Raw genomic sequence first — 55,728 nt, 5'->3', positions numbered from 1 at the left:
CGCCGCCGAGCTGGTTGTCGCCGCTGGTCGACTTGACCTCGACGACGCCCTCGGCCAGCTCCAGCAGCGACACGTCGAAGGTGCCGCCGCCGAGGTCGAAGACCAGGACGGTCTGCTCCTTGGAGCCCTTGTCCAGCCCGTACGCCAGGGCCGCCGCGGTCGGCTCGTTGACGATCCGCAGCACGTTGAAGCCGGCGATCTCGCCGGCCTCCTTGGTGGCCTGCCGCTGGCCGTCGTTGAAGTAGGCCGGGACGGTGATCACCGCGTCGGTGATCTGCTCGCCCAGGTACGCCTCGGCGTCCCGCTTGAGCTTCATCAGCGTCCGGGCCGAGATCTCCTGCGGGGTGTACTTCTTGCCGTCGATGTCGACGGTCCAGTTGGTGCCGATCTCCCGCTTGACCGACCGGATGGTCCGGTCCGGGTTCGTCACCGCCTGGCGCTTGGCGACCTCGCCGACGAGGACCTCCCCGTTGCGGGCGAACGCGACGATCGACGGGGTCGTCCGCGAGCCCTCAGCGTTCGCGATGACGGTGGGCTCACCGCCCTCGAGAACGCTGACGCAGGAGTTCGTCGTGCCGAGGTCGATACCGACCGCACGTGCCATCTTCGCTTCCTCGCTTCTTACGTTGGAGGCTTCTCGCGTCGGAGCAGGTGACGGGGGCTGTCCCGCCGCTCGCTCGCCACAAGTTGAGTGAACTTGACTCAATAGTGCCACGCGTACGGCGATCGTCAAGTCGAGTTGAGCCGACCCGACGCAACCTCGCGTTCGGGGGAGCCCGGTTGTCTTACCTTGCGTTGGTCGGGCACGCTTTAGCGGTGACGACGCACGGCGATCCCGCCATCGGAACCGGTTCGCCCGCCGTCGCCGCCCGTACCGGCACGGGGGATGCCGGGGAGGACCCGCCCGGCCCTCCCGGGGACGGCCTGCCCGCCGCGCTCACCGCCCTGCGGGCCGCGATCGGCGCGGCCCGCTTCCCGCTCGCCCTGCCCTCGGCCGAGGCCGCCCGACAGGTCGGCGCGAGCCTCACCGCGCAGCTCGACGACTATCTCCTGCCCCGGCTCGCCCGGCTCGACGCGCCGCTGCTCGTGGTCGTCGGCGGCTCCACCGGCGCCGGCAAGTCGACGCTGGTCAACAGCCTCGTCCAGGCCCGGGTCAGCGCCGCCGGGGTGCTCCGGCCGACCACCCGCTCGCCGGTGCTCGTCTGCAACCCCGCCGACTCCGGCTGGTTCCGCCAGGGCGAGCTGCTGCCCGGCCTCACCCGCACCAACGAGCCGAGCGAGGACCCGGGCACCCTCCAGCTCGTCACCGCCCCGGCGCTCCCCGCCGGGCTGGCGTTCCTCGACGCCCCCGACATCGACTCCGTGGTCGACGCCAACCGCGCGCTCGCCGGCCAGCTCCTCGCCGCCGCCGACCTCTGGCTCTTCGTCACCACCGCCGCCCGGTACGCCGACGCGGTCCCCTGGGAGCTGCTGCACACCGCCCGCGCCCGGGGGGTGGTGATCGCCATGGTGCTCGACCGGGTGCCCGTGGAGGCCACCGACGAGGTCGCCGCCCACCTGGCCGAGATGCTCGCCGAACAGGGCCTCGGCGCGGCGCCCCTGTTCGTCCTCCCCGAGACCTGGGTCGACGGCCAGGGCCTGCTGCCCGACAAGGTCACCGAACCGCTGAACGGCTGGTTCTCCCGGCTCGCCGCCGACGCCGGGGCGCGCGCCGCCGTCGTCCGGCAGACCCTCGACGGCGCGCTGGGCGCGCTCGTCCCGGCGGTCGCGGGCCTGGCCGACGCCGCCGACGAGCAGGGGGATGCCGCCGACGCCCTCGACGAGCGGGTCGTGGCCGCCTACCAGGGGGCCGAGCGCGCCGTGGAGCAGGGGCTGCGCGACGGCCGGCTGCTGCGCGGCGAGGTGCTCGCCCGCTGGCAGGAGTTCGTCGGCACCGGCGAGTTCTTCCGCACCCTGGAGGCGCGCATCGGCCGGCTGCGGGACCGGCTGCTGGCGGCGGTGACCGGCCGGCCCGCGCCCGCCGCCGAGCTACGCGACGCCATCGAGTCGCAGCTCGTCACGCTGCTGCGCGGGGTCGCCGCCGAGGCGGCCGAGAACGCGTACACGGGGTGGCGGGCGCACCCCGCCGGGGCGGCCCTGCTCGAACCGCCGCTGGCCCACCCCGGCGCCGACTTCCCCGAGCGCGCCGAACGGCTGGTCCGCGACTGGCAACGCGGGGTGCTGGAGCTGGTCCGGTCCGAGGGGGCCGACCGGCGGTTCGTCGCCCGCACCGCCGCATACGCGGTCAACGCCACCGGGCTCGCCGTGATGATCGCCGTGTTCGCCTCGACCGCGTTCATCCCGACCGGGCTGGAGGTCGCCACGGGGGCCGGCACGACGGTCGCCGGGCAGGCCGTGCTCCAGGCGATCTTCGGCGACCAGGCCGTGCGTACGCTGGCCGCGAAGGCCCGGGGCGACCTGCTGGCGCGGGTCCGCGAGCTGCTCGACGCCGAGGCCACCCGGTTCCTGTCCCGCACCGCGACGGCCCGGCCGGCGGCCGACGCCGGAGACGCCCTGCGGGCGGCGGCCGAGCGGGTCGAGCAGGCCCGGCGCCGCAGCGGCCTCGCGGCGGCCGGCGCGGCGGCCCTGCCCTCGGCCCTGGCCCCGGAGGGTGGGGCGCGGTGAGCCCGAACATCGTCGGCCGGGTGCGCGAGGCGCTGCGCGGCGACCAGCGGGTCGACCCGGACGCGCTGATCGCCCGCCTCGCGGCCGTCCGGCGGTTCCTCGAAGCGGCCGACGGCCAGCTCCCGGACACCCAGCTCGTGCCCGCGCACACCCTCGTCGAACGGGCCGGCACCCGGCTCGCGCTCTCCCGCGACCACACCGTCGTCGCCCTCGCCGGCGCCACCGGCAGCGGCAAGTCGAGCCTGTTTAACGCGCTCGCCCGGTTCGAGTTGTCCCCGGTCGGGGTGCGCCGCCCCACCACCGGCGTGGCGCACGCCTGCGTCTGGGGTCCGCTTGACGGCGCGACCCGGCTGCTCGACTGGACCGGCGTGCTGCCCCGGCACCGGTTCGTCCGGGAGAGCGCGCTCGACGGCGACGACGAGTCGGCCCTGCACGGGCTGGTCCTGCTCGACCTGCCCGACTTCGACTCGGTGCAGCGGTCGCACCGGCTGGAGGTCGACCGGCTGCTCGGCCTGGTCGACCTGGTGATCTGGGTCGTCGACCCGCAGAAGTACGCCGACCGGGTCGTCCACACCAGCTACCTGCGCGAGTTCCACCGGCACCGGGACGTGACGCTGGTCGTGCTCAACCAGGCCGACCGGCTGCCCCCGGCCGAGCTGCCCCGCGTCCTGGCCGACCTGCGCCGGCTGCTCGACGCCGACGGGCTGGGCGGGGTGCCGCTGCTGGCCACCGCCGCCGTCGACCCGGGCGGGATCGCCGAGCTGCGGGCCACTCTTGAGCGCACGGTCGCCGAGCGGGAGGCCGCCCTGCGCCGCCTCGCCGGCGACGTCGACACGGTCGTCGCCGGGCTGGCGGAGCTGGTCGCCGCCGAGCCCCCGACCGACGTGCCGGACGCCGGGCCCGCCTCGGGGCTGACCCGGGCGCTGGCCGGCACGGCCGGGGTGCCGGCGGTGGCGGAGGCGGTCGAGGGGGCATACCGGCACCGGGCCGCCGCGAGCACCGGCTGGCCGCTGGTGCGGGGTTGGCGGCGGCTGCGCCCCGACCCGCTGCGCCGGCTGCACCTGCCCGGCCCACCCACCGGCGGCGACGCCGGGGACCCGGCGGAGAGCCTGGTCGCCGCGACCTCCGTACCCGATCCGACCGCCGCGCAGCGCTCGGCGCTGGGGCTGGCCGTGCGGGCGGTGGCCGACCGCGCCGGCGCCGAACTGCCCGACCCGTGGGCGACCGCCGTGACCACCGCCGCCCGCTCCCGGCTCGGCGACCTGCCGGACGCCCTGGACCGCGCGGTGGCGCAGACCGACCTCGGGCTGGACCGCCGGCCCACCTGGTGGCGGCTCGTCGGCGGGGTGCAGTGGCTGGTCACCCTCGCGGCTGCGGCCGGCCTCGGCTGGCTCGCGCTCGGCTACGCGCTACGCGCGCTCGGCCTGCCCGCCCTGGACTATCCCCGGGTCGGCGAGGCGCCGCTGCCCACCGTGCTGCTGCTCGGCGGCCTGCTCGCCGGGCTGCTGGTGGCGGCGTCCACCAGGCCCGTGGTGCGGTGGGCGGCCCGCCGGGCACGCGGCCGGGCCGAGAAGCGGCTGACCCTCGCCGTCGGCGCGGTCGGGCAGGAGCACGTGGTGGAGCCGGTGCGGGCGGTGCTGGCCCGCCACGGGCAGGCGTGGCAGGCGCTGCACGAGGCCGCCCGCCGCTGACGACCGCGGTCTTTCTTCGCTGTTCGGGGACCGCCGGCGGGCGTAGGGTCGACGCATGGCCACGCCTCAAACCCCCTACGACGCGGTGCTGCACGCCGCACGCGACGTGACCAGGCTCGACACCGCCCTCGATGCCGAGATGCTCGGCGCGGCGCTGCTCGGCAGCGTCTACTCGGTCGCGGAGACCGACCGGGAGGCGGCCGTCCGGGAGTTCGTCACGGGCTTCCTCGCCGCCACCTCCCGCCGCCGCACGGCCGCGGCGAGGACCATCCGCTCCGTCTTCGCCGCCCTGGTGCCCGACGCCGAGGGCGCGGCGAAGGTCAACCCCGGCACCCAGGCCCCCGCCTGGGCCGCGCACCTCGGGCGGGTGCGCCTCACCGGCACCTGGAGCTACGGCGACGTGTACGGCGACCAGACCTCCTACCTCGCCACGTTCGCCTACGACGACGCGGCCGGCGGGCCCGAGCACGCGCTGGTGGCCCTGGTCGACCACAACATCGGCATCACGAAGGACGTCTTCGTGGGCGGCCCTGCGGGACGCATCGTCGAGCAGGTCCGGGAGATGGTCGACGGCGACGAGCTGACGTGGTTCCGGGAGGAGGACCCGGCCCGAATGCACGGTGAGGTCGGCCGGCACCTGGCCATCACCGACGACCTGGGCGAGCTGCCCGCCGAGGGGTCTCTCGCCACGGACCGGGCGCTGGCCGGTGCCCGGCTGGCGCTGCTGCCTCCGCCGACCGCCGGATCCACCCGGGACGCCGAGCCCCTCTCGGGCGACCAGCGCACGGAGCTGGTCCGGGCGTTCCTCGCCTCGCCCGAGGCAGCCCGCTACGACCTCGACCCGTCCGACGACGCGGGGCTGGCCTCGCTGCACTTCTGCCTCAGCCTGCTGCTCGACCACGCGGCGAGCTTCTCCGACGCCGACGCGCTGCGCTGGAGCCCCACGGTCGCCGAGCTGTTCCTGCTGGACTGGGTGCACCGGCGGGCCGTGCTCGACATGGACGACGCCGCCATGCTGCCCCGGGTGCTGCGCGGCTGGGCGGCGTACGCGGCCCGGCGCAAGGGGCTGCCGCAGGCGGCGGCGGAGCGCACCGACACGGCCATCGAGGAGATGATTCCCGAGTTCGCCCGGCTCTACTCCACCGGTGAGCGCCGCAGCCCCGCCACGGCGGCGGTGGCCCAGCTGATGGCCGACGGGGTGGACCCGGACGACCCGGCCGCGCTCGATGCCTGGATCGAGGCGAACCGGCACCGCCTCGCCGACGACGGGGCCTGACCCGACGCGACGCGGCCCCGGCCAAAGCGCCTGACGGGGCCTGACCCGACGCGGCCCGGCCGCAGCGCCTGACCGGGCCCGGCCGCAGCCTGACGCGGCCCGGCCCTGCCGCACCGCCCGCCCCCGGCCCGGCCCTGGTCGTAGGACTCGGCCGGGCCGGGGGCGGGCGCTCGGGTCAGCGCGCCCCGGGCCGGGGGGCGGGCGCTCAGGTCAACGCGCCGTAGACGGCTCCCGCCACCAGCCCGCCGACCGCCCCACCGACCAGCACCTGGGGCAGGGTGTGGGCCCGCAGCCGCACCCGGGACCAGCCGGCCAGCGCCGGCACCGGCGCGGCGGCCAGCAGCAGCGGGCCGAAGGTGAGCACCAGCACCACCACCGCGCCGGTGGCCACGGCCGTGTGGATCGACATCTTCCACCAGTGGCTCACGGTCACCGCCACCACCAGCCCCACCACGCCGGCCGCCACCAGAGCCAGCAACGGGCGGGGGGCACCGAACGCGGCGAGCAGGGCCCAGCCGACCGCCGCCGAGGCGAGCCCGAACAGCAGCGGCGTCCGGCGCTGTTCGCGTACGCCGACGTGGTGGTCGGTGAGACGCCCACGGCGCACCCCGCCGACGATGTACGCGAACGGGATCCCGCTGGCGAAGACGGTGGCGAGCACCCCCCAGGCCAGCCCGTGCGCGCCGCCGTTCCCGCCGAACCAGCCGACCAGCATGGTCAGCAGGGTCACCAGGACGGCGGGCGCGGTCAGCTCGGTGGCCAGGCGGGCGGCGCGCAGGCCCGGGCCCGGCGGGACGGCCGTGGCGTGGAAGGGCTCCCCTCCCGCTGGGGGGCGATGCGGTCCGCTCAGCCCCGTCGCTCCCTGCCGTGCGGTCGCTTCCCACCGTGCGGTTTCGACCGGAGCTTCCCGCGGTGCGGTCCCGACCGGAGCTTCCCGCCGTGCTGTCCCCGCCGAGGGCCCTGGCCATGATCACGCTCGATCCGGGAAGCAGTGGCATCCGTCCCGCCGCGAGGCCACTCCTTCCCCGATCGAGCGTGATCCTGATGAGGGCCGGGACGGCCGGCGGTGACGGGCCTCACCGGGTGACGGGCGGGCGGTCGTCACCCGCGGCGGGCTCGACGGGAAAGGCGGTGGTGGCAGGCCGGGGCGGGACGGCCGGAGCCTGCGGTGCCGGGCTGGGGTGACCGGTCGGGGCGGCCACCCGAAGGCGGTGCGCGGGCGGGCTGGGCACCACCTCGGGCACGGCCGGGGACACCCGGGGAGCCGCCGGGGGCGCCGAAGGAGCTGCCCGACGCACGGTGGGAGCCGCCGATGGCGCCGTGGGCACGGCGGACGGGGGCGTGCGTGACGCCGGCGGCCCGGGGAACGCGGACGACCCGGCAGCGGGTGTCGCGCGGGCGACCGGCCCGTCGGAAGGCGGGGCGGGTTCGGCGCTCACCGTTGGCCCGGGACCCGGGGCGGGTTCCCCGGTCGCCGTCGGGCCGGGGCCGCCGGTCGGCTCCGCGCTCGCGGTCGGCTCGGCACCCGACGACGGGGTCGGCACCTGGGCCGAGGCGGAGAGGGTCGCCGTCGGCTCGGTCGGAGGCGTCGGCTCGGTCGGAGGCACCGGTTCCCCGGTCGGCGCCGGGGCCGGGGAGGGGTGCGGCGTCGGGGTGGGGGCCGGGGTCACGGTGGGCGGCGGGGGCAGCGTCGGCACCCGGGGCGGCGGGCGGTGCACCGCCTCGGGGTCCGACCGGTCGGAGGCGGCCGGCACGATCGGCGCGGGCGCGGGCGGCGGGAGCCCCGGACCGGGCAGCCCGGTCTGCGGGACCGCGGTCGTGCCCGCCGGGGTGGAGGGGCCGACCGCCGGTTGGCCGGTCGCCGGCACGATCACCGGCCCGACGGAGCGCGTGGGGATGAACGGGGTGCTGCTGTCGGGGAGCGCGGTGCTGCCCACCGTGGCCGACCCGGTGCTGATGGCGGCGAGGATCGGCATCGAGGCGGTGCCGGCGAGCAGGGCGACCGTGAAGAGGTATCCCCGCCCGGGTCCACCGGAGCCGGGGGCACGGTGCGCCCCGACGACCCGGCGGTAGCTGCCCCCGGCCGCATGGTGCCGGCCGAGCAGCGGCACGGTGGGACCCTCGCCTGGCTGGGACACGCGCACTCCTCGTCCGTCGTCGACCATCGATGCGGGCCGGGCGACCCACAAGGGCAAAAACGGGCATAAGCCCATGAAACGACCGCCCGGTTCCATCAGCTTGACTCAGTGACGGCCAGTTCACCAGGAGCCACCGCGTGTCGACACACAAATTGTCCGGCCCGCCCCGGCGACTCACGATCCTCCCAGGGCAGCCGCCCCCACCAGCCACAAACCCGACAGCCCCCGGAATCCGGGGCGGGCGTACTGTGGGCGCGCTCACCTCCTCTGCCATCATTTGTGGCACGACGGCAACGCAGCCACGACCTCCGCGCACCCTGCGGCAGGCGCGGTACGACGCCGGCGCTCCCGAACCGGGTTCGCACGGAATCCGGCTCACGCCGCGCGGCAACCCTCACCGGGGCTAGGCGCGGCCGCCAGGAACCAGTCCGGCACCAGCCGGGCGGGTGCACGCACTGCGCGGAGCGGGTCACCCCCGGTGCCGGCGCAGACCACGACAGGGAGAGACGGATGGCAAAGGGCGACCCCGGGGTCACCACCACCCGCGGCCGGCGAGCCGCACCCCGTGCCAAGCGAACGGCCGCGACGGCTGGCGGCGACCCGGAACTCGTGCAGCTGCTCACGCCCGCCGGAGAGCGCGTCGAGAGCGCGTTCGGGCCGGACGGCACGGAGTACCGCGTCGACTTCACCGACGAGGAGTACCGCGGGCTCTACCGCGACCTCGTGCTGGTCCGCAAGCTCGACGCCGAGGCCACCGCGTTGCAGCGGCAGGGCGAGCTGGGGCTGTGGGCCAGCCTGCTCGGCCAGGAGGCGGCGCAGGTCGGCTCCGGGCGGGCGCTGCGCAGCCAGGACATGGCCTTCCCGACCTACCGCGAGCACGGCGTGCTCTATTGCCGGGGCATCGACCCGATCATGCCGCTCGGCCTGTTCCGGGGCGTCGACCAGGGCGGCTGGGACCCGAACGAGTTCAAGTTCAACATGTACACGATCGTGATCGGGGCACAGACCCTGCACGCGACCGGGTACGCGATGGGCGTCCACATGGACGGCAAGACCGGCGGCGACGACGGCGAGGCGGTGATCGCCTACTTCGGCGACGGCGCGACCAGCCAGGGCGACGTGAACGAGGCGTTCGTCTGGGCCAGCGTCTTCAACGCCCCGCTGGTGTTCTTCTGCCAGAACAACCAGTACGCCATCTCCGAGCCCCTGGAGCGGCAGACCCGCGTCCCGCTCTACCAGCGGGCGCGCGGCTTCGGCTTCCCCGGCGTACGGGTGGACGGAAACGACGTGCTCGCCTCGTACGCGGTGACCCGGCACGCGCTGGACAACGCGCGGCACGGCCAGGGCCCGAGCCTGATCGAGGCGTACACCTACCGGATGGGGGCGCACACCACCTCCGACGACCCGACCCGCTACCGGATCGCCAGCGAGGTCGAGGCCTGGCAGGCCAAGGACCCGATCGCCCGGATGAAGGCGTTCCTGGAGAAGCAGAAGATCGCCGACGAGTCGTTCTTCGCCGAGGTCGACGAGCAGGCCCGCGCCGAGTCGGTGCACCTGCGCGAGCGGGTGCTCGCCATGCCCAACCCCGAGCCGGTGACGATGTTCGACCACGTCTATCCCCACGGCTCACCGGAGCTCGACGAGCAGCGGGCGCAGTTCAGCCGCTACCTGGAGTCGTTCGAAGGGAGCGCCCACTGATGGCCACGGAGACGCTCACCCTCGGCAAGGCCCTCAACACCGGCCTGCGCCGGGCCCTGGAGCACGACCAGAAGGTCGTCATCATGGGCGAGGACGTCGGCAAGCTCGGCGGCGTGTTCCGGATCACCGACGGCCTCCAGAAGGACTTCGGCGACCAGCGGGTGATCGACACCCCGCTGGCCGAGTCTGGCATCATCGGCACTGCGGTCGGCCTGGCCATCCGCGGCTTCCGCCCGGTCTGCGAGATCCAGTTCGACGGCTTCGTCTACCCCGCGTACGACCAGATCGTGTCGCAGGTGGCGAAGATGCACTACCGCTCGCAGGGCAAGGTGCGCATCCCGATGGTCATCCGCATCCCGTACGGGGGCGGCATCGGCGCGGTCGAGCACCACTCGGAGTCGCCGGAGGCGTACTTCGCGCACACCGCCGGCCTGAAGGTCGTGACCTGCGCCAACCCGCAGGACGCATACTGGATGATCCAGCAGGCGGTCGCCTCGGACGACCCAATCGTCTTCCTGGAGCCGAAGCGGCGCTACTGGGAGAAGGGCCCGGTCGACCTCGACGCCCCGCTGTCGGCGGCGTACCCGCTGCACTCGGCCCGGGTGGTGCGGGCCGGGACGGACGCCACCGTCCTGGCGTACGGGCCGATGGTGCGGACCTGCCTGGACGCGGCAGCCGCCGCGGCCGAGGACGGCCGGGAGTTGGAGGTCGTCGACCTGCGCACGCTCTCCCCGCTGGACCTGACCGCCGTGTACGAGTCGGTGCGGCGCACCGGCCGGTGCGTGGTGGTGCACGAGGCCCCGGGCAACCTGGGTCTGGGCGCGGAGATCGCCGCCCGGGTCACCGAGGAGTGCTTCTACTCCCTGGAGGCCCCGGTACTGCGGGTGACCGGCTTCGACACCCCCTACCCGGCGTCCCGGGTGGAGGAGGAATACCTGCCCGACCTGGACCGGGTGCTCGACGCCGTCGACCGCGCCTTCGGGTGGTGAGCGGGGTGTCGCGGATCAAGGAGTTCAACCTGCCCGACCTGGGCGAGGGGCTGACCGAGGGCGAGATCCTCGCCTGGCTGGTCAAAGAGGGCGACACGATCGAGCTGAACCAGCCGATCGTGGAGGTGGAGACGGCGAAGGCGGCCGTCGAGATCCCCGCCAAGTGGGCCGGCCAGGTGCGGTCGATCTTCCACCCGGAGGGGAGCACGGTCGAGGTCGGCACGCCGATCATCGCGATCGACACCGACCCGGGCGCGGGCCCGGTCGAGGCGTCGACGACGGGCGCGCCGTCCGCCGACCTGCCGACCCCGTCGGCGGCCTCCCTGGCCGCCGTCGAGATCGCGCCCGAGGAGGGCATGGTCGAGCCGGGGCTGATCGGCGGCGTGGCGCCGGGCGGGCGCACCGCCGTGCTGGTCGGCTACGGCCCGCGCAACGCGCCGGCCAAGCGCCGCCCGCGCAAGGGCGCGTCCCCGGGCCGGGCCGCCACCGCCCCGGCCGCGCCCGTTCCGCCCGCGCCCGTCGCGGCGGCGCCGCCCACCCCGGCGGCACCTGTCGCGACGTCGACACCTGCCGCCTCGGCGGCGGCGACCGCGAACGGCCACGGGCGGCCCGGCGGGCTGGTGCTGGCCAAGCCGCCGGTGCGCAAGCTCGCCAAGGACCTCGGCGTCGACCTCGGCTCGCTGACCGGGTCGGGGCCGCTGGGCTCGATCACCCGGGAGGACGTACAGCGGGCGGCGAGCGGCACCGCGACGGCGGCCGAGCCGTCGACGGTCGCGGCGCCGGCCACGTCGGCCGCGGCGTTCGGCGCGGACCGCGAGCGGCGCATCCCCGTCAAGGGGGTACGCCGGCTCACCGCCGAGAACATGTCCCGCTCGGCCTTCACCGCGCCGCACGTGACGGAGTTCCTGACCGTCGACGTGACCCGGGCGATGAAGGCCCTGGACCGGCTGCGGGGCCGGCGGGAGTGGCGCGACGTCCGGGTCTCGCCGCTGCTGCTGGTCGCCAAGGCGGTGCTGCTGGCGGTGCGGCGGCACCCGATGGTCAACTCGACGTGGGCCGGCGACGAGATCGTCGTCAAGGAGTACGTCAACCTGGGCATCGCGGCGGCCACGGAGCGCGGCCTGATCGTGCCGAACATCAAGGACGCCGGCCGGCTCACGCTGCGTGAGCTGGCGGACGCGCTGACCGACCTGGTGCAGACGGCGAAGGCCGGCCGGACCTCGCCGGCCGACATGTCCGGCGGCACGCTGACGATCACCAACGTCGGGGTATTCGGGGTGGACACCGGCACGCCGATCCTGCCCCCCGGTGAGTCGGCGATCCTGGCCTTCGGCGCGGTCCGCGAGCTGCCCTGGGTGCACAAGGGCAAGGTCCGCCCACGCCAGGTGACCACGCTGGGGCTCTCCTTCGATCACCGGATCATCGACGGCGAGCTCGGCTCGAAGTTCCTCCGCGACATCGGGGACTTCCTGGCCGACCCGGAGGCGGCGCTGCTCGCCTGGACCTGACGGGCACACGACACCAGCCACGGCCGGTGTGCCAAGGGTGAACACCCGGCACACCGGCCGTGGCCGTTGGAAGAAGAAAGCGCCGCCAGCTCGCCCCGTTGACCTACGATCCTTAGGCAGGTGTCTCAGCTCACCTAATAATCGTTGGAAGTTCCGACCCGGATGCGGTTCAATTGAGTCATCAAGGGGTCGACAACCGAATAGCCAGGAGGAGAACCCAGATGAGCATGATCGAGCGAATCCGCAACCGCCGCGACGCCAACCGCCGGGCCCGTGCCATCGAGCACGCCCTGCGGTCCGCCAACTCGCCCGCGGTCCGCGAGGAGCTCCTCGCCATCGCCCAGCGTCACATGAGCTGACGCCCCACACTTCTTCCACCCTCCTCCAGTTCGACGACCCGCCCGGTTCGCCCGGGCGGGTCGTCGGCGTTTCGGGCCTATTGACACCGGGATTCCGCCTCGCCGCACCGCCCGGTACGGTGGGGCTCGGTCGTCAACCGCCCGCCCGGACCCCGTCGCGCCGATAGAAGCTGCTCGACACCGTCCGGCGACGCGGAGTGACGGCCGGTGCTCCCCGGATGCCGCGGGCGGCCACCGGATACGGTGCGGGGAGTCCCCACGGCCGGCACCGCCGGCCACACCGGCACCCACGCCGACGCGCCGTCGGCATCGGCGGCCGACATGTGATGGAGGAGGCGCACCGATGACGTCCGAGGGCCCGCACCACCCCGGCCAGGAGCCGGACGAGGTGTCGCCGGGCGCCGGCGCACCGGCGCCGTACGGCGTCGCCAACCCTGACCTGGGCTGGGCGCCCCCGCCCCCCGCGGCCCGGCCGCACCCGCCCGCTCCCGCCTGGGCGACCCAGAACGACCAGCAGCCGGCCCCCGCCTGGGGCCAGCCCCCGCAGAGCGACCAGCAGCCGACCGCCCCCTGGGGCCAGCCCCCGCAGAGCGACCAGCCACCGACCGCCGCCTGGGGCGTCGGGCCGCAAGGCGACCAGCCACCGACCCCCAACTGGGGCGCGGCACCGGGTGACCAGCCACCGACCGCCCCCTGGGGCCAGGCTCCGCAGGGTGACCAGCCGCCGACCGCCGCCTGGGGTGCCGCCCAGGTGCCAGCACCGCAGCCGGAGCCGAACCGCCCGGCTGCCTGGGACCCGCCGCCCGCCGCAGCGCAGCCCGCCTGGGAGCAGAACGAGCAGGCCGGGCCGGGCTGGCAGCAGAACGAGCAGGCCGGCCCCGACTGGGCCGCCGCCCCGGCCGCGAGCGCGCTGAACGGAGAGCCGGCCCCGCCTGCCTGGGCGACGCAGCCCGAGCAGCCGGCCCCGACCTGGGGGGCCGGCCCGGGCGAGCAGCAGCCGCCGGCGTCGTGGGGCCAGGCCGAGCCCGGTGCCCGGGGTGCCGCCCGCGTTCCCGGCCAGGCGACGCCGCCCCCCGACTGGACGACCGCACCGGACGACGCCTCCCGCTCCGGCGGCTGGAACGCCGGCCAACAGGCCGACGGCCCCGCGGGTTCCGAGGGCTGGAACGCCTCGCCGCAGCAGCCCGACGCCGCCGCCGGTTCCCCTGGCTGGCCCCGGAGCGAGCAGTCCGAGACGCCCGGCCAGGCAGGTCAGGCCGCCCGGGGTGCCGCCCGCGTTCCCGGCCAGGCGACGCCGCCCCCCGACTGGACGACCGCACCGGACGACGCCTCCCGCTCCGGCGGCTGGACGGCCGGCTCCCCGGTCTCCGCCCAGGAGGATCCCGCCCGTTCCGGCGGATGGGCCCCCACGGCGGTCCGCGCCGACGAGCAGCCGAAGCCGAACGCCTGGCCCGCCCCCGACGAGTCGGGGCAGCCCGGCGCGTGGGGCGCGGCAGCGGTGCCGCAGCGGCAGGACGACCGGCCGGAGGTTCCCGACTGGGCTGCGGCCGAGCCGACCTCCGTACCACCGGCGCGGGCCGCCGCCTCCGTCGGCACGGACGGGCCGCCCGCCTGGGGTGCGCCCGGCGAGAGCCCGCAGCAGCGGCCCGGCGCCGACCGGTCCGAGCGACCCGCAATGCCGGACGTCGAGCCGTGGGCACCCGGCGAGGCGTGGGGGCGCACCGAGGCCGAGACCGCCGCGCCGCAGCAGGCCGGCAACGGCTGGGAGCCCGAGCGGTCCGAGGACCGTCCGCTGTACCAGCCGGCCCCCGGGCCGGGGATCTCGCCGGCCAACGCCGTGCCGCTGCCGCCGCAGGAGCAGCGCGTGCCCGGTGCCAGCCTGGCCGCCCTCCCGCCCGCCGACTACGCACCACCGGCCGATTACGCACCGCCTCCCCAGTTCGCCCCGGCGACCGAGGCCCCGTCGGCCGGCGAGCCGTCCGGCCGCGAGGGCGCCCCGCCGCCGTACGGGCCCGAGGCGGGCGCCGGCTGGGGCCGTGCCGAGGAGCCACACCCGCAGGGCAGCCCGTTCGTGCCCGCGCCCCGGGTCTCGCCCGAGTCCGGGGTGGCCGCCCGGGCCGCCGTACCCTCGGCGGAGGCCGGGGAGGCCGCAGCCGGCGCGGTGGGCAGCGTCTCGGCGAGCGCGTCCGTGCCGATGGCCAGCCGGGTCATGCCACCGACCGACCAGGCGCTGCACCCTGGCGGCGCGCCCGCGCCGCAGCCCCGGGTGTACGGCCGGCCCGCCCAACCGGAGCCGGCCCACGAGCCGGAGCCGGCGGACGAGAGCCCGTTCCGCACCGAGCACAACCCGCCACCGTCCCGCTTCGACGAGCCGGCCCCGCAGGTCCGCTTCGACGAGCCGGGTGCCCAGGGTCGGTTCGACGAGCCGGGCCGGTTCGACGAGCCGGGCCCGCAGCGACGCTCCGAACACGACCACCCGGGCGGCTTCGACGGGCGCGACCAGCACCACGGCTTCGACGGGCGCGACCAGCACCGCGGCTTCGACGACGTCGGGCCGCAGCAGCGGTTCGACGACCGGGGGCCGCAGGGCGGGCCGCCGCGCTTCGACGGCCCGGACCGGCCGGCCGGCCAGCAGCACGGCTTCGGCGACGGCCCGGCGGCCGGGGTGGCTGGCGTGGCCGGGGTCGCCGGCGCCGCGCCCCCGCCGACCTTCCCGCCCGGGGTGCCGTCGTTCGTGGACCCGCCGGCCAGCAACCGGCCCGTCAACGGCGTCCGCCCGCACGAGGGCGACCGCCCGGGTGACCAGTTCGGCGGCCCGATGGGTGGGGCCACCGCCGTGCAGGGCGCGGTGCCCGGCCACGGTCCCGCCCCGTACGGCGAGCCGACGCAGGTCGGGTTCCCGGCGCAGGGGTCGCAGTCCGGCCCCGCCTGGGGTCCGGAGCCGGAAGAGCAGGGCCGGTTCGACGCGTTCAAGCCGGAGGCGGACGCGCCGAAGGCCGAGGCGCCTCCGCCGAAGGTCCGCAACGGCCGGGTGCTGGCCGCCGTGCTGGTGGCCGCCGTGCTGATCCTCGCGGTGCCGCTGGGGCTGCTCATGCTGCTCGGCAAGGTGGGCGGCGACAACGCGAAGGCGTTCGACCCGGCCGTCGGCTCCTGCGTCAAGCAGTCGGGCGGCAACGCGACGGCGGCCACCTGCGGCGAGGCCGGATCGTTCACGATCGTGTCCAAGGTCGAGGCCAAGGAGAAGTGCGCCGACCCGGCCCAGCCGCACGTCGTCCTCCGTGGCGACGTGCCGAAGAAGGTGCTCTGCCTCAAGCCGGCCGCCAAGTAACAACCTGGGGGGCGGGGCCGCGGACCACCGTGGCCCCCGCCCCCGTCGTACGCCCGGGGTGTGACCGGGGCCGCGCGGGGTGCCGGCCGGGCGGGGCCGCGCGGTCGGGCAGACTGGGGGTCATGAGCGCACGAGTACGGGCTCCCGAACTGCGCGGACGGGGCTGGTTGAACACCGGCGGGCGGGACCTGAAGCTGTCCGACCTGCGCGGCAAGATCATCATTGCCGACTTTTGGACCTTCTGCTGCATCAACTGCCTGCACGTGCTCGACGAGTTGCGCCCCCTGGAGGAGAAGTACGCCGACGTGCTGGTCGTCGTCGGCATCCACTCGCCGAAGTTCGAGCACGAGAAGGACCCGGCCGCCGTCGCTGCCGCCGTCGAGCGGTACGGCGTGCGCCACCCCGTCCTCGACGACCCTGAGCTGGACATGTGGCAGCAGTACGCGGCCCGCGCCTGGCCGACCCTCGCCGTGATCGACCCCGAGGGGTACGTGGTGGCCACGATGGCCGGCGAGGGCCACGCCGAAGGGCTGGCCCGACTGGTCGACGAGCTGATCGCCACCCACGAGGCGAAGGGCACCCTGCACCGGGGCGACGGCCCGTACGTGCCGCCCGCGCAGCCGGAGACGGCGCTGCGCTTCCCCGGCAAGGCCCTCGCGCTCGACGGCGGGCACCTGCTGGTGTCGGACTCGGCCCGGCACTCCCTGGTCGAGCTGGCCCCCGACGGCGAGACGCTGGTGCGTCGGATCGGCGCGGGCGTCCGGGGGCGGGCCGACGGGCCGGCGGGGGCCGCCACGTTCTCGGAGCCGCAGGGGCTGTGCCGGCTGCCGGAGCACGTGGCCGAGGTGGCCGGGTACGACGTCGTCGTCGCCGACACCGTCAACCACCTGCTGCGCGGGGTGCGGCTGGCCACCGGCGAGGTGGTGACCGTGGCCGGCACGGGTCGGCAGTGGCGTTCCACGGTGGACGACCACGCCCACGACTCGCTCTCGGTCGACCTCTCCTCCCCCTGGGACCTGGCCTGGTACGACGACCGGGTGATCGTCGCCATGGCCGGGATCCACCAGCTCTGGTGGTTCGACCCGATCCGCCGCACGGCGGGCATGTACGCCGGCACCACGGTCGAGGCGCTGCGGGACGGGCCGCTGGCCGAGGCGTGGCTGGCCCAGCCGTCCGGTCTCTCGGTCTCGGCCGACGGCGTCCGGCTCTGGGTCGCCGACAGCGAGACCAGCGCGATCCGGTACGTCGAGAACGGCGTCCTGGGCACCGCCGTCGGGCAGGGGCTGTTCGACTTCGGCCACGTCGACGGCCCGGCCGACCGGGCGCTGCTCCAGCACCCGCTGGGGGTGTGCGCGCTGCCGGACGGCTCGGTGCTGGTCGCCGACACGTACAACGGGGCGGTCCGCCGCGTCGACCCGGCCACCGGTCAGGTGTCGACGGTCGCCGACGGGCTCGCCGAGCCGAGCGACCTGGTACTGACCGCCGACGGCGGGGTGCTGGTCGTCGAGTCGGCGGCGCACCGGCTGACCCGGCTGGCCCCGGGCGCGCTGTCGGCCGTGGGGGCGAGAACGGTCGACGGGCCCCGGCACCGCACGGAGCGGAAGCCGATGGAGGTGGCGGCGGGCGAGGTGACGCTGGACGTCGTCTTCACCCCGGCGCCGGGGCAGAAGCTGGACGAGACGTACGGGCCGTCGACGCGGCTGGTCGTCTCGGCGTCGCCGCCGGAGCTGCTGGCGGATGGGGCGGGCACCGGGACGGAGCTGTCCCGCCGGTTGGTGGTCGACGGGTCGGTGCCCGGCGGGGTGCTCCAGGTGACCGCGCAGGCGGCGACGTGCGACGCCGACGTGGAGCACGCGGCCTGCCACCTGACCCGGCAGGACTGGGGGGTGCCGGTGCGGGTGGTCGAGGGCGGCCCGGCGCGGCTCCCGCTGGTCCTGCGCGGCCTGGACGCCTGACCGGGAGCCGGCCCGGCCGGTCGCGTGCCGCCGCCAGGTGCGGCGGTTAGGAAGGGGCCCTTCCTATACAGAAAGCGTTAACAAGGTGCCCCTCCTTTCACGCGAACGGAGTGAGCGCCACCCCCGCGTCGAGGAGCGCCGCCCGCACCAGCTCGGCGGACGCCACCGCGCCCGGCGTGTCGCCGTGCAGGCAGATGGAGTCGACGGGGCAGGGCACGACGGTGCCGTCGACGGCCACCACCGTCTGCTCGGTGGCCATCCGGACGGCGCGGGCGGCCACCTGCTCGGGGTCGGTGACGAGCGCGCCAAGGGCGGTGCGGGGCACCAGCGTGCCGTTGGGCAGGTAGCCCCGGTCGGCGAAGCCCTCGGCGACCACCCGCAGGCCGGCGCCGGTGGCGAGCTGGGCGAGCACCGAGCCGGGAGCGCAGAGCACCGGCAGGTCGCGGTCGTAGTCGTCGACGGCGGCGATCAGGGCGGCGGCCTGCGACTCGTCGACCGAGGCGGCGTGGTAGAGCGCCCCGTGCGGCTTGAGGTAGCGGACCCGGGTGCCGTACGGCCGGCAGAACGCGTCGAGCGCGCCGAGCTGGTAGGTGGTCTCGTCGCGCAGGTCCGCGAACGCGTACGTGATGTGCCGGCGGCCGAAGCCGGCGAGGTCGCGGTAGCCGACCTGTGCCCCGACGGCGACCCCGCGTTCGGCGGCGGCGGCGCAGACCCGGCGCATGGTGGACGGGTCGCCGCCGTGGAAGCCGCAGGCAACGTTGGCCGAGGTGATCAGGTCGAGCAGCGCCTCGTCGTCGCCGAGCCGCCAGATGCCGAATCCCTCGCCGAGGTCAGCGTTGAGGTCCATGGAACGTCACCGTAGTCCCCGGGCGGGCCTGCGCGAGCGGCGTCACGTCGTCCACCACCCCGACGACGGGGTAGCCGCCGGTGGTGGGATGGTCGGCGAGGAAGATCAGCGGCTGGCCGTCGGCGGGCACCTGCACCGCGCCGAGCACGAGGCCCTCGCTGGGCAGTTCCCCGGCGACCGCGCGGGGCAGCGGCGCGCCGGTGAGTCGCGCGCCGACCCGGTTGCTGACCGGGCTCACCGTGTACGTCGTGCCGAGCAGCCGGTCGAGCGCGGCCGGGGTGAACCAGTCGTCGCGGGGGCCGAGGCGCAGCCGGAGCCGCAGCGCGGCCGGGGCGGGCCGCCCGATGGTCACGTCGACGGGCGCGGGCTCGCCGCCCGGGTCGCCGAGGGGCAGGGTGTCGCCGTCGCGCAGCGGGGCAGGGCCGAGGCCGGAGAGGGTGTCGGTGGACCGGCTGCCGAGCACCGGCGGCACGGCGATGCCGCCTGCGACGGCGAGCCAGGTGCGCAGCCCGGAGCGGGCCGGGCCGATCCGCACGACCGCCCCGGCGGGCACGGCCAGGGGCCGGCCGACGTCCCCGGGCCGGTCGCCGGGGTGCAGGTCGGGGCGCGTGCCGGCCCGCCGCGCGTCGCCGAGCCGCGCGTCGCCGACCGGCCCGTCGCCGATCCACACGTCGGCGTCCGCGCCGGTGAGCGCGACCGTGCCGGCCCGGGTGAGGCGCAGCGCGCAGCCGGTGAGGGTGATCTCCAGGCCGGCGGCGTCCTCCGGGTTGCCGACGAGGCGGTTGGCCAGCCGCAGGGCCGCCGGGTCGAGCGCCCCCGACCGGGGCACGCCGAGGTGCGCCCAGCCGGGCCGGCCCTGGTCCTGCACGGTGGTGAGCGCCCCGGCCCGGAGCACCTCCAGCCGGCGCGCCGGGCCGGCGGCGGGTCGGCGGGTCACGCGGTCGCCGCCAGGCGTACCCGGGTGCCGGGGGTGAGCCGGGCCGGCGGGTCGGCGGCCACGTCGAACAGGGTCAGCCGGGTGCGCCCGACCAGCAGCCAGCCGCCGGGCGACGCGCCGGGGTAGATCCCGGCGTACGGTCCGGCGAGCGCGACCGAGCCGGCGGGGACCCGGGGGCGGGGGGTGGCGAGCCGGGGCACCGCCCACTCCGGCGGCAGCCCGGTCAGGTACGCGAACCCGGGCGCGAACCCGCAAAAGGCGACCCGGAACGGGGTGCCGGTGAGGCGGGCGACCACCTCGGGCACGTCCACGCCCCAGTGGCCGGCGACGACGGGCAGGTCCGCCCCGTCGTACGTGACGGGGACCTGGACCTCGGCGGGCGCGCCGCCGTCGGCGGGGACGCTTCCGTCGGCGGGCGTCGCCGCGGCGGCGGGTCGCGGGGTCCAGCCCGCGACGAGCGTGGCGGCCCGGTCGGGGTCGGGCACCCCGTCGAGCAGCACCGTACGGGCCGCCGGGACGATCTCGACGGCGGTCAGCTCGCCGACCGAGCGGCGGCGGGTCAGTTCGGCGCGCCACGCCTCCACCTGGTCGGGATCGTCGCAGTCGAGCAGCAGGGCGTGTGCGCCGACGGGCCGGATCCGCATCCCGCCATGATCCCCGACGGGCGGGCCCGACAGGGCCATCGGACCCCTCGATCCGGTGACGATCAGCACTACTTGACGGTAACCTACGGTGCCGTAACCTAGGTGCGTGACGACCTCCGCACCGCTTCGACTCAAGCCGGTCGACATCGGAAAGCCGCGGATGCGCGGCTGGCTGCACACCTACGCGTTCTTCGTCGCGCTCGTCTGCGGCATCGTGCTCTGCGCCATCGCCGCCAGCCGCCCCGGCTGGTCCCCGCTGGCGAGCTGCCTCGTCTACAGCCTGACGGTCTGCGGCCTCTTCGGCACCAGCGCGCTCTACCACCGTCGGGTGTGGTCCGCGCGCGGCTACCAGATCATGCGCCGAATGGACCACTCGATGATCTTCGTGTTCATCGCCGGCACGTACACGCCGTTCTGCCTCCTGCTGCTGGACGCCCGGCACGCGACCACCATGCTCGCCCTGGTCTGGGGCGGCGCGCTGGGCGGGGTGGCCCTGAAACTGGTGTGGCCGCACGCGCCGCGCTGGGTCTCCGCCCCGCTCTACCTGGCGCTCGGCTGGGTGTCGGTGGTGATGCTGCCGCAGATCCTGCACTCCGGCGGCGTGACCGCGCTGGTGTTGCTCGCCGTCGGCGGCGCGATCTACAGCGTCGGCGCCGTCTGCTACGCGCTGCGCCGGCCCAACCCGTGGCCCACCGTCTTCGGCCACCACGAGTTCTTCCACGCCTGCACGCTGGTGGCGGCGGTCTGCCACCACATCGCGATCTACTTCGCCCTGTTCGCCTGAGCCCTGCCCCCTGCCCCGGGCACGCGCCGGGGGCCCCGCGCCGTTGCGGGGCCCCCGGAGTCCTGGGCGTTCGCCGGGCCGGACCGGTCAGACCGTACGACCGGGGCGGCGCACCTCGCGGTACTCCTGGACCACGGGCTCGCCCTGCACCGGCACGACCCGGTCGGCGACCACGCGGTTCTCCCGCACCGGCGTGGCGACCACCGTGCGGCGGCCCCGGTTCCAGAAGTAGAGCGTGGTGAGCAGGCTGACGACGCCGGCGAGCATCAGCACCCAGCCGACGACGCTGAGGTTCAGCCACCCCAGGTCGGCCTGTACGGCGAACGCGAAGATCGCACCCAGCGCGATGAGGAAGATGCTGGCACCAATGCCCATTTTCGTCGCCTCCTTGGCTATCAGCTGGCGCTGCTACCCGCCGCGGCCATGGATGAGGTTGCGGCATCCATCGACATACCCAGGCGCTCCGATCGTCAATCGGGCAAGCTGTGCCCATGACGGACGCCGAAGGGACGGAACGGACGTTGGTGCTGCTGCGGCACGCCAAGGCGGAGGCACCGGGGAGCGGCCCGGACGTCCAGCGACCGCTCACCGCACGGGGGCACGCCGACTCGGCCGCCGCGGGAGCCTGGCTGGCCCGGCACGGCCTGCTCCCCGACGTGGTGCTCTGCTCGGCCGCCAGGCGCACAAGGCAGACCTGGCACGGCGTGCAACTGGGCATGACCGGCTCGCCGGACGAGGCCGGACCGGCCGGCCCCGCGCCGCAGGTGCGCTACGAGCCGGGCGCGTACGAGGCGAGCCCGGCGGAGTTGCTGGGGTTGGTACGGTCGGCCGCGGCGGAGGCGACGACGGTGCTGCTGGTCGCCCACAACCCGGGCATCTCGCTGCTCTCGGCGCTGCTCGACCCGGAACGCGCAGACCAGGAGGGGCTGCGCACCACCGACCTGGTGGTGCACCGCGCCCGGCTGCCCTGGGCCGAGCTGCGCCGCGCCGACATCGTCGCCCGCCACACCGCCCGCGCCTGAGGCGCAAGGAAGGGCCCCCTGTTAACGCATTCTGTTGCACAGGGGACCCCTGCTAACACCTGCCAACGCCTGCGAGCGCCCGCGGCGGCCGGCGCGAGCGGGCGGGCGAGCCCGTGGGCCCGTGGGCCGGCGGGCCGGCGGGCCTCAGGAGGGCGGCGCCGTGGGCGGAGGCGGGTCGGGCGGAGGCGGCATCATCGCGGTCGGATGCGACAGCCTGTTCTCCTCCACGATCAGGGTGCGCGCCCGCTTGCGCCGGTCCTGCCAGAACCAGAGCGTGGTGAGCAGCACGGCCAACCCGGCCAGGATGAAGACCCAGCCGACGGCGCGCAGATCCACCCACCAGACGTTGGCCCGGATGGCGAAGGTCAGGATCGCGCCGATGGCGATGAGGAAGATTCCACTACCAATGCCCATGTGCGCTGCACCCCCACGTGCGGTGGCTCTGGGCGTTCACTGACTACGTCCGGGCCTCGGTTACCCGCCCGCGCGGGCAAGTACCCGGGACGCGACCGGCGATAGGGGACACCCGCCGCCGTTCCGGCACGGGCCGGCGAAGCAGGCTGGGACGGCGGAGCGGAGTGCGACGACGAAGCGGGATGGGACGGCGGAGCGGGGTGGAACGGCGGAGCGGAGTGCGACGACGAAGCGGGATGGGACGGCGGAGCGGGGTGGAACGGCGGAGCGGGGTGGAACGGCGACGGCCGGCGAGTTGGGGGACTCGCCGGCCGTCCGGGGGCCGCTGTGGCGCGTCAGCGGCTCAGAACGCCTCCTCCGGGAGGTCCATCAGCTCCAGGTCGGTGTTCTCGATGATCCGCCGGTCGGCGCCGAGCCGGGGCAGCACCTCGCGGGCGAAGAACTTCGCGGCGGCCACCTTGCCGGTGTAGAACGCCCTGTCGGCGGCAGAGACCTCGCCGGCCAGCGCGCGCAGGGCGACGTCGGCCTGGCGCTGGAGCAGCCAGCCGACGACCAGGTCGCCGACCGCCAGCAGGAACCGCCGGCTGCTGAGGCCCACCTTGTAGAGCGCCTGGGCGTCTCCGCCCTGCGCCTCGCCCAGCCAGCCGGTCAGCACGCCGAGGATGGTCTGCACCTCGGCGAGCGCCTTGCCGAGCGCCTGCCGCTCCTGCTTGAGCTGGCCGTTGCCGCCCTCGGAGGTGATGAACTCCTGGATCTCGCCGGCGACCGTCATCAGGGCCTTGCCGTTGTCCCGGACGATCTTGCGGAAGATCAGGTCCAGGCTCTGGATCGCGGTGGTGCCCTCGTACAGGGTGTCGATCTTGGCGTCCCGGACGTACTGCTCCAGGGGGTAGTCCTGGAGGAAGCCGGAGCCGCCGAAGGTCTGCAGCGCCTCGTGGCCCAGCATCTCGTACGCCCGCTCGGAGCCCACGCCCTTGACCAGCGGCAGCAGCAGGTCGTTGACCCGCTTGGCGATCTTCGTCGCCTGCTCGTCGCCGGCCGCCTCGGCGATGGCGACCTGGTCCTGCCAGGAGGCGGTGTAGCAGACCAGGGCGCGCAGGCCCTCGGCGTACGACTTCTGGAGCATCAGCGAGCGGCGCACGTCCGGGTGGTGGGTGATGGTGACCCGGGGCGCGGTCTTGTCGGCCTGCCGGACGAGGTCTGCGCCCTGGACGCGGTTCTTGGCGTATTCGAGGGCGTTGAGGTAGCCGGTGGAGAGCGTGGCGATGGCCTTGGTGCCGACCATCATCCGGGCGTACTCGATGATCATGAACATCTGCCGGATGCCGTCGTGCTTGTCACCGAGCAGCCAGCCCTTCGCCGGCACGCCGTGCTCGCCGAAGGTCATCTCGCAGGTGTTGGAGACCTTGATCCCCATCTTGTGCTCGACGTTGGTGGCGTAGACGCCGTTGCGCTCGCCCAGCTCGCCGGTCTCCGGGTCGAAGTGGAACTTCGGCACGACGAAGAGCGACAGGCCCTTGGTGCCGGGGCCGCCGACGCCCTCGACGCCGACCGGGCGGGCCAGCACGTAGTGCACGATGTTGTCGCTCAGGTCGTGCTCGCCGGAGGTGATGAAGCGCTTCACGCCCTCGATGTGCCACGAGCCGTCCGGCTGCGGGATCGCCCGGGTGCGGCCGGCGCCCACGTCGGAGCCCGCGTCGGGCTCGGTGAGCACCATCGTGGAGCCCCACTGCCTGTCGATGAAGAGCCTGGCCCACCTCTTCTGCTGCTCGGTGCCCTCGACGTGCAGCACGTGCGCGAAGGACGGGCCGGAGGCGTACATCCAGACGGGGGCGTTCGCGCCGAGCACCAGCTCGGCGAGGGACCACCAGAGGGCACGGGGCGCATTGGTGCCGTCGAGCGCCGGCGGCAGGTCGAGCCGCCAGAACTCGGACTCCATGAACGCCCGGTACGACTTCTTGAACGACTCCGGCAGCGGGGCGGTGTGCGTGGCCGGGTCGAAGACCGGGGGGTTGCGGTCGCTGTCCGAGTAGCTTGCCGCGAGGTCCTCGCGGGCGAGGCGGTCCACCTCGGCGAGGAAGCTGCGCGCGGTGTCGACGTCGAGATCCGAGTACGGCTCCTGGCCGAACGCCCGGTCCGCCCCGAAGACCTCGAACAGGTTGAACTCAAGGTCCCGGAGGTTGCTCTTGTAGTGGGTCATGCTCGCTGGCCCCGCTTCCCGGACAGGTGTTACCGATCAGTAACCCAGACTGTATTACTCACGGGTAGGCAGCGACAAGCTCCACGCGGAAGTGACGGCGATTACACACCCGCGCTTCGGCCGTCCAGGGCCGGGACCGGGGCGGGGCCGGGGAGCCGGGGCGGGGAGCCGGGGCCGGGCCGGGGCGAGGGCGGGGCCGGGAGCGGGAGCGGCGAGGAGGCTGGCTCAGCCCTCGGCCGCGCCGACCTCCCAGCTCGGCACTGGGGCGGTCACCCCGCCGCTGTGGCCGGAGTATTCCATCAGGACCAGGGCGATGTCGTCGTCGAGCCGGCCGTGCACCCACTCGACCAGGGCGGTCTCCAGCGAGGCCAGCCCGTCGCCGACCGTGCCGTGGCCGAGCAGCCGCCAGGCCCGGTCGGCGGTCGGGAAGAACTCGCCGTCCCGGCGGGCCTCGCCGAGGCCGTCGGTGAACAGCAACAGCCGGTCGCCCGGCTCCAGGCGCTCGACCCGGGGCCGGACGACCGGCATGAAACCCAGCGGCGGCGCGGGCGCGGGCGGTTCGAGGGGGATCACCGCGCCCCGGCGCAGCAGCAGCGGCGACGGGTGGCCGCAGTTGACGATGGTGAGGGTGCCGCCCCGCTCCTCGACCAGGGCGGCGGTCACGAAGTCCTCGTCGCCGACGTTGCGGGCCACCGCCCGGTCCAGGTCGGCGACCACCGCCCGCAGGTCGGCCCGCTCGTAGGCGACGTGCCGGTACGAGCCCAGCACGATGCTGGCCAGCCGCACGGCGTCCAGCCCCTTGCCGCGCACGTCACCGATGATCATGCGGACGCCGTACGGGGTGTCGATCGCCTCGTACAGGTCGCCGCCGATCTCGGCGGTGGCGGTCGAGGAGATGTAGCGCCCCGCCACGGCCAGGGTCCCCACCTGCGGGCCGAGCGGACGCAGCACCGCCTGCTGGGCCACCGCCGCCAGCTTGGACAGCTCGGCGATCTGCTCGGCCTGCCGCTGCCGCACGGCGGCCACCGCCGCCGCGATGCCGGTGGCGAGCGCGATGCCGGCCACGTTGACGGCGGTGACCAGCGACGTCCGCGGCTCGGCGAGGGCGAAGGCGGACCCGATCGCGGTCGCGGCGCCCCCCACCCCGAGCACCACCCGCCAGGAGGCCAGCGCCGCGGCGAGGAACGGGGCGGCGACCATCAGCGCCACGTAGTGCGCCCACCGGCCGTCCGCCAACTCCACGCCGGAGATGATCGCGAGCAGGACGAGGGCCGCGCCGAGGCCGGCGCGGGATCCGGGGCTCAGCGGGCCACGGCCCGACTGGAAGGCATGCGTGCGTACGAGGGACAGCATGCCTGATGGACGTGAACCGGTGAATGAGCCTGGCCCGTCGGCCGAGGATGTTCTGCCCGGCCGGGTCTCCGGCGGCGGCCGGTCCGGCCCCGGTCGCACCGCCCCGCCCGAGGTCATCGGATCAGCCCAGGACCTCGTACTTCACGGTCAGGGCACCGACGTCGACGGAGGCGATGGCGGCGAACGCGGCCCGGGACAGGTCGAGGCAGCGGCCGTCGATGAAGGGGCCCCGGTCGTTGATCCGGACGGTGACCGACTTGCCGTTGGCCGGGTTGGTCACCCGGACCATGGTGTCGAACGGCAGGGTCTTGTGGGCGGCGGTCATGGCGCTCGGGTCGAAGTTCTCCCCGTTGGCGGTGAGCTGCCCCTCGTCGTAGAAGGACGCCCCGCACGAGCCGCTGTCGACGACGTTGCGGGTGGGCGCGGGCTTCTTGGTGGTGGCGGCCGGCTTCGGCGCGGCGGTGCGCGGCCTGCTCCGCGAGGCGGCCTGGCTCCGGGTGGCCTTCGGGCTGGCCGTGACCGTCGGCGACGGGCTGGCGCTGGGCGGGACGCTGGCGCTCGGGCTGGGCGACGCCGAGGGCACGGCCGCGCTGGTGGGGGCGCTCACCGGGACGTCGGCGACGGTCGGCTGCGGGGCCGCCTCGCCGGAGGTCAGGCTCACCGCGCCGACGGTGCCGCCGACGGCGAGCGCGACGCCGACCGCCGCGGTGGCCGCGATTCCGGCCGGCGAGGAGAACATTCGGGTACGGGAGTGCCTACCAACCACGGGCCCGGTCCTTTCGTCGTGGCGAACGAAGTCGTTGTTGAGGACGAAGTCCTGGAGAACAAACCGGCCCGGACCGTAACGAGAGAAGCACTTCCGAAGTCAACGTGATCATGGCGCTATGCCCGTATTTGCTCGCATACGTGTAGCCGATCATCCGAGGCGGCGTGGCCCGCTCGGCCCCGGGCGGGCCGGCACCCACCGCGGCGTCGGTCTGACGCAGGATGGGCGGCATGCCCCCTGAGCTGAGTGAACGCCTCGTCGAGCTGTTCCGGTGGATCGATCCCGGCCCGCAGAGCACCCACCTGGTCAGCGACGTCTCCGGCTGGTGGCGCGACCCGGCGGTGCTGGCAGGGCTCGGGCCGGCCCTGGCCGCGCCGTTCAGGAACGCCCGACCGACCGTGGTGCTCGCCCCCGCCGTGACCGGGCTGCTGCTCGGCCCGCTCGCCGCGACCGCCCTCGGGGTCGGCTTCGCGCCGGCGCACAAGGCGGGAGACGGTCGGCTGCCCGCCGGGGCGACGACCTGGGCGCAGAGCCCGCCGGACTTCCGGGGCCGTCGGGTCGACCTGGGCGTCCGGGACCGGCACCTCGGCCCCGGCGACCGGGTGCTGGTGGTCGACGACTGGGTGGCCACCGGCGCCCAGCTGCACGCCCTGTACGCGATCTGCGCCGCCCGGGGCGCCGAGGTCCTCGGCACCTCGGCCGTCGTGGTCGACTGCCCGCCCGCGCTCGCCGCCGAGCTGCGGATACACGGCCTAATCGAGGGCGGCCGACTGACCCCACCCGAGGCTTGACCTCAAGCAAGCTTCAAGTCGCACGATCGGCGGCATGGACGACGGAATCCTGGACGAGGCATACCGGCGGTTGCACCGCACCGGCCCGGAGTTCGAAGGCTGGCTCTCCAACCACGGCCCGATGGCGGTCGAGGCGCTGGTCCGGCACGGGCACGACGCCACGGTGCACCGCTGGCTGGACGACTACCTGCGGCGGCTCGACGAGCTGCCACGCGGCATCCGGCCGATCGACGACTGGCGGGCCGCCCTCGGCGACCCGAAGCGGGCCGGCGACTGGCTCGCCCACTTCGACCGGGAGCTGCGCGAACGGCCCTGGCGGGACATCCTCGGCACCTGGTGGCCCCGGCTCCTGCCGGGCATCGCCGCCGGGGCCACCCACGGCGTCATCCGGGTCGGGCACGCCGTGCGCGCGCTGCGTGCCGACGAGACCAGCCCGGACCGGCGCACCGAACTCGGCCAGGCCCTCGCCTACTGGGCCGCGCGCTGGCAGCCGGTCCCCGGCGCGCCCCGGCCGCCGGCACCTCCCGCCGGGGAGGCCGGGCAGGGCGGGGAGGCCGGGCAGGGCGGAGAGGCCGGGCAGGGCGGAGAGGCCGGGCAGGGCGGAGAGGCCGGGCAGGGCGGAGAGGCCGGGGAGGCTGGGGTGGCCGCCGCGCTGGCCGGGCTGCCCCGCATCGCCGACCGCAGCGGCGGCATCCGCGAGCGGCTGGGGCGACTGCCGGACGTACCCGAATGGGGGTCGTCGCTCGCGGCGCTGCGGCCCGCGCGGACCCCGGCCGAGGCGCAGCGGGGGCTCGCCGAGCTGGTGCACCGGGCGAGCCTCGACTACCTCCGGTACGGGCAGGCGGAACCCGTCATGCTGGTGCACGCGGTGACCGCGCCGACGGCGGTGCTGCGTACGCTGCCGGAGCTGGACCCCGGGCTCTGGGCGCCGAGCCTCGCCGCGGCCTGGTCCGCGACGGCGGCCGTGACCGCCGTGTACGCCTCCCCGGCCGGCGTCGCGCCACCGGCCGTCGCCACCGGCACCCCCGCGGAGGTCTTCGCCCGCGCGGCCCGGCACGGCGACGAGCATGTGGTGAAGCTCGCCGACGCGGTGCTGGACGCCCACGCGGCGACGGGCGACGAGCGGGTGCTCGCCGCGGCCGGCTACGCGGCGCAGCTCATCTGAACGGCGCGGCTCAGCCGCCCGTGCCCGCTCCGCCGAGGAACTCCTCCACGGCCGTGCAGACCATGCCCAGCACCTCCGCCGAGCGGGCCAGCGGGCCGGGCACCAGCAGCGAGTGGTCGGCACCGTCGACCTCCAGCACGTGCGGGCTGAGCCGGCGGGCCTGGGTGCCGTCCCACAGGGCGTCGCCGGTGCCGCCGACCAGCAGGAACGGCGCGGTCGCACGGGCCAGCGCCTCGGTCACGTCGGCGCGACGCAGCAGCGGGGTGAGCCACACCGCCGGCAGCCCCAGGTCGGCCGCGAACGGGGCGGCGAAGCTGCCCAGCGACTTGCCGACCAGCAGGTGCGCCGGCTCCGCCAGCGCCGGGGCGACCTGCTCGGCCACCCAGGCCCCCGCCCGGTCCAGATCCAGGTCCGCCGGTGGCCGCCAGCTGATCTCGTCGACGTCGAACCCGATCCGGCGCAGGGCCTCACCGCCGTACGCGAACAGTGGCCCCCGGGTGTCGTAGCCCTGCCCCGGAATCAGCACCGCACGCCGGTCCGCCATCACCCGATCCCTTCGCCAGCCTGACCTGCCCGCCACCGTAACGCCCCGGGCACGCTACGAAGCAGCGCCGCTCCGAGGGGTAAGGAAGGGCCCCCTGTTAACGCATACGGTCGAAAAGGGTCCCCTTCTCACCGGCTCTCACCGGGGCGCGGGCGTCAGGCGGCGCAGCTCCGGCAGGAGGCGGGTGGCCGCGTCCACCAGGACGGCCTCGTCCCCGGCGTACCAGCTGCTGGCCCGGGGCCAGTGCGTCACCACGTCGGTGAAGCCGAGCGCGGCGGCCCGCCCGACCTGCTCGGCGAAGAAGTCTGCGCTGCGCAGCGAGAACGCCGGGGCGGAGTCGAGCGACAGGTAGCGGTCCAGAGTGGCCGGGTCGCGGCCGGCCTCGACCAGCGCCCGGTCCATCCGGGCGGCGAGGTCGGCCACCGTCCCCCACCACTGCTCCACGTCGTCGCCGCCCGTGCCGGTGGTGACCCAGCCCTGCCCGAACCGGGCCACCAGCCGCATCGAGCGGGGGCCGTTGGCGGCCATCACGAACGGCACCCGGGGAGACTGCACGCAGCCCGGGTTGTTGCGGGCGTCCACGGCGGCGAACCAGTCGCCACGCCAGGTGGTGCCGTCCTCGCGCAGGATCAGGTCGAGCAGCTCGACGAACTCGGCGAGCCGGTCGACGCGCTGGCGGGGCGGCAGCGTCTCCCCGCCCAGCACGGCCGAGTCGAAACCGATGCCGCCCGCGCCGACGCCGAGCAGGAACCGGCCGCCGGAGACGTCGTCGAGGGCGGTGACCTGCCGGGCGAAGGCCGCCGGGTGCCGGAAGTTCGGCGAGGCCACGAGGGTGCCGAGCCCGATCCGGGCGGTCACGCCTGCGGCGGCGGTCAGCGTGGTCATCGAGTCGAACCAGGGCCCGTCGACCAGGTCCCGCCAGCCCAGGTGGTCGTACGTCCAAGCGTGGTCGAAGCCCCACTCCTCCGCCTGCCGCCAGCGACGCTGCGACTGCGACCAGCGCTGGTCCGGAAGGATCACGATGCCAATCCGCATGAACGCCAGCGTACGACCCGACCGGCCGCGGACGTCGCGCCCCGGCGCGGGCCTGCTGCCGACCGGGCGGCAGGCTGGCAGGCTCGACGGCATGACGACCGGGACCGACTGGCGGGCGTGGCACGAGCCGTACGCCGACGAGGACTCGCCGCTGTCCCGCCGGCTGCGGCTGGTGCGCGGGGCGATCACCTCTTGGCTGGACGAGCGCCCCGGCGAGCCGCTGAGGGTCGTCAGCGCCTGTGCGGGCCAGGGACACGACCTGGTCGGTGCGCTGGCTGGCCGGGCCGATGCGGCCCGCGTCCGCGCCACGCTCCTGGAGTACGAGCCGGGCAACGTCGCCGTCGCCCGGGCAGCCGCCGCCCGGGCCGGCCTCGCAAACGTCACCGTCCGGCGGGCGGACGCGGGCCGACTCTCGTCGTACGCAGACGCGGTGCCCGCCGACCTCGTGCTGATGGCGGGCGTCTTCGGAAACATCGACGACCATGACGTACGCCGAACCGTGGCCGCCCTGCCGCAGCTCTGCGCGGCCGGTGCCACGGTGATCTGGACGCGGACCCGGTGCGATCCCGACCTGACCCCGGCGCTGCGGGGCTGGCTGCGGGACTCCGGTTTCGCCGAGCGGGCGTTCCATGCGCCGGACGGGGTGCTCTTCTCGGTCGGCGTGCACCGGTTCACGGGCACGCCCCGACCGCTGACCGCCGCAGCGACGCTGTTCACGTTCGTCCGGTAACCATGATCGACTTCATGTCGGCGATGTGGCGGTGTCCCGGTGGCCCGGACACAGCGATGTCGCCGACATGAAGTCGATGTTGCCGCTCGGAACGTCGAAGGCCCCGGCTCGGGACTCGCGTCCTGACCAGGGCCTTCGTGCGTGGAGCGGGTGACGGGAATCGAACCCGCACTGTCAGCTTGGGAATTGACGATGGGCGGCAGGTCGTGGGGCCGGCGGCCTGGTCACGGCGGTCCCGGGTGGCCTGGGTTGACCCCGGCTGTCCTGCCTTAATGGCACGCTAATGGCACGGGCTACCCGTCCTCGAACGGCTCGTCATGCCAACGGAACCCGGCCTCGTCGTCTTCGATGCTCAGCAGGAACTCGGCCACCGGACGGCCGTCCGGGTGGGTCATCGTGAGGGCAGCCCGGATCTCGTCGTCAATCCGGATCATGGCCTCGTCGTCGTCCGCGTCGAGGGCGGCGCTCCGGGCGACGAAGAGCGGGCGTAGTGGCTCGAACCCCGGCAGGGGACGGAACTGGCCGTACGTCCACGGGAAGTCGTGACTCTGCTCGTCGATCTCGCCGACCAGCTCGCCCCGGTGGTACAGCCACCACACTCTGCCCGCGTCCACGGCGACAGCGTAGGGCGGACCCGGTGTGGTCGGCTCCGGCGCGGCGTGGGTGACCAAGGAACGCCGAGGGCAAGCCGGCGAAGCCGGCGCGGCAGCCGATCGCCAGAAGCTCGACGGGGGCCAACCACGCTGGCGATCGTCACGGCCTGGGCGTGGTCGTCAGTCTCTGCCTGTGATGCGGGCGCGGCAGCCCGTCGGCTGTCGGCGGCTTCCCGCCCCGGCGTCGCAGACGACCGGGGCGGCTTGCCGCCGGACGGGGCCACCGCGCTCGCACCGCGCGCAGCGCGGTGCCTTGGTCGATTGCGCGGGGGCATTCTTCTAGTTGTGACCTCCCTTTATGCACGCCAGCCCCTCACTCCGGAGTTCGTTGCACAGATCGTCCAGCATCCTATGCATACGGCCCAGGGCTGGATACCTAGCAAGGAGATCGCTCCACAAGGGGTTCCTCGGAGGGAGTATGTTCTCTACCGAACGAAACACTACTCAGTGGTGGGCGCGGTTCTAGACATTCGCCCTGGGTCTAGCGCTCACAAAAAAGAAATTGAGCGCTGGGCGACGGAGTGCCTCCGCCATCATCGAAAGGTCGGGGATAAACCGCTACTGAATCAGCCCCCCAGCTATCCAGACGAAGGGTCGTTCTGGATAATGGATGGATTATCCGCGAAGATGTTCGTCGTCGTTCCGGCCAGCGACGGATGGCGAGTTGTCGAGTCATATTCAAGGTATGGCGGTCAGATCCCAGAAGGCGAAGTCTTCGGCTGGGCGAACTCGGTTATGCGGGTCAAGAGTCCACACCGCACAAGTGCCGACTGGAAAGCGGGCCCGCCAGTGCCGGGTGGCAGCATTTGGCTCTTTCAGGGAAGCGCCACCTAGGTCATGAGCTGGATTATTGCTGCTTCTTTGGGGCTTCTAGGTGCCTTTGCATCGGATTCCGCCTTAGCGGCCCAGAAGATGAAGTCTGCAAACTCTTGGCCATGGAAATCAAAGAAGCAACGGAACCCCTACGTCGCGGCCATCGCTTTGCGAATGACTAGCGGCGCCATCGTCGCTGGCACTCTTGCTGCCAGCGGATTAGTGCAGTCTCCTATAGTGGCATTATTCGTGGGCTTTGCTTCCCCTGAACTTCTACAGCGGGTTGCTTTCGTTGTTACCGCGACACTCTTTAGCCATCAGGTGGTTCCCTCGGTGGCAGGCGAGCCAGGCGCATCGCCACCCCAGTCAGCACCTGGACAAATTCCACCGAGTAGCCAACCTTCCACGGTTCAACCAGCGCCAGTAGACCGAGGATCAAGCGGGGTGAACAGTGTTTGAATGGATCGTAATTGCTGTTCTTCTCGGGATCATGCTGACCGCACAAGGACTGGCCGCTAAAGAGCATTCGAATCAATCGGATGTCGACACGCGCGCGGGTTCGACCTCCATGCATTTCTTTCGCAGCCTCATAAAGCCTACCTTCGACCCAAGCGGGGTCGCATCCGATAGAATTGTCTCTACCAGCGACAGCTTTGGACTCCGCTTGCTGGCTTCGGTGGCGGGGATGGATATAGCAGATCCAACCGACGTGTCATCTGCGGAAAAGGCGTTGATCCATGGCACAGAAACGTCAACCGACATTGGGGATAGCAGTTTCGATGCTCGCGTTTTAGCGGTCAATGTTAAAACTGAATACGGAGGCGTTGAACTTCAGAAAAATTTCGCCGGGGCCAATCTCTCAGGCACCGACCTGACGGGGAGAGATTTGTCTGGTGCAACATTCGCGGGTGCAGACCTCCGGCGCGCTGATCTGAGTAGGGCCAACTTGTCAGGTGCCGTCCTCAGCGGCGCTTCTCTTGAGGGTGCTAACCTGAGCCGGGTAGCAGCCATGAGCGCCCTGTTCGTGGGCTGCGACATGAGAGAAGCAGATCTATCTTGGTCAAACGTTTCAAGTGCAGACCTAACCGATGTGATTCTAGACAGTGCTCGACTAGACGGGGTGACCTGGACTCTTCAGACCATCTGGCCTAGTGAGCACGTTGACGAAGTGTGGCGTCGTTCTGTCCAGGTTGGCCCCGAACGTTGGCAGATCCTTCCCGTAGACGTTGGTACCATCGCCAAAAGCAAGGTGCTGGCGTGAGCTAGAAACTCAGTTACCGCGTTAGCCCGGAGGAATCCTGTACTCGCGGGTCAATGAGTATGCTATGCCGTGTCGACGCAGGATGGTCTGCTTCTCGACCAACAGTGATCCGGTTTCTATGCCGAGCACTCTGGCAATTTCAGCAGAGGCCGGAACCGTGCGCAGGCTTGTCTTCTTCTCGACTGCGTCACCACTCTTGGCTGAATCGAGATGTGACAGCGCGTACGTTCCACGTCCTTGTTCGGTTGCTGCGAAGCCCTCGTCTCTCAGCGTGGCAATAGCCTTGCGAATCGTGCCGCGGGCTGCGCGAAACTCGGCGGTGAGGGTGCTTTCGGCCGGCAGAAGGGCACCCGGCGGAATGACGCCATTCTCAATGCGTCTCCTCAGCTCGTCGGCGATGGCGCGGTAGCGGGGCTGTCCGTAGTGCGGGGTGGGCACCTGCTCACCGTACCTGGCACTTGTCTTACCAAGTGTCAACCAAGAGACCCGTTTCGACGTGTAGACAACTCGTCCAGTTGTAGGTACGTTTCCATCTGTGCGGCCAGGGTGATGGCTCGTGTCAGGGGTGGTCGGGTCGGCCCTGGTCGCACTTGAAGCGCGGCGTCCTGTCGGACCGGTTGCGGTAGCCGCGCGCAAGTTGGCTCGGCGATACCCGACCCGTCTGTGTCGGACGGTGCGCCGTGCCTTCATCCGGGCCGGTGGCTGGCCAACCCTCCGAGGCTGGCCACCGGCCCCTCCTACCTCTGGAGGTGCGATGTCCGGCTCTCACCGTCGGCGCGGCTGGTTCTCGTCCTGGTGGCCACGAACGCGAACGCCGATCCGGCCCGCCAGCAGTAACAACCCGTCGCGTCTGCGCCCGGCCTCGGTTCCGCCGTCGCCTTGGTGGTCGGTGGGTCCGACGCGGGAGGTACCTGTACTGCCGTATGCGCCGCTGATGACCCTGGCGCAGGCGACGCGGGGCAACGGCGGGCGGTGTCCCCGATGAGGCACACGATCAGGCCCGCCGGGGTCACGGGGCACCCAGAGTGGTGTGCGCCGGACCGCTGCGGCTACCTGGTGCCGCCGGTGATGGCGCACATGGCCCGCCGCCATCGCGGCCCGATGCACCGCGTCGGCGACTCCCGCGCGTCCGGGGTCGTCGCCACCTACCTCATCGCTGCGGATGGGCTCGGGCCGATGGTGGGGGTTCACGCGACGTGCCGGGCGGGCAACACCTGGGCGGAGTTGACGTTGCCGCAGGCGGCCGACCTGGTCGAGCACCTGCGCGGGTTGCTGGAGCAGGCCGCAGGCGACCAGGGGGCCGACGATGAGTGAGGCCGTACCCGTGACGGATGCCCTGCCGTCGTCGGCTGCGCCGGTGGTGTGCCCGGGGTGGTGTCGGGGCTGCGGGCCGAACGACCCGATGCATCGAGGGCTTCTCGCAACGATCGGGCGGGAGCGGACCGGCTGGGTCAGCGTGCAACTGCTCGTCGACCGGTTCGCGCGTCGGGACCTGGCCGTCAAGCTCGACGCGACCCGCTACGGCGCGACTCAGACCGTGCTGCTGACGGCCGCCCAGGTGGACCGGCTCATCGAGGAACTGACGCACGCGCGGCAGGCGATGCGGGCGGCGACCGACACGCGCGGGCAGGCGGGGGAGACGCGGTGAACGCCAGCAGCCGTCGGGGCGTACCTGTTCCTCGGACTCCGGGTCCGCGTCGGACGCTGTCGTCGCGGACGGCGGTGTCGGTCCCTCCGGTCCCTGAGCGGCCGGCTGGGGGGACCACCTGGCAGACGTTGGAACGTCTAGGGGGTACGGTGACCGGTGTGCATGGTCGGGACTGGCGCCCTCGCTACCTGCAACTCGCCGAAGAGTTGCGGGCGAAGATCGTGAGCGGTGAACTGGCCCCCGGCACGCTGATGCCCAGCGAGACCGAGTTGGCCGACACCTCCGGGCTGTCCCGCACGAGCGTGCGCAACGCCATCCGGCAGCTTCGGGAGTGGGGCCTGGTCCGGGCCGAGCAGGGGCGCGGCACCTACGTGCGGGCACCCCGCCAACGGGTACGCCGCCGCAACACCGAGCGGTACCAGTGGGAGAAGGATCGGGTCCTGCTCGACGAGGCCGAGCGGTTGAAGACCGGCGCGACCGAGCACGACACCGGCCTGACCGTCGACGACCTCAAGTTCCACGCCGAGTACACCCGCGTCGACGCCGATGCCGACATGGCGGCGGCCCTCCAGGTCGAGGCGGGCACGCCGCTGCTGCGCCGCGTCTACTGGACGTCCTCGCGGCACGAGAACGCGCCGCTGACCGTGTCGTACTCCTACCTGCCGTACGACCTGGTCGCCGGAAACCCCGACCTGCTCGACGCCAGCAAGGAACCGTGGCCGGGCGGTACGCAACACCAGCTCTACACCCTCGGCATCGAGCTGGACCGCATCGACGACGAGATCCGCGCCCGCCCGCCGTCGCCGGACGAGGCCGAGTTGCTGGACATCGACCCGGGCGTCTCCGTGCTCACCGTGCGCAAGACCTCCATCGACACCACCGGCCGCATCGTCGAAGTGGCCGACGTGGTGATGCCGGGCGACCGGACCGAGCTTGTCTACTCCCACAAACTCCAGCGGTGGAGAACGTGACGCAGCTCGTCTCGGTCATCACCCCGGTCCACGCGCCCAGCATCGAGTACCTTACGGGCGCGTACGCGTCGCTGGCCAAGCAGGACATGCCCCCGGGGTGGGACTGGCAATGGCTCGTCCAGGAAGACGGGCAGACCGGCGCCCTCGTCGACGTGCTGCCCGATGACCCCCGGATCAGTCTTGGCACGGGGCGTCCCGGTGGGCCTGGCGTCGCCCGTACTCTTGCGCTGTCCCGGGTTGCTGGGCAGCTCATCAAGGTCTTGGACGCCGACGACCAGTTGACCCCCGGGGCACTGGCCCGGGATATCGCGGCGTTCGACGCGCATCCACAGATCGGTTGGACGACCTCGCGGGTACTCGACCTGCTGCCCGACGGGTCAACCGCCGGATGGGACAAGGACCCGGCCGGCGGGATGATCGACCGCGGTGGGGTTCTGTCGTTCTGGCAGGCCAACGACTACCGGGCCTCGGTACATCCGGCGACGTTGTGCCTGCGCCGGGATCTCGTCTTCGCCCTCGGTGGCTGGATGGCCCTGCCGGCGTCCGAGGACACCGGCCTTCTCCTTGCCGCCAACGCGGTCAGCGAGGGCTACTTCACCCGGGAATACGGCCTGCTCTACCGCAAGTGGCCCGGCCAGGTCACCAGCCAGGCCGCACACCGCGAACCCGCCGAGTACCAGGCACGCATGAGGATCATCGAGGCCAGAGCCCACGCCCTGGCCTCGATGGTCCCCAACGGCTTCGACTTCGAGGGCGGCGCTACGGCGTAGCCTCGTGCCCCGGCATCCCGTGGGTACGCCGACGCTCCTTCATCTCTGCCTCGTAGATGTGCCGCCGACCACCGGCCAACTTCTCCCGCGCGTCCCGCTCGATCTCCTGGAACGCCGCGTAGTAGCCGTCGTCGAACTCCTCCACGATCTGGAACGTCCACCGACCAGGCAGCACGTTGCGCCCCAACAACTCGTGCTCAACCCGGTCGGCCACCTCGTCATGCCCAGCCTCGCGGAGCAGCTTCACCACCCGGTCAAGGGTGAGATCCGCACCGCCAACGAGCTGGTGCGCGGAGTACAGGTGACCGCGCACCCGATGGATGGTCTCCAACGCCTTACTCAACTCGCCCAACGCTTCGATGGTCGTATCGTCGACTCCGGGTGGGCGCGAATGATCTTGATCGACCGAGTGCTTCTGCTTCTCTCCCATAAGTCACCCATACCCCTCGCTTATTAGCCTGAACAATTGCCCGCCAAGGCTGTATCAGCAGATCACATCCGCCCTACAATGGAATTCGGCGACTGTCAAGCTCGACACGAGGCTGTGGAACACGCGTCAGTACCTATGCCCTGAGCCCTTGCGGTGGGTGAACTTCCATTGCCACCCCCGCTCGGTTATGCTTCTCGCGAGTCGAACTCGACCCAACCACACGACGCACTCTTTTATCGCCTTCACTGTCGGTGGAGGTGCTTCTTCGCGCCGTGGTTTGGAAGGTGGAGGATGGCTCGAAAGAGAAGGCCGAAGCGTCGCAAGGCGCAAGGTCAACCTCGCAAGGGCGGCGTCCTGCGTCGTCCGTCAGGTGCCCTGAGCTGGCTTCGCAGCCTCATGGCACCTATCGCAGCACACCTGATCCTGTCCTTGTTCAAGGACTGGTTCGGTGGCTGGGGTGCCGGGGGTGACTCACCTCGATAGGTGAGCCAACCCCCAGCAGCGGGCCTCCACCTTCGCTTCCGACGGCACGGGTGGGGGCTCGTTTGCGTGCCGACCATGCTGCCACTACGGCTGATCGGCATGCTTCTGGCGGAAGGTGCGCTAACCGGTTAGCGCACCTTGGCGGGGCCATAGTTGATTCTATGGCACCCAGGACTGCACTGTACCGTGTCACCCTTGCAGTATCTACCTGAGTAATAAGAGGAAGAACCTCGCCTTTGGCGGATGCCAGTAGTCCGCTGAAGCCCGCCGTAAAGGCCAACCCAAACTGGTCGACACTCGCGTGAGCTTTGGGGTGGCCTCTCGCCGCGTTGAGTGTCTTCGTCTCCAAGGGCGATCGCGCAGCCTCTCAAGCAAGCCATCAGATGCGCCACCGCCGGAGGGGGCGTCCCGCTCCAACCCCTCCAGGTTATTGACTTGTCTGCCAAGTGCCGTCTACCTTGGAGTCTCCACTTGGCAGACATGCCAACAACCTGGAGGTTGAGCGATGGCTCTGCGTGGCGGTGCGAGGTTCGCCGTGCGTTGTGAGGACGTGTTCCCGGCGGGGTGCGCCCTGGTTCCCGAGTCCCTGGGTGAGGTCGAGGACTACGACGAGAAGACGGGTCGGCGTAGCCCGGCGAAGGACAAGCTGACCGGCCAGCGGGTGTGGCAGGTGCGCGTGATGGACCTGGACCCGGAGCTTGGCAAGCGCTCTAGGGAGACGACGGTGAAGATCTCGGCGGATCACCAGCCGGTGCCGCCGACGGGTGCGCCGTTCGAGGCGGTGGAGTTCGAGGGCATGACGGTGACGCCGTACGTGTCGAACACCGGTCGGATGGCGTACTCGCTGCGGGCGACCGGGATGCGTGCCCCGGCGGGTGTGGCCGGCAAGCAGAAGGCGGCGGCGTAGCCGTATCGGGTGGGGGCGGGGCTGTCAGGTCTTGGCGGACGGCAGCCCCGCCCCCTGTGTCTCTTTCCCCTGCTCTGTTGAGAGAGGTAGTGACGTGTCCAAGCGTAGGCGTTCGCCTGCCCCCGTTCAGCCTCGGTGCGGCGTGTGTCAGTCCCGGTTCGACCCGGCCACGGGTGCCGACGGTCGGTGTGCCGGTTGCGTCGGGCAGCTCGTTCTTCCGTTCCCTCCGGTCCGGGATGCGTCGGGCCGGTTCGTGTCCCTGCGGGGTGCGCGGTGATGCGCCGGCCGCGCGGTGAGGTGATTATGACGTCGGGCGGGGATCTGCTGGTGATCCGGCCGAAGCGGTTCGTCCTGCCGATGTGGTTGGTCGTGCTTGGCGTGGTGCTGCGCTGGCTGGCCCGGTTCTGCTGGTGGTGTCTCCGTCACCCGGTCACCGTGGGCCTGGCCGTGCTCGCGGTCGTCCTCTACGCGGAGCATGGCTTGCCGGGCGTGGTCGTGCCGCTGGTGCTGTCCTCGGCGGTGTCGGCGCTGTGGCGGTGGCGCGATGAGGCGTCCTGGTGGCGGTGGTGCGCGGGCCCGTTGCTCGGCCGGTTCCGCCACGTGTTCGTGTACCGGCGGGCGTGGCACGAGGCAATGACCCTGTGCGGCCTTGCCGAGTCTTACGACCATCGGCCGGTCCTGCCCAAGCTGCTGCGGGTGCGCTCGGATCAGGCATTGGACGTGCTGACCGTGCGCATGGTGCGGGGGCAGACCCCGGCCGACTTCCAGAAGGTGACGGCGAACCTCGCGTACGCCTTCGGCCGGCGGCACGCCCGGGTCTACTCCGAGCGGCCCGACGCCCCGCCGACCCGTGAGGGCTACTGGGCGTTGCTGCTGGGCTGGGTGGACCGGGTGCGGTTCCGGGACCGGCCGAGCGTGGTGTACCTGGTGCTCGTCCGCACCGACGCGCTGCGGCCGGTGGTGCCGCCGTTCGACGCCCCGCCCGTCCCGGACCTGACCGCGCTGCCCCTTGCACGGCGGGAGGACCTGGGCACCTGGTCGCTGCGCCTGCTCGCCACGCACGTCCTCATCGGCGGGGCCACCCGCTCCGGCAAGGGCTCGGTGTTGTGGTCGCTGGTGCGGGCGCTGGCCGGCGGCATTACCTCCGGTTTGGTCCGGCTGTGGGTGATCGATCCCAAGGGCGGGATGGAGTTCGCCATGGGCCGGCCGCTGTTCGCCCGGTTCGCCGGCACCTCGTTCGAGGCCATGGCCGACCTCCTCGACGAGGCCGTGGCGGTGATGCGGGAGCGTCAGACCCGGCTCGCCGGAACCGTCCGGGTCCACACCCCGACCGAAGCCGACCCCCTGGTCGTGGTCGTCATCGACGAAATGGCCGCCCTCACCGCGTACCTGCAAGATGTCGACCTGCGTAGGCGGATCGCGTCGTCGCTGGGGCTGCTGCTGTCGCAGGGGGCCGGGGTCGGCGTCCTGGTCGTGGCCGCGTTGCAGGACCCGCGCAAGGAGGTGCTGCCGTTCCGGGACCTGTTCCCGACCCGCATCGCGCTTGGCCTGACTGAGGCGGCGCAGGTGGACATGGTCCTCGGCGACGGTGCCCGCAACCGGGGTGCCCTGGCCGATCAGATGCCGCGATGGGCCAAGGGCGTCGGGTACGTGATCCTCGACGGCACCCCCGAACCCCTGCGGGTCCGTTTCTCCTACGTCAGCGACGACGACATCCGCGACCTCGCCCGCCGGTATCCGGCCCCGTCTGACGCGGCGGACATCCTCGCCCAGGTCGGCCGGGAGTCGACCCCGGAACCGGTGCGCCCTCCGCTGCCCCGCAAGCCGTCCGGGCCGCTGCTGCCCGACGCGCTGCGCAACCTCCTCGACCCCGACGGCGGGAGTGATCCGCGGTGACCGCCACGCCGAACGGACGCCGGTTCTACCGGCTGCGCACCCCCGAACCGACTACCGCCGTGTCCGTCCGGGTCGACCCGGAACGGCCCAACCCGTACCCGGTCCACCTGGCCGTCGGTGCGGGCCGGCGACGGATGTCCCTGACCCCGGACGAGGCGTGGGCGCTGTGGCGCTGCCTCTCCGAAGCCGTCGCCACCCTCGGCACCCCACCCGACTACATCCGCACTGACATCCGACCGGCCCGGAGGTAACCGCCATGACCACCCTCGCCCGCATCGTCAACCGGCTCCGGCGTCCCCTGCGCATCCGCCTCGTCGGCCCCGCCGACCAGACCGCCGCCGCCCTGCATGGCCTGGCACACATGGTCAGCCGCCGCCCCGACATGGCCGACCGGCGCATCCGCATCGACCTCACCATCCGCGAGAAGCCCTTGCAGGAGTGGCGATGACCGAGCGCACCGAAACCGCCGTACGCCTGGTCATCCTGCTCGCCATCGGCACCATGGCCGGCGCAGCCGCCTTCACCCACGTCCACGACCTGTCCGTCACCCACGGCCAACCCGACTGGATCGGCTGGGCCAACGCCGTAGCCGTCGAACTCATGGCCATCTACCTCGGCCTCGAACTCCGCGCCCGCCGCCGCGCACACCGCCCGGTCGGCCTGGTCGCCTCACTGCTCGTCGCGTTCGCGCTGCTGTCCCTCGCCGCCCAGGTCGCCGAAGCCGAACCCTCCGTGTGGGGCTGGACCGTCGCCGCCGTGCCATCCCTGGCGTTCCTCGCCCTGGTCAAGGTCGTCCTGTCCAACACCCCCGCCCTACCGCCGGCCCCGGAACCCGACCAACTCCCGATCGACTGGGACGAGGCACCCGAGCAGACCACCACCGACCCCGAACCGGAGCGTTCGGCCGACGCCGTGCCGCCGGCCGTCCCGGCCCCGGCCGCCGTCTCTGCCCCGGCGGTGATCCTGCCCCCGCGCGGCGTCGTCCAGTCGAACCGGCCGCACGTCGTCGGGATCATCCGATGACGGCTCCGACCCTGCCCGGCCTCGAACCCGCCCCGACCCCGGCTGCCGCTCCCCGCCCGGGGTCGCGGGCGGCCCGCATGGCGCTACCCCGCTCCGTCGACGTGCTCAAGCAGATCGCCATCGAGTACGGCGTCTGCGTGCGCCCCCTCGCCATGCGCCGCACCGACCTCGACACCGGCCTGACCGAAGTCATCGACCTGCCCTGCGGCGCGACCCGCGAAGACAAGTGCCCACCGTGCGCGAAGAAGAACCGCCGGCTGCGACAGGCCCAGATCCGCGAAGGCTGGCACCGCGACGACGAACCCCTACCCGGCCCGCAACCCGCCACCGAAGCGCAGAAGTCCCTGATCCTGTTCCGCGCACACCTGGAGTTCTCCCGCGACGAGGCATCACGCGCCGCCCAGTGGGACCAGGTCGCCGACCTCGACGAGGCCATCCGCGAAGTAGAGGAAGCCATCACCGCCGAAGGATTGCGCGGGCGCGTCGGCCCACCCCACACCAGCACCGACGACGACCACGGCGACGACGACAACGGCCGCCGCCGCAAGCGCTCCACGAAACGGCGGCAGGACGCACCCGACCTGCCCCGGCGCAAGGTCGAAGCCCGCACCGTCGGCCGCACCTACACCGCCCCCGACGGCTCCACCTACCGGCCCTCGATGTGGCTCACGCTCACCCTCGACTCCTACGGGCCGGTCCGCCCCGACGGCACACCCGTCAACCCCGACCGGTACGACTACCGCCGCGCCGCCTGGGACGCCGTCCACTTCCCCCGCCTGCTCGACCGGTTCTGGCAGAACCTACGCCGCTGCGAGGGCTGGAACGTCCAGTACGCCGGCTGCGTCGAACCCCAACGCCGACTCGCCCCACACGCACACTTCGCCATCCGGGGCACCATCCCCCGCGACACCCTGCGCACCGTCGCCGCCGCCACCTACCACCAAGTCTGGTGGCCGCCCGTCGACGTCCAGCGGTACACCGCCGACCGACCCCCGATCTGGGACGAACAAGCCGCGGCGTGGGTCGACCCGGACACCCGCCACCCACTGACCACCTGGAACGAAGCCCTCGACGCCATCGACAACAACCCCGACGCCGAACCCGTCCACGTCGTCCGCTTCGGCACCCAGGTCGACGCCCGCGGCGTCATGCCCGGCACCGAAGACGCCGAACGAACCATCCGGTACGTCACGAAGTACATCACCAAGCACACCGGCGACTGCCACAAAGCAACCACCGACCGGCAACGCGCCCACCTCGACCGGCTCTGGCGCGCACTGCGCGTCACCCCCTGCACCGACCGGTGCGCCAACTGGCTGCTCTACGGCATCCAACCCCGCAAGGCGACTGCCAAGCTCAAGCCGGGCCGCTGCAAGGGCAAGGTCCACCAACGCGACACCCTCGGCATCGGCGGCCGACGCATCCTCATCTCCCGCGACTGGTCCGGCAAGACCCTCGCCGACCACAAACACGACGTACGCGCCTGGGTGCGCGCACTGCTCGGCGTCACCACCGACAGCACCACCGCAGACAGCACCGCCAGCAGCGGCACGGCCGGCGACCCCGGGCAGCTCGTCGACGACCAAGGCGCCACCGCCGAACGGGTCCGGCACGCCTGGGAACTCGCCCGACCCGACGACGCCGACGTCGGCCCACTGTCCTTTCGCCTCATGCGCTCGATCAGCGAACGCGCCCGCTGGCGCACCGAACTACTCGCCGCGAAGGACCGGGCCGAGCAGGGACCCGCAGACCTTTCGGCAACTCAGCACATCGCACCACAGCACGACGGGGAGGAAGATCAAATTGGACGAGGTCCTTACGATCGAGCAGGCAGCGGCCCGGATCAACATGAGTGAGCGCTACATGCGCCGCCTGGTCGCCGAACGGCGTATCCCGTTCCACAAGCTCGGGCGCAGCGTCCGAATCAAGGCCGCTGACCTCGCCGCGCACGTCGAGTCCGGGCGGGTGGAGCCGCTGACCGCCTCCGGGGTGTGGCGTGACCTTCAGCGGGTGGCCTGATGGCGAACAAGGAAGGGCACCGGCGGTTCGGCAACCTTCGCAAGCTGCCGTCCGGGCGATACCAGGCGCGGTACCCGGGGCCGGACGGTCGGATGCGGAACGCGCCGGAGACGTTCAGCCGGAAGTCGGACGCCGACCGGTACCTAACGCTCGTCGAGGCGCAGATGGTGCGGCGGGAATGGGTCGACCCGGACTTGGCCAAGGTGAAGCTCGACGACTACGCACGGCGGTGGATCGAACAGCGGCCGAACCTGCGGCCCCGGACCGTCCACCTGTACAGCTGGCTCCTGGAAAAGCACATCGTCCCGTACCTCGGTGGGACCGAGCTGGGCCGGCTGGACACGCCGATGGTCCGCGACTGGCGGGCGGAACTGCTCGGCAACGGCGTCTCGGTGAGCATGGCGGCCAAGGCGTATCGGCTTCTGCGCGCGGTGCTGATGACAGCGGTCAAGGAAGACCAGATCCTGACCCGCAACCCGTGCCAGATACCCGGTGCCGACCAGGAAAAGGCCGCGGAACGGCCGGTGCTCACGCTCGCCCAGGTCTTCAAGCTGGCCGACATCGTGCCGCCCCGGTACCGCGCCTTGGTCCTGGTGACCACCTTCGGGTGCCTGCGCTGGGGCGAGGTGTCCGCACTGCAACGGCAGGACATCGACATGGCGGCCGGCACGATCAGGATCAGGCAGGCGTACACCGAACAGCGCGGGGTCGGCCTGGTGCTCGGGCCGCCGAAATCCCGGGCTGGCCGACGCGCCGTGACCCTGCCCTCGGTGGTCGTCGAGGTCGTCCGTGACCACCTGGCGGCCGAGGTCGACGACACCCCGGATGCGTTCGTCTTCACCACCGAAAGTGGGCGCCCGATCTGGCGGGGCAACCTGAACAAGATCATCGCTTGGAAGGCGAGCGTGACACGAATCGGACAGCCGAACCTGCACTTCCACGATCTGCGCCACACCGGGAACACCCTCGCCGCCCGGACCGGGGCGAGCACCCGCGACCTGATGGCCCGGATGGGTCACGACTCGCCGCAGGCCGCGCTGATCTACCAGCACGCGACGGCCGAAGCTGACCGGGCCATCGCCGATGCTCTCCACCAAGCGGTCCGGGTCGCGCGGAAGCAGACAAAGAAAGCCGGAAAGACCAAGAAGAAAGCCAGAGACTTCGGCCGGTGAGAGTTCCCTCTACACCATGCGCCCCGGCACACCACCCCCGGTGCACTACTGCACCGGGGGTGGTGTACTATTGCACCAGGCCCGGCCTGGAGGCTGGTCAAGGCCCGACGACGAGTTGGGCACCAACGCCGCACGCGGCGTCAGATCTTTGACCGACCTCCAGGCCGGGCCTCAACCGGACCTATGTGGAGCCCAAGGGAGGGCGTAATGCGCGCCATAAGCCAAGTTCTGCCCAGAAGAGGCCAAGGAGTTCCATATGGTCAGTTCGGGACGCCACCCGAAGAAGGAGATCGCCCGCGCACTTCACCGGGCTGAGGAAGTGGGACTCCTCCTTACGGAGATTCACAGGAAACATCGATGGGGCGCGGTGCAATGCACTCCCTGCCAGGCGACGCGAGCGGTCTGGTCGTCCCCCCGCAACCCTGGGACCCACGCGAAGCAGCTCGACCGCTTCACGGAGATCCACACCCACCCCTCACCCTACGCGGGAACCTCCGCGACCATGTGAGGCGAAGGGAGGTAGGCCATGACAACGCACGTATTCACGTTGGTGCTCGATCGGCAGCCTACCGATGATGAACTGGACACTCTCTGTGCCGAAGGCTGCGATGACGCGGCCTTCGGCACAGAGAACGGCCTTCCGATCGCAGAGTTCGATCGAGAGGCCAGCACGATGGCGGACGCGATCACCTCCGCAGTCAAGACCCTCGACCACGCTGGCCTGACCGCGCTTCGTGTACTCGATCAAGATCTGGTGACGCTTGCCGACATCGCCGGTCGCATCGGGCAGAGCAGAGAGTCTGTGCGGCGATACGCCACGGGCGATCGAGGGCCGGGCACCTTCCCACCTCCGATCAACCCCGCCCGCGAGGGCACCATGTTCTACAGGTGGAGCGAGGTCAGGTCATGGATCCAAAAGAACCTGAAGGTTGAGATCCCAGACAGCGACCCATCGCTGGTGGTGGCGAACCTCATGCTTCAGGCAAGGCAGCACCGCGGACGCGTCGCGCACTGGGGAGTGCTGGTCGAGCTACTCGCCGCCCCAACTCCTAGCGACGGCCAACAGGGCTAATGGCACGCCAATGGCACGCCGCATGATCGTTGACCTTGAAACCTCGAAGGCCCTGGCTCGGGACTTGCGTCCTGACCAGGGCCTTCGTGCGTGGAGCGGGTGACGGGAATCGAACCCGCACTGTCAGCTTGGGAAGCTGATGTTCTGCCATTGAACTACACCCGCAGGCGGACCCACTGTACCCGACGCCGTCGCCGCCTGCACCCAGGCACCCCCTCACGTGCTCCACCATCCCGACCACGCCGACACCCCGGCGACCAAGATCCGCAGGCCATCGATGGTGCGTAGGATTTTCACCGCGGCAACATATGCCCATTCTCAAATCTCTCGATCGGTTGTAACGTCTCCCGCACGTTCAAGCCACGGCGCGACACACCCCCTGCCGCGCCGCCAGAAAGAGGTGGGCCCATGGGACTCCGTCCCAACCTGCTGACCCGGCGCACCGCCGGCGTCGCGTCGACGACCCTCGCGCTGCTGCTCAGCACCGCCGCCGTGGGTGTCGTCCCGGCCGCTTCGGCCTTCTCCGCCGCCCCGACCGAAGCGTGCGCCGAGCCGGCCGACGTCCACTCGGACGCCCGGGTGAAGGCCGGCGCGCACGCCAAGCACGAGCCGAACGAACTGACCGCGAAGGAGACCCGCGAGCGGGAGGCCGACCTCGCCGCCGCCCTGCGCGAGCGGGCAAACTTCCGGGTCGGCGCCGGCGCCGCGGCGCTCGCCACCGTGACCATCCCGGTCATCGTGCACGTCATCCAGGAGGACAGCACCCGCGCCGGTGGCAACATCCCCGACTCGATGATCAACTCGCAGATCAGCGTGTTGAACCAGTCCTACAGCGGTGCCACCGGCGGCGCGGCCACCGCCTTCAGCTTCCAGCTCCAGAAGATCAACCGGGTCACCAACCCGGCGTGGTACCCGATCGTGCAGGGCTCCTCGGCTGAGCGCTCGATGAAGAGCTCGCTGCGCGAGGGCGGCAAGAACACGCTGAACGTCTACCTCGGCGAGCTGAGCGACGACCTGCTCGGCTGGGCCACCTTCCCGAAGCGCCGGCTGGACAACATGGACGGCGTCGTCGTGCTGGGCGAGTCGCTGCCGGGCGGCACCGCCACCAACTACAACCAGGGCGACACCGGCACTCACGAGGTCGGCCACTGGCTGAACCTCTACCACACCTTCCAGGGCGGCTGCTCCGGCTCGGGCGACGGCGTGAGCGACACCCCGGCGGAGGCCTCGCCGGCGTACCAGTGCCCGACCGGCCGGGACACCTGCACCGCGGCCGGGCTGGACCCGATCACCAACTTCATGGACTACACCTACGACACGTGCATGTACCAGTTCACCGCCGGCCAGGCGGCCCGGATGCTGACCGCGTGGGACGCCTACCGCGCCCCCTGACGTACCACTGCTGTTGATCGCCCCGGTGCCGGCTCCGTCTCCCGACGGGCCGGCACCGGCGTCTGTGGGGGTCAGGCCGCCGCACGATGGGCACCGCGCCCGCCGAGGGCCGACCGCCGATCCGGTACGCCCACAGCGCCCCCGCCCGAGGCGGTGCCAGCGGCGTCGGCGGCCCCGGGGTCGAGCCAGACCTGCACGGCGGGCCGGTCGGTCGCCTCGCCGGGGCGAACGGTGCCGGCGTCGCCGCGCCGGGCCAGCATCGCCACGTCGACGGTGAACTCGAAGAGCCGCCAGTCCACCTGCGGCGCGGCCCGCCCGATCTCGGCGAGCCGGGCCACCCGGGCCTGGTCGGTCACCGGTCGGGCGTGCCCGGCCACGTACGCCTCGTCGTCGCTGTCCTCCGGCGGGAAGGAGTGCAGCGCGTAGCGGCCGTCGCGTTCGAGGTCGCGCCGCTTCGGCGAGTCGACGACGAAGCAGAAGAGCCCCTCGTCGGTGATCACCGGGGAGACCGGGTGCACCCGGGGCCCACCGTCGGCGCGGACGGTGGCCAGGTAGCCGAAGCCCGGCCCGTACTGCTGCATGAGGTGACGGATCCCGTCGGCGAGTCGTGGCTCGTCAGCGGCGAATTCGGACCAGGAAGCCATGCCGACATCCTATCGAACACCTGTACGACACGCGAAGCGCGACGCGCGGGTCGGGCACCCGATTCGCAGGCTCGCTCACCAGCCCCGCTGACCAGGCCCGCCGACCCACCTCGCTATGGTGTTGCGATGCTGCTCTCCGACCGCGACCTCGTCGCCGAGCTGAAGGCCGGCACGCTCGCGCTGGAGCCGTTCGAGCCGACCCTGGTGCAGCCGTCGAGCATCGACGTACGCCTCGACAAGCTCTTCCGGGTCTTCAACAACCACCTCTACACGCACATCGACCCGTCCGTGCAGCAGGACGACCTGACCTCCATGATCGAGGTGCCCGACGGCGAGCCGTTCGTGCTGCACCCCGGCGAGTTCGTGCTCGCCTCCACGCTGGAGGTGATCTCGCTCGGCGACCAGCTCGCGGGCCGGCTGGAGGGCAAGTCGAGCCTGGGCCGGCTGGGGCTGCTCACCCACTCCACGGCCGGCTTCATCGACCCGGGCTTCACCGGCCACGTCACGCTGGAGCTGTCCAACGTGGCGAACCTGCCGATCACGCTCTGGCCGGGCATGAAGATCGGCCAGTTGTGCATCTTCCGGCTGTCGTCGCCGGCCGAGCACCCGTACGGTTCGGCGGTCTACGGCTCGCGCTACCAGGGCCAGCGTGGCCCTACCCCGAGCCGCTCCTGGCAGAACTGGCGCACCTGGCCGCCCCGCTGACGCCGACCCGCTGACGCCGCCCCACTGACGCCGACCCGCTGACGCCCCGCTCCGCTGGACGCCCCGCTCCTCCTGGGGCGCGCTGCGCCGCCCTCCGCCACAGGGGTGTGAGAAGGGGCCCCTTCTCGACCGTATGCGTTAACAAGGGGCCCCTCCTTGCACCTCAGGAGGGGCGGCCGAAGCTGTGGATCGGGCCGTCGTCGACGCGCTTCATCTTCACCGGGACGCCGGCCCGGGAGGCGTGCACCACCCAGCCCCCGCCCACGTACATGCCGACGTGGTGCAGGTCGGAGTAGTAGAACACCAGGTCGCCGGGGCGCAGGTCGGCGCGGCTGACCCTGGCGGTCACCGACCGCTGCTGGGCCGCGTTGTGCGGCAGCGAGACGCCGGCCTTCGCCCAGGCGGCCAGCATCAGCCCCGAGCAGTCGTACGAGTTCGGGCCCTCCGCGCCCCAGACGTAGGGCTTGCCGATCTGGGCGCAGGCGAACTTCACCGCCGTCCCCGCGCCGCCACCCGGGTAGGACGCCGGGCAGGGGGCGGGCTTCAGCGGGCCGCCGCCACCGTTGCCGTACACCTTCAGCCGCAGCTTCTGCAGGCGGTCGATCTCGGCGTTGATCTGCTTCCGCTTCGCGGCGAGCTGGGCCTCGGTGCGGGCGAGCTGGGCGACCATCTCGTCGAGGGGCTGCTTCTTCGCGGCCAGCTCGTCGCGGAGGTCGACGACCGCCTGGACGTCGTGCTGCTGGCGCTGGGCGAACCGGTCGAGCAGCTCCAACTGCCCCATCATCTGGCTCGGCGTGCGGCTGCCGAGCAGGGCGTTGACCACCGAGATGTTGTCGCCCTTGTACGCCTCGACGGCGAGGCCGCCGACCTTCCTCATCGCCTCGTCCACCTGGCGCTGGAGCGGCCCGATCTGCGCGGCGAGCGCGTCGGCCTGCCTGCGCTTGGCGGCCAGGTCCTGGCGGGTGGCGTTGTGCCGCTCGATGAGCGGTTCGAGTTTGTTCCAGTCCTCGTCGATCTGCCGCTCGATCTCGGCGACCGAGGGGTCGGCGTGGGCCACGGTCGGTGCGCCGGTCAGGACGACGGCGACGCCGACCAGGGCGGCGAGGGCGGTGGTGCAGCGTGACCAGCGGGTACGCGGCGCAGCCGGCATCCGGTCGGCGTCGGCCGTCCGGCGTGACGGGCGCCGCGGGGCATGGTGTGCCACCGGGCTCCGTTCTCCTTCTTCCTCTACCGCCTACCGGGTTAGCTGACGGGTTCGGGCGGGAAGGGAGAGCGCCCTACCGCAGCGCCGCTGCGGATTCACCCCGGCGTACCTGGGTCCCCGGCTCGCCCGGAGGCGACTCGGCGGTGTCGCACCGTCACCGCCCGGCTGGGCGGTGCAGCTACCGGCCGACAATTGGCCAGAGTAGAGACGGGCGTCATCGCTTCGCAACCCGACGGGCCGTGACACACCGTACAGGCCCCTCGTCGGCTTCGATGCCCGCCGCACGCCGAAGGCCCCCGGTCGGGTGACCGGGGGCCTTCGGGCGGTGCTGCGCGGCGCGGCCTTCGCGGGGGCCGGTCCGGGTCAGCCGGGTCGGCGGAAGCCGGCCACCGGCATGGTGTTGATGCTGCTCACGTTGACCGGCTTGCCGGCCCGGGGCGCGTGCACCATCTTGTCGTTGCCGATGTAGAGGCCGACGTGGTGCAGGTCGCTGAAGAAGAACACCAGGTCACCGGGGCGGGCCTCGGAACGCGGGATGGCGCGTCCCTCGTTCCACTGGGCGCCGGTGAAGTGGGTCAGGTGGATCCCGGCGGCCTTGTAGGCGTACTGGGTCAGGCCCGAGCAGTCGAACGAGTTCGGGCCGGTGGCGCCCCAGACGTACGGGTCGCCGACCTGGGCGCAGGCGGTCCGGATGGCGGTGCGGGCGGCCGAGCTGACCACGCCGGTGACCGTCGGGCAGCCCTCGGTGGACACCACGGTCTTCGGCATCGACGCCTGGAGCCGCTTGATCTCGGCGTTGATCTTGGTCTTCTTCGCCGCCAGCTCCTTGGTCTGCTTCTCCTGGGAGGCGATGAGCGTGTCGAGCTTCTGCTTCTCGGTGTCGTACTTCGCCCGGACGGCGAGCACGCCCTCGACCTGCCTGCGCTCCTGCGCGGCGAGCCGGTCCAGAATGGTCAGCTGCTCGGCGAGGGTGCCCGGCTTGGTGCTGACCAGCAGCGCGCCGATGTCCTGCGACGGGCCCGAGATGTAGTAGCGGGAGGCGAGGTCGCCGACGCGGTTCATGGCCAGCTCTGTCTCGAGCGCCAGCGGCTCGATCTTCTTCTGCACCTCCGCCGCCTTCTCACGGTTCACCTTGAGCTGGGCGCGGACCTTGTTGTACTGCTCGATGGTGGGCTCAAGCTGCTCCCACTGCTTGTCGATCTGCGCCTCGATCTCGTCCACCGACGGCTCGGCGTACGCGGGCGCGGTCAGTGTCCCGGCGCCGACGGCGACCGCCGCGACCAGGGTGAGCAGGCGGCGTGCGAAACGGCGGGCACCACCCGGGCGAGCGGTTGACCGTTCCGGGGCATGACGATGAGGGGGCATGGTTGCCACCGGCACCGACTCCTTCGCAACCGACCGCCGGGCGCCTCGCGAGAGGGAAGATCGAGGCAGACGACCCACAGCGGTCAGCGCCTCACATTAGGGGAGTCCCGCGTGAGGAATCAAGGCGGGTCGGCACACCGTGACGCCTCGCAAACCGTTCCTGCACAACGGGTGTGGGCCGCCCGGCGAGGGGGGCGGGGCAGACGGGAGCGACCGCGGCGGGCCGTCAGCCGACGATGGCCGTCAGCACGTCGTCGAGGGTCACCACCCCGAGCGGGCGGCGACCGTCGCTCACCAGCACCATGTGCCGCCGCTCGCGGCGCATCGACAGCAGCAGATCGGCCAGCGTACGGTCCGGCGGCACCACGGCCAGCGGGTGGTAGACCCCGGCCGGCACGGGGGCGCGGCGCTCCGCCCCCGCGTACCCGAGGACGTCCTTGACGTGCACGAAGCCGAGCACCCGGCGGGTGGCCCGCTGCACCACCGGGAAGCGGGACCGGCCGGTGCGGGTGGCCAGCACCTCCAGCGAGGCCGGCGACACGTCCTCGGCCACCGTGGTCACCGTCGACCAGGGTTGCAGGGCGTCCGCCGCCGTGCGGGTGTGCAGCGCGAGCGCCCCGGTGATCCGCGCGTGTTCCTCGGCGTCGAGCAGGCCCTCCGTCCGGGCCTGCGACACGAGGCCCGCCAGCTCCTCGGCGGTGAACACCGTCTTGACCGCGTCCGTCGCCTCGACCCGCCAGATCCGCAGCACCTGCCGCGACGCCCACTTCATGGCCAGCAGCAGCGGCTTGGTCGCCGTGCAGAACGCCAGCATCGCCGGCCCCAGCCAGAGCGCCGACGGCTCCGGCCCGGCCAGGGTGATGTTCTTCGGCACCATCTCGCCGACCACGGTGTGCAGGAAGACCACCACGCCGAGGGCGATCAGGAACGCCACCGGATGCACGGCGCCGTCGGGCAGGCCGAGCGCGTGGAACAGCGGCTCGATCAGGTGGGCCAGCGCCGGTTCGGCGATCGCGCCGAGGCCCAGCGAGCAGATGGTGATGCCGAGCTGCGCCCCGGCGATCATCAGCGGGATCTGGTTCATCGCCGAGAGCGCCCAGCGGGCCCGCTTCGATCCGGCCGCCAGCGGTTCGATCACCGTCCGCCGGGAGGCGATCAGCGCGAACTCGCTGCCGACGAAGAAGGCGTTGCCGAGCAGCAGCAGCACGGTGACCAGCAGTTCAGGCATCGTCCCCGGGCTCCTCCGGCCGCAGCACCCGCACCTGTTCGATCCGGTGCCGCTCCACCTCGACCACGGTGAACTCGTACCCGCCCTCCTCGACCGTCTCGCCGGCCACCGGGATGTGCCCGAGCCGGGCCATCAGGAAGCCACCGAGCGTCTCGTAGGGGCCCTCGGGCAGCCGGAAGCCGGTCTGCTCGACCAGCTCGTCCTCGCGGAGCACCCCGTCGACCAGGACGGTCCGCTCGCCGCCCGGCACGGTCAGCTCGACCGGCCCGCCGTCGTCGACCGCGTCCGGGTCGAACTCGTCGGCGATCTCCCCGACCAGCTCCTCCACCAGGTCCTCCAGGGTCACCACGCCGTCGGTGCCGCCGTACTCGTCGACCACGATGGCCAGGTCCGCGCCGGCCGCCTTGAGGGCGGCCAGGACGCCGTCGAGGTCCAGGCTCTCCGGCACGTACACGGGCTCGCGGGCGACCGACGCGACGGTCGTCCTGGCCCGGTTCGCCAGCGGCACGCCCAGCGCGTCCGGCACCGCCGCGACGCCGGTGACCAGATCGAGGGTCTCCTCGAAGACGGGGAACCTGGTCCGCCCGGTCTGCTGGGCGAGGGTCAGCAGCTCGGCGACGCTGGCCGTGGCGCGCAGCGCGATCACGTCCACCCGGGGGGTCATGGCCTCGGCCGCCCGCTTGTCGCCGAACCGGATGGTGCGCCGCAGCAGCATCGCGGTGTCCGGCGGCAGCGCGCCGGCCCGGGCCGAGATCGCCGCCAGCAGGCCCAGCTCCTCGGGGGACCGGGCGCTGGCCAGCTCCTCCTGCGGCTCCACCCCGAGCCGGCGGACCAGCGTGTTCGCCGAGTTGTTCAGCCCCCGGATCAGCCACCCGAACGTCCGCGAGAAGCCGCGCATGCCCCGGGCGGTGGCCAGCGCGGCGGGCATCGGCCGGGCCAGCGCCAGGTTCTTCGGCACCAGCTCGCCGAAGAGCATGGACAGCAGGGTCGCCAGGGCCAGGGCGAGGAACGGGGTGAACCGGTCGGCCGCCGGCCCCAGCGGGTGCAGCGCCGGGGCGAACAGGCGGGCCAGCGCCGGCTCGGCCAGGTATCCGGTGAGCAGGGCGGTGATGGTGATGCCGAGCTGGGCGCCGGAGAGCTGGAAGGACAGCTCGTGCAGCGCGCGGCGGACCGTCCTGGCCGCGCCGTCACCGGCGGCGGCCCGTCGGTCGATCTCCGGCCGGTCCACCGTGACCAGGGCGAACTCGGCCGCTACGAAGAACGCGTTGCCCGCGGTCAGCAGCACGAAGCCGACCAGGGGCAACACCGTGGCAACCAGAAGACTGTCGATGATCGGTTCACCTCGGCAGGATTGTTCCACGACGGGCCGGGCCGCACATCACTACGCGCGGCACCGGCTCCGTCGGGTCAGCTGCCGGAGGTAACGGTCTCCTGCTCGCCGGCGGCGTCGGCCGGCTTGAGCGAACGGAGCAGCACGCTGGCGACGTCGACCACCTCGACCTGCTCGCCGGCCCCCTTGCCGTTGACCCCGTCGTTGAGCATCGTCGAGCAGAACGGGCAGCCGACCGCGATGGTCCTCGCCCCGGTGGACATGGCCTCCTCGACCCGGTCCACGTTGATCCGCTTGCCGATCTTCTCCTCCATCCACATCCGGGCGCCGCCGGCGCCGCAGCAGAAGGAGCGCTCGCTGTTGCGCGGCATCTCGGTCAGCTCGCCCTGGATGGAGTCGCCCAGCACCTCGCGCGGGGCGGCGAAGACGCGGTTGTGCCGGCCCAGGTAGCAGGGGTCGTGGTAGGTGACGCCACCGTCGACGGGCTGCACCGGGGTCAGCCTGCCGGTGGACACCAGGTGGGCCAGGAGCTGGGTGTGGTGCACCACCTCGAACTCGCCGCCGAGCTGCCCGTACTCGTTGCCGAGGGTGTTGAAGCAGTGCGGGCAGGTCGCGACGATCTTGCGCTTGTTCTTCTCCCGGCCGTCGAACGCCTCGTTGAGCGTCTCGACGTTCTGCTGGGCGAGCATCTGGAAGACGAACTCGTTGCCGATCCGGCGGGCCGGGTCGCCGGAGCAGGTCTCGCCCTCACCGAGGATGGCGAAGGAGACGCCCGCCTCGTTGAGCAGCGTGGCGACCGCCCGGGTGGTCTTCTTGGCCCGGTCCTCGAACGCGCCCGCACAGCCGACCCAGAACAGGTACTCGAAGTCGTCGACCTCGCCGACGCGCGGCACCTCGAAGCCGAGCCCCTTGGTCCAGTCCTCGCGGGTGTTCTGCGGGGCGCCCCAGGGGTTGCCCTTGTTCTCCAGGTTGCGCAGCATGACGCCGGCCTCGGACGGGAAGCTCGACTCGATCAGCACCTGGTAGCGGCGCATGTCGACGATGTGGTCGACGTGCTCGATGTCGACGGGGCACTGCTCGACGCACGCGCCGCAGGTGGTGCAGGACCAGAGCACGTCCGGGTCGATGACGCCGCCGTCCTCGGCGCCGCCGATCAGCGGCTTCTCGGCCTCGGCGAGCGCCAGCACGTCCACGTGGGCGAGCTGGGCGGCGGTGGCCTTCTCCTCGCCGGTCAGGTCCTTGCCGCCGCCGGCCAGCAGGTACGGAGCCTTGGCGTACGCGTGGTCGCGCAGGCTGAGCACGAGCAGCTTCGGCGACAGCGGCTTGCCGGTGTTCCAGGCCGGGCACTGCGACTGGCACCGCCCACACTCGGTGCAGGTGCTGAAGTCGAGCAGGCCCTTCCAGGTGAACTGCTCGACCTGGGCGACGCCGAACTGGTCCTTCTCGGGGTCGGCCTCCTCGAAGTCGAGCGGCTTGCCCTGACTCGTCATCGGCCGCAGCGCGCCGAGGCCGGAGCCGGCCCGGCCCGGGTCGCGCTTGAAGAAGATGTTGAAGAAGGCGAGGAACCGGTGCCAGGCGACGCCCATGGTCACGTTGAGCGCGATGACGATCAGCCAGGCCATCGAGATGGCGATCTTGACGAGGGCGGCGACGCTGACGCCGGCCGACCAGTCGGGCAGCAGCGCGCCGACGGCGTGGCTGACCGGGGTGGCCCACAGCGGGTACTCGAAGTGGTTGGTGGCCACCTTGAAGCCCCGGATCACGAAGCCCATGATCAGCACGGCGAGGACCACGGCCTCGACGAAGTAGCCCTGCCACATGGTGGAGCCGGTAAACCGGGAGCGCCCACCCGGCCGGGTGGGCCGGTTGCGGAGCCGGATCGCGATCAGGACCACGATGCCCAC

At 72.6% G+C, this 55,728-nt stretch carries 52 protein-coding genes, 1 tRNA gene and 1 riboswitch (2 of these 54 running past the window's edge); of the genes, 30 read left to right on the top strand and 23 right to left on the bottom strand.

Going from position 1 to position 55,728, the window contains the following annotated elements; translation table 11 throughout:
- Window positions 1-604 carry the beginning of a molecular chaperone DnaK gene (gene dnaK, locus ACFYWL_RS08160; protein WP_074475639.1) on the bottom strand. The gene continues 1,253 nt to the left of window position 1, outside the view, so 604 of the gene's 1,857 nt are visible here — the first part of the coding sequence; it begins with the start codon at window positions 602-604; its stop codon lies beyond the left edge, outside the window.
- A gap of 212 nt (window positions 605-816) precedes the next feature.
- Here dnaK and ACFYWL_RS08155 point away from each other — a divergent pair, with 212 nt between their 5' ends.
- Genes ACFYWL_RS08155 through ACFYWL_RS08145 form a run of 3 tightly spaced genes read left to right on the top strand, consistent with a single transcriptional unit; the run spans window position 817 to window position 5,631 of the window.
- The gene (locus ACFYWL_RS08155; RefSeq protein WP_386969060.1) at window positions 817-2,664 is read left to right on the top strand and encodes an ABC transporter; all 1,848 of its coding nucleotides are present in this window, start codon (window positions 817-819) and stop codon (window positions 2,662-2,664) included.
- Window positions 2,661-4,355, top strand: coding sequence for a GTPase (locus ACFYWL_RS08150; protein ID WP_386969057.1), 1,695 nt, complete (start codon window positions 2,661-2,663; stop codon window positions 4,353-4,355). Before ACFYWL_RS08155 ends, ACFYWL_RS08150 begins: the two co-directional genes overlap by 4 nt.
- Window positions 4,356-4,410: 55 nt before the next feature.
- On the top strand, window positions 4,411-5,631 hold the full coding sequence (locus ACFYWL_RS08145; RefSeq protein ID WP_386969054.1) for a hypothetical protein: 1,221 nt from the start codon (window positions 4,411-4,413) through the stop codon (window positions 5,629-5,631).
- A gap of 205 nt (window positions 5,632-5,836) precedes the next feature.
- Here the strand turns inward: ACFYWL_RS08145 and ACFYWL_RS08140 are convergent, their stop codons facing one another.
- A complete protein-coding gene (locus tag ACFYWL_RS08140) occupies window positions 5,837-6,361 on the bottom strand; it encodes a phosphoesterase PA-phosphatase (protein ID WP_386969052.1) in 525 nt (174 codons plus the stop codon).
- Window positions 6,362-6,707: 346 nt separating this feature from the next.
- Window positions 6,708-7,769: a hypothetical protein gene (locus ACFYWL_RS08135; RefSeq protein WP_386969050.1), complete on the bottom strand. Its 1,062-nt coding sequence runs from the start codon at window positions 7,767-7,769 to the stop codon at window positions 6,708-6,710.
- 510 nt (window positions 7,770-8,279) lie between these two features.
- On the opposite strand from ACFYWL_RS08135, the gene pdhA reads away from it, so the two are divergent.
- The 6 genes from pdhA to ACFYWL_RS08105 all read left to right on the top strand — a co-directional run bounded on the left by pdhA (window position 8,280) and on the right by ACFYWL_RS08105 (window position 17,606).
- Window positions 8,280-9,467 (top strand): pyruvate dehydrogenase (acetyl-transferring) E1 component subunit alpha, encoded by a 1,188-nt coding sequence (pdhA, locus tag ACFYWL_RS08130; RefSeq protein WP_386969047.1) that lies wholly within the window; start codon window positions 8,280-8,282, stop codon window positions 9,465-9,467.
- Window positions 9,467-10,456, top strand: coding sequence for an alpha-ketoacid dehydrogenase subunit beta (locus tag ACFYWL_RS08125; RefSeq protein WP_386969045.1), 990 nt, complete (start codon window positions 9,467-9,469; stop codon window positions 10,454-10,456). Before pdhA ends, ACFYWL_RS08125 begins: the two co-directional genes overlap by 1 nt.
- Complete coding sequence (locus ACFYWL_RS08120) at window positions 10,453-11,964, top strand: dihydrolipoamide acetyltransferase family protein (RefSeq protein WP_386969043.1); 1,512 nt, start codon at window positions 10,453-10,455, stop codon at window positions 11,962-11,964. The genes ACFYWL_RS08125 and ACFYWL_RS08120 overlap by 4 nt, the downstream gene beginning before the upstream one ends.
- A gap of 221 nt (window positions 11,965-12,185) precedes the next feature.
- Window positions 12,186-12,323: a hypothetical protein gene (locus ACFYWL_RS08115; protein WP_165823299.1), complete on the top strand. Its 138-nt coding sequence runs from the start codon at window positions 12,186-12,188 to the stop codon at window positions 12,321-12,323.
- 343 nt (window positions 12,324-12,666) lie between these two features.
- The gene (locus tag ACFYWL_RS08110) at window positions 12,667-15,651 is read left to right on the top strand and encodes a hypothetical protein (protein WP_386969040.1); all 2,985 of its coding nucleotides are present in this window, start codon (window positions 12,667-12,669) and stop codon (window positions 15,649-15,651) included.
- A 122-nt stretch (window positions 15,652-15,773) separates the two neighbouring features.
- The gene (locus ACFYWL_RS08105) at window positions 15,774-17,606 is read left to right on the top strand and encodes an NHL domain-containing thioredoxin family protein (protein ID WP_386969037.1); all 1,833 of its coding nucleotides are present in this window, start codon (window positions 15,774-15,776) and stop codon (window positions 17,604-17,606) included.
- Window positions 17,607-17,703: 97 nt separating this feature from the next.
- Here ACFYWL_RS08105 and ACFYWL_RS08100 read toward each other — a convergent pair whose 3' ends face one another.
- Genes ACFYWL_RS08100 through ACFYWL_RS08090 form a run of 3 tightly spaced genes read right to left on the bottom strand, consistent with a single transcriptional unit; the run spans window position 17,704 to window position 20,034 of the window.
- Window positions 17,704-18,453, bottom strand: coding sequence for a LamB/YcsF family protein (locus tag ACFYWL_RS08100; protein ID WP_386969034.1), 750 nt, complete (start codon window positions 18,451-18,453; stop codon window positions 17,704-17,706).
- Complete coding sequence (locus ACFYWL_RS08095) at window positions 18,437-19,390, bottom strand: biotin-dependent carboxyltransferase family protein (RefSeq protein ID WP_386969032.1); 954 nt, start codon at window positions 19,388-19,390, stop codon at window positions 18,437-18,439. The genes ACFYWL_RS08100 and ACFYWL_RS08095 overlap by 17 nt, the downstream gene beginning before the upstream one ends.
- Window positions 19,387-20,034 carry an allophanate hydrolase subunit 1 gene (locus tag ACFYWL_RS08090; protein WP_386969030.1) on the bottom strand — a complete coding sequence of 216 codons (648 nt, stop codon included), beginning with the start codon at window positions 20,032-20,034 and terminating at the stop codon, window positions 19,387-19,389. The genes ACFYWL_RS08095 and ACFYWL_RS08090 overlap by 4 nt, the downstream gene beginning before the upstream one ends.
- Window positions 20,035-20,140: 106 nt before the next feature.
- On the opposite strand from ACFYWL_RS08090, the gene ACFYWL_RS08085 reads away from it, so the two are divergent.
- On the top strand, window positions 20,141-20,818 hold the full coding sequence (locus ACFYWL_RS08085) for a hemolysin III family protein (protein WP_386969027.1): 678 nt from the start codon (window positions 20,141-20,143) through the stop codon (window positions 20,816-20,818).
- Window positions 20,819-20,905: 87 nt separating this feature from the next.
- Here ACFYWL_RS08085 and ACFYWL_RS08080 read toward each other — a convergent pair whose 3' ends face one another.
- A complete protein-coding gene (locus tag ACFYWL_RS08080) occupies window positions 20,906-21,193 on the bottom strand; it encodes a DUF6458 family protein (RefSeq protein ID WP_386969025.1) in 288 nt (95 codons plus the stop codon).
- Between the two features lie 116 nt (window positions 21,194-21,309).
- Between ACFYWL_RS08080 and ACFYWL_RS08075 the strand changes: the two genes are divergently transcribed.
- Window positions 21,310-21,840: a SixA phosphatase family protein gene (locus tag ACFYWL_RS08075; RefSeq protein WP_386969022.1), complete on the top strand. Its 531-nt coding sequence runs from the start codon at window positions 21,310-21,312 to the stop codon at window positions 21,838-21,840.
- Between the two features lie 144 nt (window positions 21,841-21,984).
- On the opposite strand, the gene ACFYWL_RS08070 is transcribed toward ACFYWL_RS08075, so the two are convergent.
- The 4 genes from ACFYWL_RS08070 to ACFYWL_RS08055 form a co-directional block, all read right to left on the bottom strand.
- Entirely contained in the window at window positions 21,985-22,254 is a 270-nt protein-coding gene (locus tag ACFYWL_RS08070) for a DUF6458 family protein (protein ID WP_043961115.1), read from the bottom strand.
- A gap of 343 nt (window positions 22,255-22,597) precedes the next feature.
- A complete protein-coding gene (locus ACFYWL_RS08065) occupies window positions 22,598-24,454 on the bottom strand; it encodes an acyl-CoA dehydrogenase (protein ID WP_386969019.1) in 1,857 nt (618 codons plus the stop codon).
- A gap of 225 nt (window positions 24,455-24,679) precedes the next feature.
- Window positions 24,680-25,807: a PP2C family protein-serine/threonine phosphatase gene (locus ACFYWL_RS08060; protein WP_386969017.1), complete on the bottom strand. Its 1,128-nt coding sequence runs from the start codon at window positions 25,805-25,807 to the stop codon at window positions 24,680-24,682.
- 121 nt (window positions 25,808-25,928) lie between these two features.
- On the bottom strand, window positions 25,929-26,573 hold the full coding sequence (locus ACFYWL_RS08055) for a septal ring lytic transglycosylase RlpA family protein (RefSeq protein WP_386969014.1): 645 nt from the start codon (window positions 26,571-26,573) through the stop codon (window positions 25,929-25,931).
- A 230-nt stretch (window positions 26,574-26,803) separates the two neighbouring features.
- Here ACFYWL_RS08055 and ACFYWL_RS08050 point away from each other — a divergent pair, with 230 nt between their 5' ends.
- Both ACFYWL_RS08050 and ACFYWL_RS08045 read left to right on the top strand, forming a co-directional pair.
- Window positions 26,804-27,364, top strand: a complete 561-nt coding sequence (locus ACFYWL_RS08050; RefSeq protein WP_386969011.1) for a phosphoribosyltransferase family protein — start codon at window positions 26,804-26,806, stop codon at window positions 27,362-27,364.
- 34 nt (window positions 27,365-27,398) lie between these two features.
- Complete coding sequence (locus ACFYWL_RS08045; RefSeq protein WP_386969009.1) at window positions 27,399-28,529, top strand: hypothetical protein; 1,131 nt, start codon at window positions 27,399-27,401, stop codon at window positions 28,527-28,529.
- A gap of 10 nt (window positions 28,530-28,539) precedes the next feature.
- On the opposite strand, the gene ACFYWL_RS08040 is transcribed toward ACFYWL_RS08045, so the two are convergent.
- Window positions 28,540-29,073 (bottom strand): alpha/beta fold hydrolase, encoded by a 534-nt coding sequence (locus tag ACFYWL_RS08040; protein WP_386969006.1) that lies wholly within the window; start codon window positions 29,071-29,073, stop codon window positions 28,540-28,542.
- Window positions 29,074-29,211: 138 nt separating this feature from the next.
- Window positions 29,212-30,108 (bottom strand): LLM class flavin-dependent oxidoreductase, encoded by an 897-nt coding sequence (locus tag ACFYWL_RS08035; protein ID WP_386969003.1) that lies wholly within the window; start codon window positions 30,106-30,108, stop codon window positions 29,212-29,214.
- A gap of 91 nt (window positions 30,109-30,199) precedes the next feature.
- Here ACFYWL_RS08035 and ACFYWL_RS08030 point away from each other — a divergent pair, with 91 nt between their 5' ends.
- Window positions 30,200-30,838 carry a class I SAM-dependent methyltransferase family protein gene (locus ACFYWL_RS08030; protein ID WP_386969000.1) on the top strand — a complete coding sequence of 213 codons (639 nt, stop codon included), beginning with the start codon at window positions 30,200-30,202 and terminating at the stop codon, window positions 30,836-30,838.
- 293 nt (window positions 30,839-31,131) lie between these two features.
- On the opposite strand, the gene ACFYWL_RS08025 is transcribed toward ACFYWL_RS08030, so the two are convergent.
- Complete coding sequence (locus tag ACFYWL_RS08025) at window positions 31,132-31,452, bottom strand: hypothetical protein (protein WP_386968997.1); 321 nt, start codon at window positions 31,450-31,452, stop codon at window positions 31,132-31,134.
- Between the two features lie 1,303 nt (window positions 31,453-32,755).
- On the opposite strand from ACFYWL_RS08025, the gene ACFYWL_RS08020 reads away from it, so the two are divergent.
- On the top strand, window positions 32,756-33,565 hold the full coding sequence (locus ACFYWL_RS08020) for a pentapeptide repeat-containing protein (protein ID WP_386968994.1): 810 nt from the start codon (window positions 32,756-32,758) through the stop codon (window positions 33,563-33,565).
- 21 nt (window positions 33,566-33,586) lie between these two features.
- On the opposite strand, the gene ACFYWL_RS08015 is transcribed toward ACFYWL_RS08020, so the two are convergent.
- The gene (locus ACFYWL_RS08015; protein WP_386968992.1) at window positions 33,587-34,003 is read right to left on the bottom strand and encodes a GntR family transcriptional regulator; all 417 of its coding nucleotides are present in this window, start codon (window positions 34,001-34,003) and stop codon (window positions 33,587-33,589) included.
- Window positions 34,004-34,546: 543 nt separating this feature from the next.
- Here ACFYWL_RS08015 and ACFYWL_RS08010 point away from each other — a divergent pair.
- The 4 genes from ACFYWL_RS08010 to ACFYWL_RS07995 all read left to right on the top strand — a co-directional run bounded on the left by ACFYWL_RS08010 (window position 34,547) and on the right by ACFYWL_RS07995 (window position 36,954).
- Window positions 34,547-34,879 carry a hypothetical protein gene (locus ACFYWL_RS08010; protein ID WP_386968990.1) on the top strand — a complete coding sequence of 111 codons (333 nt, stop codon included), beginning with the start codon at window positions 34,547-34,549 and terminating at the stop codon, window positions 34,877-34,879.
- 88 nt (window positions 34,880-34,967) lie between these two features.
- Entirely contained in the window at window positions 34,968-35,213 is a 246-nt protein-coding gene (locus ACFYWL_RS08005) for a precorrin-4 C11-methyltransferase (protein WP_386968987.1), read from the top strand.
- Window positions 35,214-35,371: 158 nt separating this feature from the next.
- Complete coding sequence (locus ACFYWL_RS08000; RefSeq protein WP_386968985.1) at window positions 35,372-36,184, top strand: GntR family transcriptional regulator; 813 nt, start codon at window positions 35,372-35,374, stop codon at window positions 36,182-36,184.
- Window positions 36,172-36,954 (top strand): glycosyltransferase family 2 protein, encoded by a 783-nt coding sequence (locus tag ACFYWL_RS07995; protein ID WP_386968982.1) that lies wholly within the window; start codon window positions 36,172-36,174, stop codon window positions 36,952-36,954. Before ACFYWL_RS08000 ends, ACFYWL_RS07995 begins: the two co-directional genes overlap by 13 nt.
- Here the strand turns inward: ACFYWL_RS07995 and ACFYWL_RS07990 are convergent.
- Entirely contained in the window at window positions 36,944-37,384 is a 441-nt protein-coding gene (locus ACFYWL_RS07990; RefSeq protein WP_386968979.1) for a hypothetical protein, read from the bottom strand. The two genes, ACFYWL_RS07995 and ACFYWL_RS07990, sit on opposite strands and share 11 nt — an antisense overlap.
- Window positions 37,385-38,372: 988 nt before the next feature.
- On the opposite strand from ACFYWL_RS07990, the gene ACFYWL_RS07985 reads away from it, so the two are divergent.
- From ACFYWL_RS07985 to ACFYWL_RS07945, 9 genes are all read left to right on the top strand, one after another.
- Complete coding sequence (locus ACFYWL_RS07985) at window positions 38,373-38,774, top strand: hypothetical protein (protein WP_043961098.1); 402 nt, start codon at window positions 38,373-38,375, stop codon at window positions 38,772-38,774.
- Window positions 38,775-39,077: 303 nt separating this feature from the next.
- On the top strand, window positions 39,078-40,670 hold the full coding sequence (locus ACFYWL_RS07980) for an FtsK/SpoIIIE domain-containing protein (protein ID WP_386968976.1): 1,593 nt from the start codon (window positions 39,078-39,080) through the stop codon (window positions 40,668-40,670).
- The gene (locus ACFYWL_RS07975) at window positions 40,667-40,921 is read left to right on the top strand and encodes a hypothetical protein (RefSeq protein ID WP_386968973.1); all 255 of its coding nucleotides are present in this window, start codon (window positions 40,667-40,669) and stop codon (window positions 40,919-40,921) included. Before ACFYWL_RS07980 ends, ACFYWL_RS07975 begins: the two co-directional genes overlap by 4 nt.
- 5 nt (window positions 40,922-40,926) lie before the next feature.
- Entirely contained in the window at window positions 40,927-41,118 is a 192-nt protein-coding gene (locus ACFYWL_RS07970; protein ID WP_074474741.1) for a hypothetical protein, read from the top strand.
- The gene (locus tag ACFYWL_RS07965) at window positions 41,115-41,693 is read left to right on the top strand and encodes a DUF2637 domain-containing protein (protein ID WP_386968970.1); all 579 of its coding nucleotides are present in this window, start codon (window positions 41,115-41,117) and stop codon (window positions 41,691-41,693) included. Before ACFYWL_RS07970 ends, ACFYWL_RS07965 begins: the two co-directional genes overlap by 4 nt.
- Window positions 41,690-43,549 carry a replication initiator gene (locus ACFYWL_RS07960; RefSeq protein WP_386968967.1) on the top strand — a complete coding sequence of 620 codons (1,860 nt, stop codon included), beginning with the start codon at window positions 41,690-41,692 and terminating at the stop codon, window positions 43,547-43,549. Before ACFYWL_RS07965 ends, ACFYWL_RS07960 begins: the two co-directional genes overlap by 4 nt.
- Window positions 43,542-43,712, top strand: a complete 171-nt coding sequence (locus tag ACFYWL_RS07955) for an excisionase family DNA-binding protein (protein ID WP_386968964.1) — start codon at window positions 43,542-43,544, stop codon at window positions 43,710-43,712. Before ACFYWL_RS07960 ends, ACFYWL_RS07955 begins: the two co-directional genes overlap by 8 nt.
- Window positions 43,712-44,884: a tyrosine-type recombinase/integrase gene (locus ACFYWL_RS07950; protein WP_386968962.1), complete on the top strand. Its 1,173-nt coding sequence runs from the start codon at window positions 43,712-43,714 to the stop codon at window positions 44,882-44,884. Before ACFYWL_RS07955 ends, ACFYWL_RS07950 begins: the two co-directional genes overlap by 1 nt.
- A gap of 526 nt (window positions 44,885-45,410) precedes the next feature.
- Entirely contained in the window at window positions 45,411-45,956 is a 546-nt protein-coding gene (locus ACFYWL_RS07945) for a helix-turn-helix transcriptional regulator (RefSeq protein WP_386968959.1), read from the top strand.
- 91 nt (window positions 45,957-46,047) lie between these two features.
- On the opposite strand, the gene ACFYWL_RS07940 is transcribed toward ACFYWL_RS07945, so the two are convergent.
- Window positions 46,048-46,121: transfer RNA gene (locus ACFYWL_RS07940), tRNA-Gly, on the bottom strand.
- 243 nt (window positions 46,122-46,364) lie between these two features.
- Here ACFYWL_RS07940 and ACFYWL_RS07935 point away from each other — a divergent pair.
- Window positions 46,365-47,348: a zinc metalloprotease gene (locus ACFYWL_RS07935; RefSeq protein WP_386968957.1), complete on the top strand. Its 984-nt coding sequence runs from the start codon at window positions 46,365-46,367 to the stop codon at window positions 47,346-47,348.
- Window positions 47,349-47,419: 71 nt separating this feature from the next.
- Here ACFYWL_RS07935 and ACFYWL_RS07930 read toward each other — a convergent pair whose 3' ends face one another.
- Complete coding sequence (locus ACFYWL_RS07930) at window positions 47,420-47,992, bottom strand: pyridoxamine 5'-phosphate oxidase family protein (RefSeq protein ID WP_386968954.1); 573 nt, start codon at window positions 47,990-47,992, stop codon at window positions 47,420-47,422.
- 126 nt (window positions 47,993-48,118) lie between these two features.
- Between ACFYWL_RS07930 and dcd the strand changes: the two genes are divergently transcribed.
- On the top strand, window positions 48,119-48,697 hold the full coding sequence (gene dcd, locus ACFYWL_RS07925; RefSeq protein WP_043961089.1) for a dCTP deaminase: 579 nt from the start codon (window positions 48,119-48,121) through the stop codon (window positions 48,695-48,697).
- Window positions 48,698-48,860: 163 nt separating this feature from the next.
- On the opposite strand, the gene ACFYWL_RS07920 is transcribed toward dcd, so the two are convergent.
- From ACFYWL_RS07920 to ACFYWL_RS07900, 5 genes are all read right to left on the bottom strand, one after another.
- On the bottom strand, window positions 48,861-49,847 hold the full coding sequence (locus tag ACFYWL_RS07920) for an NlpC/P60 family protein (protein WP_386968950.1): 987 nt from the start codon (window positions 49,845-49,847) through the stop codon (window positions 48,861-48,863).
- 66 nt (window positions 49,848-49,913) lie between these two features.
- A riboswitch (cyclic di-AMP (ydaO/yuaA leader) is annotated at window positions 49,914-50,054 on the bottom strand.
- A 210-nt stretch (window positions 50,055-50,264) separates the two neighbouring features.
- Complete coding sequence (locus ACFYWL_RS07915; RefSeq protein WP_386968947.1) at window positions 50,265-51,281, bottom strand: NlpC/P60 family protein; 1,017 nt, start codon at window positions 51,279-51,281, stop codon at window positions 50,265-50,267.
- Window positions 51,282-51,492: 211 nt separating this feature from the next.
- Window positions 51,493-52,494 (bottom strand): hemolysin family protein, encoded by a 1,002-nt coding sequence (locus ACFYWL_RS07910; protein ID WP_074475666.1) that lies wholly within the window; start codon window positions 52,492-52,494, stop codon window positions 51,493-51,495.
- Window positions 52,487-53,797: a hemolysin family protein gene (locus tag ACFYWL_RS07905; protein ID WP_386969755.1), complete on the bottom strand. Its 1,311-nt coding sequence runs from the start codon at window positions 53,795-53,797 to the stop codon at window positions 52,487-52,489. The genes ACFYWL_RS07910 and ACFYWL_RS07905 overlap by 8 nt, the downstream gene beginning before the upstream one ends.
- A 104-nt stretch (window positions 53,798-53,901) precedes the next feature.
- Window positions 53,902-55,728: the 3' portion of a (Fe-S)-binding protein gene (locus ACFYWL_RS07900; RefSeq protein ID WP_386968945.1), read on the bottom strand. It continues 369 nt past the right edge of the window; only the last 1,827 of its 2,196 coding nucleotides appear in the window; its start codon lies beyond the right edge, outside the window; it ends in the stop codon at window positions 53,902-53,904.

Source organism: Micromonospora sp. NPDC002575 (assembly GCF_042889525.1).
GTDB classification, from domain to species: Bacteria; Actinomycetota; Actinomycetes; order Mycobacteriales; family Micromonosporaceae; genus Micromonospora; species Micromonospora carbonacea.
Note: the sequence above shows the minus strand (reverse complement) of the source record. Positions and strands in the feature narration are given on the sequence as shown.

Bases quoted from the DNA above. Each gene is read 5' to 3' on its own strand.
- ACFYWL_RS07935 (WP_386968957.1), top strand. From the start codon at position 46,365: ATGGGACTCCGTCCCAACCTGCTGACCCGGCGCACCGCCGGCGTCGCG.
- ACFYWL_RS07990 (WP_386968979.1), bottom strand. From the start codon at position 37,384: ATGGGAGAGAAGCAGAAGCACTCGGTCGATCAAGATCATTCGCGCCCA.
- ACFYWL_RS08145 (WP_386969054.1), top strand. From the start codon at position 4,411: ATGGCCACGCCTCAAACCCCCTACGACGCGGTGCTGCACGCCGCACGC.
- ACFYWL_RS08065 (WP_386969019.1), bottom strand. From the start codon at position 24,454: ATGACCCACTACAAGAGCAACCTCCGGGACCTTGAGTTCAACCTGTTC.
- ACFYWL_RS08090 (WP_386969030.1), bottom strand. From the start codon at position 20,034: ATGCGGATCCGGCCCGTCGGCGCACACGCCCTGCTGCTCGACTGCGAC.
- dcd (WP_043961089.1), top strand. From the start codon at position 48,119: ATGCTGCTCTCCGACCGCGACCTCGTCGCCGAGCTGAAGGCCGGCACG.
- ACFYWL_RS07970 (WP_074474741.1), top strand. From the start codon at position 40,927: ATGACCACCCTCGCCCGCATCGTCAACCGGCTCCGGCGTCCCCTGCGC.
- ACFYWL_RS08005 (WP_386968987.1), top strand. From the start codon at position 34,968: ATGCATCGAGGGCTTCTCGCAACGATCGGGCGGGAGCGGACCGGCTGG.
- ACFYWL_RS08050 (WP_386969011.1), top strand. From the start codon at position 26,804: ATGCCCCCTGAGCTGAGTGAACGCCTCGTCGAGCTGTTCCGGTGGATC.
- ACFYWL_RS08115 (WP_165823299.1), top strand. From the start codon at position 12,186: ATGAGCATGATCGAGCGAATCCGCAACCGCCGCGACGCCAACCGCCGG.
- ACFYWL_RS08060 (WP_386969017.1), bottom strand. From the start codon at position 25,807: ATGCTGTCCCTCGTACGCACGCATGCCTTCCAGTCGGGCCGTGGCCCG.
- ACFYWL_RS08110 (WP_386969040.1), top strand. From the start codon at position 12,667: ATGACGTCCGAGGGCCCGCACCACCCCGGCCAGGAGCCGGACGAGGTG.
- ACFYWL_RS08125 (WP_386969045.1), top strand. From the start codon at position 9,467: ATGGCCACGGAGACGCTCACCCTCGGCAAGGCCCTCAACACCGGCCTG.
- ACFYWL_RS08045 (WP_386969009.1), top strand. From the start codon at position 27,399: ATGGACGACGGAATCCTGGACGAGGCATACCGGCGGTTGCACCGCACC.
- ACFYWL_RS07910 (WP_074475666.1), bottom strand. From the start codon at position 52,494: ATGCCTGAACTGCTGGTCACCGTGCTGCTGCTGCTCGGCAACGCCTTC.
- ACFYWL_RS08010 (WP_386968990.1), top strand. From the start codon at position 34,547: ATGAGGCACACGATCAGGCCCGCCGGGGTCACGGGGCACCCAGAGTGG.
- ACFYWL_RS07920 (WP_386968950.1), bottom strand. From the start codon at position 49,847: ATGCCGGCTGCGCCGCGTACCCGCTGGTCACGCTGCACCACCGCCCTC.
- ACFYWL_RS08030 (WP_386969000.1), top strand. From the start codon at position 30,200: ATGACGACCGGGACCGACTGGCGGGCGTGGCACGAGCCGTACGCCGAC.
- ACFYWL_RS07965 (WP_386968970.1), top strand. From the start codon at position 41,115: ATGACCGAGCGCACCGAAACCGCCGTACGCCTGGTCATCCTGCTCGCC.
- ACFYWL_RS07945 (WP_386968959.1), top strand. From the start codon at position 45,411: ATGACAACGCACGTATTCACGTTGGTGCTCGATCGGCAGCCTACCGAT.
- ACFYWL_RS07955 (WP_386968964.1), top strand. From the start codon at position 43,542: ATGAGTGAGCGCTACATGCGCCGCCTGGTCGCCGAACGGCGTATCCCG.
- ACFYWL_RS08040 (WP_386969006.1), bottom strand. From the start codon at position 29,073: ATGGCGGACCGGCGTGCGGTGCTGATTCCGGGGCAGGGCTACGACACC.
- ACFYWL_RS07960 (WP_386968967.1), top strand. From the start codon at position 41,690: ATGACGGCTCCGACCCTGCCCGGCCTCGAACCCGCCCCGACCCCGGCT.
- ACFYWL_RS08075 (WP_386969022.1), top strand. From the start codon at position 21,310: ATGACGGACGCCGAAGGGACGGAACGGACGTTGGTGCTGCTGCGGCAC.
- ACFYWL_RS08105 (WP_386969037.1), top strand. From the start codon at position 15,774: ATGAGCGCACGAGTACGGGCTCCCGAACTGCGCGGACGGGGCTGGTTG.
- ACFYWL_RS08070 (WP_043961115.1), bottom strand. From the start codon at position 22,254: ATGGGCATTGGTAGTGGAATCTTCCTCATCGCCATCGGCGCGATCCTG.
- ACFYWL_RS08100 (WP_386969034.1), bottom strand. From the start codon at position 18,453: ATGGACCTCAACGCTGACCTCGGCGAGGGATTCGGCATCTGGCGGCTC.
- ACFYWL_RS08080 (WP_386969025.1), bottom strand. From the start codon at position 21,193: ATGGGCATTGGTGCCAGCATCTTCCTCATCGCGCTGGGTGCGATCTTC.
- pdhA (WP_386969047.1), top strand. From the start codon at position 8,280: ATGGCAAAGGGCGACCCCGGGGTCACCACCACCCGCGGCCGGCGAGCC.
- ACFYWL_RS07980 (WP_386968976.1), top strand. From the start codon at position 39,078: ATGACGTCGGGCGGGGATCTGCTGGTGATCCGGCCGAAGCGGTTCGTC.
- ACFYWL_RS08035 (WP_386969003.1), bottom strand. From the start codon at position 30,108: ATGCGGATTGGCATCGTGATCCTTCCGGACCAGCGCTGGTCGCAGTCG.
- ACFYWL_RS07950 (WP_386968962.1), top strand. From the start codon at position 43,712: ATGGCGAACAAGGAAGGGCACCGGCGGTTCGGCAACCTTCGCAAGCTG.
- ACFYWL_RS07930 (WP_386968954.1), bottom strand. From the start codon at position 47,992: ATGGCTTCCTGGTCCGAATTCGCCGCTGACGAGCCACGACTCGCCGAC.
- ACFYWL_RS07985 (WP_043961098.1), top strand. From the start codon at position 38,373: ATGGCTCTGCGTGGCGGTGCGAGGTTCGCCGTGCGTTGTGAGGACGTG.